54 protein-coding genes (2 of these 54 cut by a window edge) are annotated in these 57,464 nt (G+C 41.1%); 17 read left to right on the forward strand and 37 right to left on the reverse strand.

Annotated elements, in window-relative coordinates:
• Positions 1-251, forward strand: the final stretch of a protein-coding gene (locus AFM12_RS00495; RefSeq protein ID WP_055143089.1) for an MCP four helix bundle domain-containing protein. 346 nt of this gene lie to the left of the window's left edge; only the last 251 of its 597 coding nucleotides appear in the window; its start codon lies beyond the left edge, outside the window; it ends in the stop codon at positions 249-251.
• A gap of 45 nt (positions 252-296) precedes the next feature.
• Here AFM12_RS00495 and AFM12_RS00500 read toward each other — a convergent pair whose 3' ends face one another.
• From AFM12_RS00500 to AFM12_RS00540, 10 genes are all read right to left on the reverse strand, one after another.
• Complete coding sequence (locus tag AFM12_RS00500; protein ID WP_055143091.1) at positions 297-989, reverse strand: sulfite exporter TauE/SafE family protein; 693 nt, start codon at positions 987-989, stop codon at positions 297-299.
• Between the two features lie 4 nt (positions 990-993).
• The gene (locus AFM12_RS00505) at positions 994-1,425 is read right to left on the reverse strand and encodes a FixH family protein (protein WP_055143093.1); all 432 of its coding nucleotides are present in this window, start codon (positions 1,423-1,425) and stop codon (positions 994-996) included.
• Between the two features lie 104 nt (positions 1,426-1,529).
• On the reverse strand, positions 1,530-2,981 hold the full coding sequence (gene ccoG, locus AFM12_RS00510) for a cytochrome c oxidase accessory protein CcoG (RefSeq protein WP_055143095.1): 1,452 nt from the start codon (positions 2,979-2,981) through the stop codon (positions 1,530-1,532).
• A gap of 154 nt (positions 2,982-3,135) precedes the next feature.
• Positions 3,136-3,966 (reverse strand): cbb3-type cytochrome c oxidase N-terminal domain-containing protein, encoded by an 831-nt coding sequence (locus AFM12_RS00515; RefSeq protein WP_055143097.1) that lies wholly within the window; start codon positions 3,964-3,966, stop codon positions 3,136-3,138.
• 71 nt (positions 3,967-4,037) lie between these two features.
• A complete protein-coding gene (locus tag AFM12_RS19420; RefSeq protein ID WP_082391141.1) occupies positions 4,038-4,208 on the reverse strand; it encodes a cytochrome C oxidase Cbb3 in 171 nt (56 codons plus the stop codon).
• An 8-nt stretch (positions 4,209-4,216) separates the two neighbouring features.
• On the reverse strand, positions 4,217-6,379 hold the full coding sequence (gene ccoN, locus AFM12_RS00520; RefSeq protein ID WP_055143099.1) for a cytochrome-c oxidase, cbb3-type subunit I: 2,163 nt from the start codon (positions 6,377-6,379) through the stop codon (positions 4,217-4,219).
• A 91-nt stretch (positions 6,380-6,470) separates the two neighbouring features.
• Entirely contained in the window at positions 6,471-6,884 is a 414-nt protein-coding gene (locus tag AFM12_RS00525; RefSeq protein WP_055143101.1) for a hypothetical protein, read from the reverse strand.
• 420 nt (positions 6,885-7,304) lie between these two features.
• Entirely contained in the window at positions 7,305-7,463 is a 159-nt protein-coding gene (gene ccoS, locus AFM12_RS00530) for a cbb3-type cytochrome oxidase assembly protein CcoS (protein WP_055143103.1), read from the reverse strand.
• A 7-nt stretch (positions 7,464-7,470) separates the two neighbouring features.
• Positions 7,471-9,903: a heavy metal translocating P-type ATPase gene (locus AFM12_RS00535; protein WP_055143105.1), complete on the reverse strand. Its 2,433-nt coding sequence runs from the start codon at positions 9,901-9,903 to the stop codon at positions 7,471-7,473.
• Between the two features lie 87 nt (positions 9,904-9,990).
• A complete protein-coding gene (locus tag AFM12_RS00540; RefSeq protein ID WP_055143107.1) occupies positions 9,991-11,016 on the reverse strand; it encodes a L,D-transpeptidase family protein in 1,026 nt (341 codons plus the stop codon).
• A 109-nt stretch (positions 11,017-11,125) separates the two neighbouring features.
• Here AFM12_RS00540 and AFM12_RS00545 point away from each other — a divergent pair, with 109 nt between their 5' ends.
• Positions 11,126-11,860, forward strand: coding sequence for a sulfite exporter TauE/SafE family protein (locus tag AFM12_RS00545; RefSeq protein WP_055143109.1), 735 nt, complete (start codon positions 11,126-11,128; stop codon positions 11,858-11,860).
• On the opposite strand, the gene AFM12_RS00550 is transcribed toward AFM12_RS00545, so the two are convergent.
• The 6 genes from AFM12_RS00550 to dctA form a co-directional block, all read right to left on the reverse strand.
• The gene (locus AFM12_RS00550; RefSeq protein ID WP_055145008.1) at positions 11,842-12,039 is read right to left on the reverse strand and encodes a hypothetical protein; all 198 of its coding nucleotides are present in this window, start codon (positions 12,037-12,039) and stop codon (positions 11,842-11,844) included. The genes AFM12_RS00545 and AFM12_RS00550 overlap by 19 nt on opposite strands.
• Before the next feature lie 9 nt (positions 12,040-12,048).
• On the reverse strand, positions 12,049-14,328 hold the full coding sequence (locus AFM12_RS00555; RefSeq protein WP_055143111.1) for an NADP-dependent malic enzyme: 2,280 nt from the start codon (positions 14,326-14,328) through the stop codon (positions 12,049-12,051).
• A gap of 95 nt (positions 14,329-14,423) precedes the next feature.
• Positions 14,424-14,735, reverse strand: a complete 312-nt coding sequence (locus tag AFM12_RS00560; RefSeq protein ID WP_055143113.1) for a LytR/AlgR family response regulator transcription factor — start codon at positions 14,733-14,735, stop codon at positions 14,424-14,426.
• Between the two features lie 186 nt (positions 14,736-14,921).
• Positions 14,922-17,558: a ligand-binding sensor domain-containing protein gene (locus AFM12_RS00565; protein ID WP_055143115.1), complete on the reverse strand. Its 2,637-nt coding sequence runs from the start codon at positions 17,556-17,558 to the stop codon at positions 14,922-14,924.
• Between the two features lie 6 nt (positions 17,559-17,564).
• The gene (locus tag AFM12_RS00570; RefSeq protein WP_055143117.1) at positions 17,565-18,626 is read right to left on the reverse strand and encodes an SMP-30/gluconolactonase/LRE family protein; all 1,062 of its coding nucleotides are present in this window, start codon (positions 18,624-18,626) and stop codon (positions 17,565-17,567) included.
• A complete protein-coding gene (dctA, locus tag AFM12_RS00575) occupies positions 18,610-19,863 on the reverse strand; it encodes a C4-dicarboxylate transporter DctA (protein WP_055143119.1) in 1,254 nt (417 codons plus the stop codon). Before dctA ends, AFM12_RS00570 begins: the two co-directional genes overlap by 17 nt.
• A gap of 176 nt (positions 19,864-20,039) precedes the next feature.
• On the opposite strand from dctA, the gene coaBC reads away from it, so the two are divergent.
• The 3 genes from coaBC to AFM12_RS00590 all read left to right on the forward strand — a co-directional run bounded on the left by coaBC (position 20,040) and on the right by AFM12_RS00590 (position 23,131).
• Positions 20,040-21,239, forward strand: a complete 1,200-nt coding sequence (coaBC, locus tag AFM12_RS00580; RefSeq protein ID WP_055143121.1) for a bifunctional phosphopantothenoylcysteine decarboxylase/phosphopantothenate--cysteine ligase CoaBC — start codon at positions 20,040-20,042, stop codon at positions 21,237-21,239.
• Complete coding sequence (gene porD, locus AFM12_RS00585) at positions 21,236-22,192, forward strand: type IX secretion system protein PorD (RefSeq protein ID WP_055143123.1); 957 nt, start codon at positions 21,236-21,238, stop codon at positions 22,190-22,192. Before coaBC ends, porD begins: the two co-directional genes overlap by 4 nt.
• Positions 22,193-22,384: 192 nt before the next feature.
• Positions 22,385-23,131, forward strand: coding sequence for an SDR family NAD(P)-dependent oxidoreductase (locus tag AFM12_RS00590; RefSeq protein WP_055143125.1), 747 nt, complete (start codon positions 22,385-22,387; stop codon positions 23,129-23,131).
• Positions 23,132-23,392: 261 nt separating this feature from the next.
• On the opposite strand, the gene AFM12_RS00595 is transcribed toward AFM12_RS00590, so the two are convergent.
• The 4 genes from AFM12_RS00595 to AFM12_RS00610 all read right to left on the reverse strand — a co-directional run bounded on the left by AFM12_RS00595 (position 23,393) and on the right by AFM12_RS00610 (position 27,103).
• The gene (locus tag AFM12_RS00595) at positions 23,393-24,277 is read right to left on the reverse strand and encodes a DUF72 domain-containing protein (RefSeq protein ID WP_055143127.1); all 885 of its coding nucleotides are present in this window, start codon (positions 24,275-24,277) and stop codon (positions 23,393-23,395) included.
• Positions 24,278-24,341: 64 nt separating this feature from the next.
• A complete protein-coding gene (locus AFM12_RS00600) occupies positions 24,342-25,385 on the reverse strand; it encodes an NHL repeat-containing protein (RefSeq protein WP_055143129.1) in 1,044 nt (347 codons plus the stop codon).
• A 73-nt stretch (positions 25,386-25,458) separates the two neighbouring features.
• The gene (locus tag AFM12_RS00605) at positions 25,459-26,250 is read right to left on the reverse strand and encodes an NYN domain-containing protein (protein WP_055143131.1); all 792 of its coding nucleotides are present in this window, start codon (positions 26,248-26,250) and stop codon (positions 25,459-25,461) included.
• Between the two features lie 85 nt (positions 26,251-26,335).
• Positions 26,336-27,103 carry a class I SAM-dependent methyltransferase gene (locus AFM12_RS00610; RefSeq protein ID WP_055143133.1) on the reverse strand — a complete coding sequence of 256 codons (768 nt, stop codon included), beginning with the start codon at positions 27,101-27,103 and terminating at the stop codon, positions 26,336-26,338.
• A gap of 55 nt (positions 27,104-27,158) precedes the next feature.
• On the opposite strand from AFM12_RS00610, the gene AFM12_RS00615 reads away from it, so the two are divergent.
• The gene (locus tag AFM12_RS00615) at positions 27,159-27,461 is read left to right on the forward strand and encodes a hypothetical protein (protein WP_055143135.1); all 303 of its coding nucleotides are present in this window, start codon (positions 27,159-27,161) and stop codon (positions 27,459-27,461) included.
• 61 nt (positions 27,462-27,522) lie between these two features.
• Here AFM12_RS00615 and AFM12_RS19795 read toward each other — a convergent pair whose 3' ends face one another.
• Positions 27,523-27,666 carry a hypothetical protein gene (locus AFM12_RS19795; protein WP_165492332.1) on the reverse strand — a complete coding sequence of 48 codons (144 nt, stop codon included), beginning with the start codon at positions 27,664-27,666 and terminating at the stop codon, positions 27,523-27,525.
• A gap of 128 nt (positions 27,667-27,794) precedes the next feature.
• Here AFM12_RS19795 and hisS point away from each other — a divergent pair, with 128 nt between their 5' ends.
• The 5 genes from hisS (at position 27,795) to AFM12_RS00640 (ending at position 32,135) form a co-directional block, all read left to right on the forward strand.
• Positions 27,795-29,159 carry a histidine--tRNA ligase gene (gene hisS, locus AFM12_RS00620; protein WP_055143137.1) on the forward strand — a complete coding sequence of 455 codons (1,365 nt, stop codon included), beginning with the start codon at positions 27,795-27,797 and terminating at the stop codon, positions 29,157-29,159.
• Entirely contained in the window at positions 29,152-30,186 is a 1,035-nt protein-coding gene (gene mltG / locus AFM12_RS00625; protein WP_055143139.1) for an endolytic transglycosylase MltG, read from the forward strand. Before hisS ends, mltG begins: the two co-directional genes overlap by 8 nt.
• Positions 30,186-30,596 (forward strand): acyl-CoA thioesterase, encoded by a 411-nt coding sequence (locus tag AFM12_RS00630; RefSeq protein WP_055143141.1) that lies wholly within the window; start codon positions 30,186-30,188, stop codon positions 30,594-30,596. Before mltG ends, AFM12_RS00630 begins: the two co-directional genes overlap by 1 nt.
• Positions 30,593-31,516: a YihY/virulence factor BrkB family protein gene (locus AFM12_RS00635; protein ID WP_055143143.1), complete on the forward strand. Its 924-nt coding sequence runs from the start codon at positions 30,593-30,595 to the stop codon at positions 31,514-31,516. Before AFM12_RS00630 ends, AFM12_RS00635 begins: the two co-directional genes overlap by 4 nt.
• A 160-nt stretch (positions 31,517-31,676) precedes the next feature.
• The gene (locus AFM12_RS00640; protein WP_055143145.1) at positions 31,677-32,135 is read left to right on the forward strand and encodes a GNAT family N-acetyltransferase; all 459 of its coding nucleotides are present in this window, start codon (positions 31,677-31,679) and stop codon (positions 32,133-32,135) included.
• Here AFM12_RS00640 and AFM12_RS00645 read toward each other — a convergent pair whose 3' ends face one another.
• The 7 genes from AFM12_RS00645 to AFM12_RS00675 form a co-directional block, all read right to left on the reverse strand.
• Positions 32,136-33,743 carry a CotH kinase family protein gene (locus AFM12_RS00645; protein WP_055143147.1) on the reverse strand — a complete coding sequence of 536 codons (1,608 nt, stop codon included), beginning with the start codon at positions 33,741-33,743 and terminating at the stop codon, positions 32,136-32,138.
• Positions 33,744-33,822: 79 nt separating this feature from the next.
• The gene (locus tag AFM12_RS00650; RefSeq protein ID WP_055143149.1) at positions 33,823-34,362 is read right to left on the reverse strand and encodes a hypothetical protein; all 540 of its coding nucleotides are present in this window, start codon (positions 34,360-34,362) and stop codon (positions 33,823-33,825) included.
• 244 nt (positions 34,363-34,606) lie between these two features.
• Positions 34,607-36,172 carry a ribonuclease Y gene (gene rny / locus AFM12_RS00655; protein WP_055143151.1) on the reverse strand — a complete coding sequence of 522 codons (1,566 nt, stop codon included), beginning with the start codon at positions 36,170-36,172 and terminating at the stop codon, positions 34,607-34,609.
• Positions 36,173-36,237: 65 nt separating this feature from the next.
• Positions 36,238-36,525: a cell division protein ZapA gene (locus AFM12_RS00660; protein ID WP_055143153.1), complete on the reverse strand. Its 288-nt coding sequence runs from the start codon at positions 36,523-36,525 to the stop codon at positions 36,238-36,240.
• Positions 36,526-36,543: 18 nt separating this feature from the next.
• Complete coding sequence (locus AFM12_RS00665; protein WP_055143155.1) at positions 36,544-36,933, reverse strand: hypothetical protein; 390 nt, start codon at positions 36,931-36,933, stop codon at positions 36,544-36,546.
• Complete coding sequence (pheT, locus tag AFM12_RS00670; protein ID WP_055143157.1) at positions 36,933-39,356, reverse strand: phenylalanine--tRNA ligase subunit beta; 2,424 nt, start codon at positions 39,354-39,356, stop codon at positions 36,933-36,935. Before pheT ends, AFM12_RS00665 begins: the two co-directional genes overlap by 1 nt.
• Before the next feature lie 53 nt (positions 39,357-39,409).
• Positions 39,410-39,787, reverse strand: a complete 378-nt coding sequence (locus AFM12_RS00675) for a DUF4359 domain-containing protein (protein ID WP_055143159.1) — start codon at positions 39,785-39,787, stop codon at positions 39,410-39,412.
• A 283-nt stretch (positions 39,788-40,070) separates the two neighbouring features.
• Here AFM12_RS00675 and recA point away from each other — a divergent pair, with 283 nt between their 5' ends.
• Genes recA through AFM12_RS00690 form a run of 3 tightly spaced genes read left to right on the forward strand, consistent with a single transcriptional unit; the run spans position 40,071 to position 42,991 of the window.
• Positions 40,071-41,111 carry a recombinase RecA gene (gene recA / locus AFM12_RS00680; protein ID WP_055143161.1) on the forward strand — a complete coding sequence of 347 codons (1,041 nt, stop codon included), beginning with the start codon at positions 40,071-40,073 and terminating at the stop codon, positions 41,109-41,111.
• A 60-nt stretch (positions 41,112-41,171) separates the two neighbouring features.
• Positions 41,172-42,209: an aminopeptidase gene (locus AFM12_RS00685; protein WP_055143163.1), complete on the forward strand. Its 1,038-nt coding sequence runs from the start codon at positions 41,172-41,174 to the stop codon at positions 42,207-42,209.
• A complete protein-coding gene (locus AFM12_RS00690) occupies positions 42,206-42,991 on the forward strand; it encodes a DUF3108 domain-containing protein (protein WP_055143165.1) in 786 nt (261 codons plus the stop codon). The genes AFM12_RS00685 and AFM12_RS00690 overlap by 4 nt, the downstream gene beginning before the upstream one ends.
• Here the strand turns inward: AFM12_RS00690 and AFM12_RS00695 are convergent.
• Positions 42,988-43,431, reverse strand: coding sequence for a YciI family protein (locus tag AFM12_RS00695; protein ID WP_095533184.1), 444 nt, complete (start codon positions 43,429-43,431; stop codon positions 42,988-42,990). The genes AFM12_RS00690 and AFM12_RS00695 overlap by 4 nt on opposite strands.
• Before the next feature lie 143 nt (positions 43,432-43,574).
• Between AFM12_RS00695 and AFM12_RS00700 the strand changes: the two genes are divergently transcribed.
• On the forward strand, positions 43,575-46,388 hold the full coding sequence (locus AFM12_RS00700; RefSeq protein WP_055143167.1) for a PQQ-dependent sugar dehydrogenase: 2,814 nt from the start codon (positions 43,575-43,577) through the stop codon (positions 46,386-46,388).
• A 3-nt stretch (positions 46,389-46,391) separates the two neighbouring features.
• Complete coding sequence (locus tag AFM12_RS00705; RefSeq protein WP_055143169.1) at positions 46,392-46,847, forward strand: GlcG/HbpS family heme-binding protein; 456 nt, start codon at positions 46,392-46,394, stop codon at positions 46,845-46,847.
• Here the strand turns inward: AFM12_RS00705 and AFM12_RS00710 are convergent.
• Genes AFM12_RS00710 through AFM12_RS00720 form a run of 3 tightly spaced genes read right to left on the reverse strand, consistent with a single transcriptional unit; the run spans position 46,844 to position 48,840 of the window.
• Complete coding sequence (locus tag AFM12_RS00710) at positions 46,844-47,278, reverse strand: DoxX family protein (RefSeq protein ID WP_055143171.1); 435 nt, start codon at positions 47,276-47,278, stop codon at positions 46,844-46,846. The two genes, AFM12_RS00705 and AFM12_RS00710, sit on opposite strands and share 4 nt — an antisense overlap.
• Positions 47,279-47,294: 16 nt before the next feature.
• On the reverse strand, positions 47,295-47,534 hold the full coding sequence (locus AFM12_RS00715; RefSeq protein WP_055143173.1) for a hypothetical protein: 240 nt from the start codon (positions 47,532-47,534) through the stop codon (positions 47,295-47,297).
• Positions 47,535-47,571: 37 nt separating this feature from the next.
• The gene (locus AFM12_RS00720; protein WP_055143175.1) at positions 47,572-48,840 is read right to left on the reverse strand and encodes a TlpA family protein disulfide reductase; all 1,269 of its coding nucleotides are present in this window, start codon (positions 48,838-48,840) and stop codon (positions 47,572-47,574) included.
• Positions 48,841-48,989: 149 nt separating this feature from the next.
• On the opposite strand from AFM12_RS00720, the gene AFM12_RS00725 reads away from it, so the two are divergent.
• On the forward strand, positions 48,990-50,510 hold the full coding sequence (locus AFM12_RS00725) for a M61 family metallopeptidase (protein ID WP_229308441.1): 1,521 nt from the start codon (positions 48,990-48,992) through the stop codon (positions 50,508-50,510).
• A gap of 102 nt (positions 50,511-50,612) precedes the next feature.
• On the opposite strand, the gene AFM12_RS00730 is transcribed toward AFM12_RS00725, so the two are convergent.
• From AFM12_RS00730 to AFM12_RS00750, 5 genes are all read right to left on the reverse strand, one after another.
• On the reverse strand, positions 50,613-52,241 hold the full coding sequence (locus AFM12_RS00730; protein ID WP_310586825.1) for a GH39 family glycosyl hydrolase: 1,629 nt from the start codon (positions 52,239-52,241) through the stop codon (positions 50,613-50,615).
• Between the two features lie 98 nt (positions 52,242-52,339).
• Positions 52,340-53,254 (reverse strand): glutaminase, encoded by a 915-nt coding sequence (locus AFM12_RS00735; protein WP_055143180.1) that lies wholly within the window; start codon positions 53,252-53,254, stop codon positions 52,340-52,342.
• Between the two features lie 67 nt (positions 53,255-53,321).
• Positions 53,322-54,425, reverse strand: a complete 1,104-nt coding sequence (locus AFM12_RS00740; RefSeq protein WP_055143182.1) for an acyltransferase family protein — start codon at positions 54,423-54,425, stop codon at positions 53,322-53,324.
• Complete coding sequence (locus AFM12_RS00745; RefSeq protein WP_055143185.1) at positions 54,425-55,981, reverse strand: spermidine synthase family protein; 1,557 nt, start codon at positions 55,979-55,981, stop codon at positions 54,425-54,427. Before AFM12_RS00745 ends, AFM12_RS00740 begins: the two co-directional genes overlap by 1 nt.
• Positions 55,981-57,464, reverse strand: the 3' portion of a protein-coding gene (locus tag AFM12_RS00750) for a glycosyltransferase family 39 protein (protein ID WP_055143187.1). Its footprint extends 247 nt past the window's final position; only the last 1,484 of its 1,731 coding nucleotides appear in the window; the start codon falls outside the window, past its right edge; it ends in the stop codon at positions 55,981-55,983. Before AFM12_RS00750 ends, AFM12_RS00745 begins: the two co-directional genes overlap by 1 nt.

Below are 57,464 nucleotides of genomic sequence, written 5' to 3' on the forward strand. Positions count from 1 at the left end.
AGAATCATGAAAAGGAGGTTTCTGTTGCAGAGATGGCTAATAATCAAAAGCTTAGGAGAAGTATGGAAATTGTAAAAGCAAATTTAGCTGACCTTACTAAAATTCAACTTCGTGAAGGCAAACGTGAAATGGCTCTTAGCGAACGAACGTTTGAGACCATAAACCTTTTCACTAAAATTGAAATCATCTTTTTGGTTTTGATGGCTGTTTTGGTCCAGGTGATTATACTTTACAAGCCGAAAGAGGATTGAATTGAAGAGTTTAAGCCATCTAACTTTCGTCTGATCGTTTACCGATTACTCGGTTACACATTCCACCATCTCTCCAGCCTCGGCACCATGAAGAGTAGGGCCGTGGGTGTATACACCCCTATAGATTAGCCAAACGGCCAGTAGAGCATAGGTGACAGGAATGACTTTTCTGATCTGGCCTGAAAAATGTTTTTTCAACCAACCACTACCTAACGAGATGCTGAGCATCATGGGCAGTGTGCCCAAGCCAAAAAGAGCCATAAAAGCCGCTCCCTGCAAAACTTCAAGTTGAATAAACGCTCCGGCCAAAGCGGCATAAACGAGGCCGCAAGGCAAAAGACCATTAAGGAAACCAAAAACCAGCTGGCCGCTGTAAAAGTTTTGGTTGAAGTTTCGCTTGAAACCGGCCTTTAGTTTGTTGGTGAAACCCGCCAGATATTGATAAACTTTAAAACCACTGAGCCATTTATCAGGCAGAAAAAGGAACAATAGAATAAGCACTCCCATAGTTATAGAAAGTGCATTTTTTGAGATAAACAGGGCAGACTCCTGCCCGATCAGGCCCACCGCAAACCCTAATAAAGCGTAGGTTCCGATTCGGCCAAGATTATAAAGAATTCTGCCCGCGATAAACTTTGTGGTTTTCTGGTCATGCGGCAACAGAAGAGTCAAGGGACCACACATACCCGCACAGTGCAGGCTGCCCACCAAACCCATAAAAAATGCCGTCCAGATCATCAGATTAAAGCGTTAGCTTTTGCTCGAGATAGTATTGTTTATTGTCCTGCTCCCAGTTGAGTTTCAGTACCCATAGCCCTTTGTCGAGTTTTGCTGTTGAAATAGGCAAAACGGTATTTTGAGTCAATTGAAAAGGCAAATGAATGTCTTTGCCAGCATTGGAAGGTCTGTATAAAGTGGCTTGCCCTTTTGAACCCAGAACTTCCTCCGGAAATTTCACCAGAAGGCCTTGTTCAGTGTAGTCAACATTGACATCAGTAGATAGAGCATCCACATTATTCATGGCGTCAATCTTCTCCTGATAAGCCAGTTCTTCTTTATAATAATCCGGTGTCACCAGAAAGATGTCTTTTTGCTGAATGCAGAGGTAAACAAGGCCTACCATGAAGACAACAAAGCTGCTGTAAGCGATCGTAATTTTCTTTCCCCAATCCATATTTTCAAGATTTAAGATGGAAGACAAAAGATCGAAGACTTTTGACTTCTTTCAGTGTTATTTATTTTTTTTCTCAATTCTATTTTCAAAATCGGCGAACCTCATTATTTGGCTGGGCCAAAGAAGTTCGTTTTGACATTCTCTACTTCTTCTTCTCCATCCAACACCCTTAATTTCAGCTCAGTGGAACGTTGTTTTACATCACCTTCAGGCATTTCAATGAAGAAAACCACCTCTGTTTTTGCCTCTGGTTTGAGATTAATCAAACCGTCTTCATTAGCCCCTACCACATTCAAGGTCCAGTTTTCTGAGATATCAGCATCCAGAGCAAGTTTGAGGTTCATCTCTTCCTGAGACTTATTCACCATCTGAGCATTGTACAGGTTGGTAATGGTACCCCGGTCGGTCTTCTGGTACAATTGACCAGGAACACGCATTACAGTTGTTTCAATATCTGCTCTGGCCATCAAAAAGGCTGTCTCAATACCAATTAGCAGTAATAAAACCGCTGAATAAGCCCATGAACGAATTGGAAGTTTAAAAGGAACTCCTTTCTCTACGGATTCTAGTGAGGCGTATCTGATAAGTCCTTTAGGCTTGTTGACCTTTTCCATCACCTCATCGCAGGCATCAATACAGGCCGTACAATTGACACACTCCAGCTGAACACCATTTCTAATATCAATTCCGGTAGGGCAAACCTGAATGCATAGCTTGCAATCAATGCAATCACCTTGTGCTGAAAGTTCCTCTTCCGTGGCGTTCTTGCTGATTCTGCCACGTGGCTCACCACGTTTGTTATCATACATGACGTTAACGGTATCTTTATTTACCAAAACACCTTGCAGACGGCCATAAGGGCAGATAGCGATACACACTTGCTCTCTCAGTTTTGCAAAAACAAAATAGAAAGCACCTGTAAACACGACCAGACCGATAAAACCTGCCCAGTTTTCTGAAGGAGGGCTGGTAATTAGTTCTTTCACATTCTCAATACCTATCAAATAGGCCATAGTGATGTGAGCAATGAAAATAGAGAAGACAATGAAAATAGCATGCTTCAACGTCTTTCTCCAGGCTTTGTCAAAATCCCATTTTTTCTGGTCAAACTTTTGCTGCTTGCGGCCATCGCCTTCTAACCAGTTTTCAATCGGGCGGAAAATCATTTCCATAAAGACCGTTTGCGGGCAAAGCCATCCGCACCAAATACGGCCAAAAGTAGCTGTAAACAAGGCAATGAAAACCACGAAGGTGATCATGCCTAAACCAAATAGTACAAAGTCTTGTGGGAGAAATAATCTGCCGAAAATGACGAACTTTCTTTCAAAAATATTCATCATCAGCAAAGGCTGGCCACCTATTTTAGTGAATGGCCCGGAAATAAAAATAGCGAGAAAGGCCAGTGTAGCCAGCAGCCTTTTATTGTAAAAAGCACCTTTCGGCTTTTTAGGATATAACCATATTCTTTTACCTTTTTCATCAACAGTGGCAATACTGTCTCTAAAACCACCTTCCTCGTCTTCGTAAAGCTCGTCGTACGTAAATTCAGTTGCCATTTTTTGGTTTTTAGTTTGATTTGAAACGGCTTTTAAGGCCTCTTTTCTATGCTTCTAAATTAAGGATGGAGGTTAATTTTTTTGGTGATAAAAGTCCCTTCAGGAAAGAGAAAACGAGGGAGCAAAAGTGCCCCCTCGTAAGATTATTTGGTATTTATTCAACTGATGCAAGCTCTTCAGCCGGAGCCTCTTCAGCCGCATCAGTAGCCGGGGCTTCTTCAGGAGTGTAGATTTCACCCTGAGGGGCCTTACCATTTGGAGGGTTTGAACCTTCCAGCGTTTTGATAAAGCTACTTACCTGTTGAATATCTTTTGGCTTTAGCGTTCCTTCCCAAGCGATCATCCCTTTTTCAGGTACACCGTGTACAATGGTTTTGTAAATATCGCTTATACTTCCCCCATGTAGCCAGTATTCATCGGTCAGATTAGGGCCCACACCACCTTCGCCGGCAGCACCGTGGCATACGGCACAGTTTCCTGTATAAATAAGCTCCCCGGTCTCGAGGTCAGCAGTGGCGGTTAATAACTCCACATTATTTTCGTCAATACTACTCACTGCCACGTCTGAACCGGCAGCTTTTATTTCAGCGGCCTCTGCCATTGCTATTTCATATTCTTCTGCCTGTAGAGGGCTCCAGTGCCATACGTGATAATTTAATAAGTAAACCACACCGAACACTATACCACCATAGAACATACCCAACCACCAAGGCGGCAGGTGGTTATCAAGTTCCTTGATGCCATCGTAGTCATGATCAAGCAAAATGTCTTTTTCTTCAGACATTGGCTTAAGGCTGTTGAATCTGTCCCAGAAATTGTTCAATGTGAAAGGTTCGGTTTTAATACCGGCTTTTTCATTCAGAACGGCTTTCAGGGTCATGAATATATTGAGAACTACAATCAGTAAGATCAGCGTAAAGAATATCAGAATTCCTAACAGAATAAACTGGAAGAGTTCTTCACCATTTTGAAAATTTAAGTCCATTTTTTTAAGGTTTGAATTGGTCCTTTGATAGAATAGGCAGGGACTTTGACAGCCCCCGCCGTCATTCGTTTCTATAGTTTTTCACCTTCTTCCAGTGGAAGATTCTCCATGTGATTGATGTACCTTTTATCTGCTTTGAAGACAAAGAATCCAAGAAGTATAAAGAATACAACAAATATGGTCAGCGAGATAACGGGGTAAACACTTACACCCTCTATTCCGGATAAATAATTCTTAAACATAATTGATACTAGTTTTGACCTTTGATATCTGTTCCTAATCGTTGCAGGTAGGCAATCAGAGCAACAATCTCCTTGTTCTCACTTACTTCAATTCCTGCTTCTTCCAATCTTCCGGTTATTTCAGAAGCCTGCTGCATCATGTCTTCTGCAGCTTCTTCTTCGTAACCTTCTTCGTATGGTACACCCAGTGTACGCATGGCGTTTATTTTTGCCGCGATCTGCTCAGTGGTGTACTCATCGTCAATCAACCAAGGGTAGGATGGCATAATTGAGCCTGGAGACATACTTGCCGGCTCTAACATGTGATTAAAGTGCCAGCTATCAGGGTACTTACCACCCAATCGGTGAAGATCGGGACCGGTACGTTTTGAACCGAACAGGTGTGGGTGGTCGTAAACAAATTCTCCAGCTTTTGAGTATTCGCCGTAACGCTCAGTTTCAGATCTGAACGGACGAATCATCTGCGAGTGACAGTTATTACAACCTTCTCTGATATAGATATCACGACCTTCCAATTCAAGTGGTGTGTATGGTTTTACTGCCTCAATCGTTGGAATATTAGAGTCAACAACCCATGTAGGCACAAACTCAATGATACCACCAATAGCTACCGCAACAAATGCAAGTACTGTGAATAGAACAGGCTTTCTCTCCAAAACAGAGTGCCAGTGGCCACCGCTGACTCTTACATTTTTCTCAAGAGCAGGGGCTTCAGCGTATTCTTCAGCCATAAACTCACCGCTACCGGCAGTTTTCAGAAGGTTATACACCATAATTAAAGCACCAACCAGGTACATGGTTCCACCAATGGCACGCATGACGTACATCGGGATAATCTGAGTTACAGTTTCAAGGAAGTTCGGATAAGCTAAGAAACCGTCGGCTTCAAACTCTTTCCACATGAGTGACTGTGTGAAACCTGCCCAGTACATTGGAAGGGCATAGAATAGAATTCCCAAAGTCGCAATCCAGAAGTGGGTGTTCGCCAGTTTTGTGGAGTAAAGTTTGGTTTTCCACATTCTCGGGATCAGGAAGTACAACATACCGAAGGTCATGAAACCGTTCCAGCCAAGACCACCAATGTGTACGTGAGCTACTGTCCAGTCGGTATAGTGTGAAATAGCGTTTACGTTTTTCAATGAAAGCATCGGGCCTTCAAACGTACTCATACCATAAGCGGTAACGGCCACTACAAAGAATTTCAATACAGGATTTTCACGAACTCTGTCCCACGCACCTCTCAGAGTCAAAAGACCGTTTAGCATACCACCCCAGGAAGGAGCAATCAGCATGATAGAGAATACAGTACCCAAACTTTGAGCCCAGTCAGGCAAAGCAGTGTAAAGTAAGTGGTGAGGGCCGGCCCAGATATAAATGAAAATCAAAGACCAGAAGTGAATAATCGAAAGTTTGTAAGAGTATACCGGTCTGTTAGCTGCTTTTGGCAGGAAGTAATACATCAGACCCAGAATCGGTGTGGTGAGGAAGAACGCCACCGCGTTATGACCGTACCACCATTGTACAAGGGCATCCTGTACACCAGCATAAAGCGAGTAACTCTTAGTCATGCTGATTGGAATCTCCAATGAATTCACAATGTGAAGCATGGCAATGGTAACCGCCGTAGCAATGTAGAACCATAAGGCCACGTACATATGACGCTCGCGACGTTTAATGATAGTTCCTATGAGATTGATGGTGAAAACCACCCAGATCAAAGCAATGGCGATGTCAATAGGCCACTCCAGCTCAGCGTACTCTTTCGAGGTAGTCATACCCAAAGGCAGAGTAATTGCCGCTGCAAGAATGATTAACTGCCAGCCCCAGAAGTGAATCCAGCTCAACGTTTTGCTAAAAACCGCGGCTTTAGTAAGACGGGGTAATGAATAATAGACACCGGCGAACATCCCGTTACCGACAAAGGCAAAGATGATGGCGTTAGTGTGCAATGGTCTTAATCTACCAAATGTGGTATAAGGTAAATTGAAATTAGCTGCTGGTAAGAACAACTGGATGGCTGCGGTAAGACCAGCCAACATACCGACAATACCAAAAGCAACAGTGGCAATTAAGAAAGCTTTGACAATTTTATTGTCGTAGTAAAAGCCTTCAAGATTGCCACCGCTGTTCTCAGATTGTGCTGATAAAAGAGGTTTTCGTAAAAAGTGCATATTTAGAGGTATTTATTTCTAAAACGATGTAAAAGTAGAGCCAGCCAAAAGGCTTAAACATGAGGAATGCCTATGCAAAATATGATCGAAATCATGCGACTTTGTCGCTCAGATAATCGAAGTCTGCCACGAAGGTTCTGAACTTGTATTTGTACTCCTTATAGTTCTTTTCAAAGTCCTTCATTTCGCTTTTGAAATAGCGTACATCCCCGAAAGTTTCGGTATCTACCATGGCCTTTTCCTGAGCATCTTCAGCGATGTCATGGTGCAGGTCATTGTCTTCCTGAAGTAGCCTTTTAATGAGACGTTGGAAATGATGAAACTCCTGTACAAAACGGGCAACTTTCAGACTTTTCTGGCTATCACCGATTGTTTTGGTTTTCAGATCATTCAGTACGTCTAAGAAGTACTCCACCTCATTCTGAGCCTGTTCCAGCTCACTTTTTCTGTCTCTCAGCACTTTGGCAGTGTTGATCAGACGTTTGGTTTGGTTGATTTTTCTCATGATCGTATTGTTTTACCATGCTAAAGTAAAATGGCGACATGATGCAAAACATGAGGCCCGCAGGTCAATAAGCTGATAATGATCAGAGTTTGTTTTTGAGGTCGGATGTTTGGTGTCAGATGTCAGAAGTTTGGTGTCGGGTGCTTGATGACGGGTGACGTGTGACCGATGACTGGTGTTGTGTTTGAGGTCGGAGGTTTGGGTTCGGAGGTTTGAAGTTAGAGGTTTGGCGTTAGGTGTCGGATGACTGATGACCGAAGTTGGAATAGGAGAGGTTTGGAATATGAAATTCGTGAAAACCTGTGGTAACCGTATAATCCGCGTGCTATTGGTCGCTGAGCGGGAAATTAGATGAAAGGAGAATTGGGAAATTAGTTCTCCGATAATCGGTCTTTAATCTTATGTCTTACATCTTTTATCTTAACTCTTCGACTTCTCTACCGTATCATCATTCAAAATTCGAATGGCGGGGGTGGCGGTGTCGTCAAACTGGCCGTCGTCTGTAGCCCAGAAGAAGGCTGCAAGAAACCCTCCGGCGAAAATCAATGCTGCGATAACGAGTAAAATGATTATTGACATGACAAAATCAAGTTAAGAGGTTGGACTTTCGGGCTGAAAAATAGGTAATGATGACGGCAAATAAAACCACGGAAATGCTACTCAAAGGCATAAATATAGCTGCAACCACCGGCGATAAAGTTCCTGAAACAGCCCAACTGATACAAATGAAATTATAAACCAAAGAGAGTAGAAAACTGAGCTTAACGATATTGACTGATTTTCTGCTGAACTCAATGAAATTCGATAATTCAGAAAATTTATTGGCATCCAGAATAGCATCTGAGGCAGGAGTAAAAGCCTGCGTATTTTCGGAAAGGGCAATGCCAAGATCACTCTGACGGAGGGCTCCGGCATCATTTAGTCCGTCACCGACCATCAATACGGGCTCTTTGCTATCTTGCAAAGTCTTAATAAAGTGAAGCTTATCTTCCGGTTTTTGCTCAAAATGTAAATGATCTTCGGCCAGGTACTCACTCAGCTGAGCTTTGTCGGTTGATTTATCACCGGAAAGCAGATAGAGATTGAACGAGTTTTTGAGCTTTGCAATAACCCCTTCAAAACCTTCTCTGAAAACCGGTCTGGTTTTCAAACAACCTTTTACCGTATCTCCGATTTTAAGGTAAACACGGGCCTCTTTATCCAGTTGATGTTGAGGAACCCCAAGGAAATGAGCATTTCCAATTTGTACTTTTTGAGAGTCTATATAGCCTAGAATTCCAGCTCCTTCCATTTCACTGATTTCATCGAAAATCAATTCTTCTGATTTATCAAAATGCGATGCGACCAACTTACTCACAGGGTGAGTGGAGTTGAGAGCCAAACTTTTGAAAAGACTTTGCTCTTTCTCGCTAAGCGATTCGCCTTTGTAGGTCAGTTCTCGGTAGTCGTTATTCTTGGTCAGAGTACCTGTTTTGTCAAAAACGATGTGTTTAATTTCAGTCAGCTTTTGAATCACGTTCTGATTTTTGACATAGAACTTATTCTTCCCAAAAATCCCCATCACCGTTCCCATCGTAAAGGGCATTGAGAGGGTAAGAGCACATGGGCAGGCCACCATTAATACCGCCGTAAAAGCCGGCCAGGCCGTTTCCGGATTCACCACAGCCCAATAGATGGCTGTTAGGAACGAAATTGCCAGCGTGATATAGGTGAAATATTTGCTGAAATCGTCGGCCAGTTTGGTGTTAGCTACCTCTTTTTCTTCTTTGAAATTTGCCTGATTCCAAAGTTGCGTGAGATAGCTTTTTGAGACTTCTTTGGTGACTACCAGCTCAATATTCTGGCCCTTCTGACGCCCACCGGCATAAATGACCTCATTATTCCGGATAGAAACCGGCTCGCTTTCACCGGTCACAAAACTGTAATCAATAAACGCCTTGCCATCAGCCAGCTGAGCGTCAGCGGGAATGAGCTCATTATTATGAATGCGAATGATGTCCCCTTTTCGGAGATCATCCACGTTTTTATAGTCAAAATGATCTTTGTTTTTGACCTCCACGGCCAGAGGGAAATAACTCTTGTAATTTCGCTCAAAAGAGAGGTAGTCAAAGGTCTTTTTCTGTACCCATTTGCCCAACAAGAGCAAAAACACAAGCCCGGCCATACTATCCCAGTAGGCTCCGGCCCCGTTAATCAATGTTTCGTATAAGCTTCTGATAAACAAGGCTGTTACGCCGAGTGCTATCGGGATGTCTACGCTAAGAGTGGTAGTATTTCTTTTCCAGACTTCTTTGAGCGAAACCCAGGCACCTTTTATATAATCCGCCGCTCCGTAGAAATAGACCGGCAGGGCTAAAATGACATTGAGATAAAGGAAAAACTTTTGATACTGGGCGTCCACATCGTTTTGTAAGTCCAGCTTGAAATACTCCGGGAAACTCAGAAGCATGATGTTACCGGTGCAAAACCCCGTAACCGCTATCTGCCGAAGGAGTCGGTTGGATTTCTTTGTTCTCGTTTGATCTTTGGCGACCGTATTTTCCAGTGAGATCAATGGCTCATAACCAAGCGTGGCCAGTAATTCCACAATTTCCTTCAGGCTGACATTGGTGGGGTCATACGTCAGGCTTAGCTCTTTTTTGATAAAGTTAAGTCTGCTATGCAACACTCCGGCTCTGATTTTATGGAAGTTCTCCAGTAACCAAACGCAGGAGCTACAATGTACGGCAGGTAAAAAAAGGGTTACTTTATGAAGCTTTTCAGATTTGAAATCCAGAATAGCGGCTTCAATATCCGGGTTTTGCAGGTAATCGAACTTGCCTTCGTGGTTTTTGCTTTTCAGACTCACTCCTGCATGCTGCTCAAGATCATAATAACCGCAGAGGTCGTTTTCCTGAAGCAATTCAAAAACCGTTTTACAGCCGACGCAGCAAAAATGCTTGTCCTCAATGATCAGATCTTCATTTTTGCACTCCTCACCGCAGTGATGACATAAGACCGCTTCCTGTACTTCTGGCATAAAGTAATTTTAACATCACAAAGTTGCCCTCGGTAAAGCGGAAATTGACTGAAAATGCTCAACCTGAAATATGATGAAGGTCAGGTTTTAGCGGAGCTTGTAATAATCTTCCACCGTCTTCCACTCTCCATTTTCATCAATATAATTGGTAAAGTAGAGGATAAAAACGGGGATTGGTTCTTTCAATTCGATGGTTTTCGGGCTCTCGTTTTTTACGCAATAGTCCATTAGGTTTTGATTAATAGATTCTACAGGGTCAAGCTTTTGAGCCAGTTCAAGGGGCTTTTGAAGACGAATACATCCATGGCTAAAAAATCGTTTTTCGCGGTCGAAAAGCGACTGACTGGCCTCAGTATGAGGCGTGTCATGCATATATACTGAATAGGGGTTTTGAATGTTTATTTTCAGTAAACCTAGGGCATTATCACATCCCGTAGATTGCCTGAAAGTGAGATTGAAATTATCCTTATTCAGGCTTTGCCAATCCACAGAGTTAGGGTCAATTTCCTTTCTATCGGCATCAAGTACTTCAAAGCTATTTCTTTCAAGGTAACGGATATCCTCCTTTACCTTTGGAAGTATCTCATTGACCGCTATATTTCTGGTTGGGGTCCAGTAAGGATAGACTACAGCGGCATCTGCTACTGTTGCCATCAGTGGAGTCTTATGTGATCTGGTACCGGTAATTACCCGCATTCTTAGCTCCGGAAGATTATTTTCATAAAGTGTCAATTCTCCTGAGGCCACATTGATCAAAACAAACTTACTGGCGTCAAATCGCTGAACCCACCGAAAGAAATTCTGAAATTCATTCAAACGTTTATATTCCGGGTGAAAACGGTATTTCAAGCTTTGAGTAAATTCGGGAAAATCAGGCTCCAGGAAAGATAAAAACGACTCCGGCTTTGGAGCATCTTGAACACGCTTTACCCATGATTTCAACTGTGTGCTGTCAATCGTTTCGGTAAGATTAATGTATCTTAAATTTGCGGGTTGATATCCATATTTGCTCTCCAGTGCAAGCTTGAAAAGACTTTGTTCTTTGGTACTTACTTGCTGTGCGGCCACCACTTGGGCTGAAAGAAGAAGAGATATCAGAAGTAGTGACTTCATCTTTTGGGTTAATGGTTATCTCATTGGGTTTGATGAGAATAAGTGTTAGCGAAATTAACGGTTTCAGGTTTATTTTTTCATCTTAGCTTTCAAAATAGAAAACCCCTGAATGCTACTTCCTGAAATCCTTTTTTACTTTCTTACGCTTTTGGCAGAGGTGCTGGGCACGGTCGGAGGCTTTGGCTCCTCAGTTTTTTTTGTTCCTATGGCCGGCTTTTTCTATGATTTTCAGGCTGTCCTAGGGCTTACAGCTTTTTATCACCTGTTTAGCAATATCTCTAAAATAGTCCTCTTTTTTAAGGGGATTGACCGTAGGATATTTTTATTGATTGGTTTACCGAGTATTGCAATGGTGATTATCGGGGCCTATTTCTCACAATTTCTTAGTGGAGGCCTTGGCGGACTAATCCTTGGTCTCTTTCTCTTCAGCTTCTCACTTTTTCTTCTTATTAAACCTAATTTTGTATTGAAACAAACCGCGGGGAACTCCATATTCGGTGGAGGTCTTTCAGGATTTGCGGCCGGTTTTTTAGGGACAGGAGGGGCAGTTCGCGGACTTACTTTGGCTTCATTTGATGTGCCAAAAGCTACTTTTTTGGCTACTTCAGCATTGATTGATTTTGGAGTAGATGGTAGTCGTTTCTTCGTTTACCTGGCTCAGGGATACATCACAAAGGATATGCTTTATAAAGCACCAATTCTACTCGTGATTTCTTTTGTGGGAACCTATATTGGCAAAAGAATGCTGACCCAAATTTCTCAGGAGAATTTCCGAAAAATTGCCCTTTGGCTTATTCTTTTAATAGGTCTGGTGGCTATTGTTCGCTACTTTTTTGAGTCCTGAGTCTCAGCTAAAGTATACTTCCTTCTCGTGGGGTTAATCAGAAACTTTTTCTGAGCCGTAAAGCTTTCAGGATGAACCTGCTCAAAAACTTTCTGCCATTCGTCAAATCGTTCGGGTTCAGCCTTCTGAAAGGCTGAACCGTCTATTTTTTTTGAAATCAGATATTCTGTAAAAGTCATATTTGACATTTAATGAGCCCGCTGAGCGTCTACAACCGCAAGGCTTACCATATTAACAATTTCACGAACCGAAGCTCCCATTTGAAGAACCTGTACGGGCTTTCTAAGTCCTAAAACGATTGGCCCGATTTTCTCAATGTTCGCAATCTCTTTCACCATGTTATAGGCGATGTTGGCCGAAGATAAGTTGGGGAAAATGAAAGTATTGGCACCTTTCTCTGCCAGTTTACTAAATGGGTGATTGGCCTTTAAGAGTTCTGTGTCAAAAGCCAGGTGAGCCTGCATTTCACCATCTACAATCATTTCAGGGTGTTTTTTATTCAAAATACCTACCGCTTCTCTCATTTTCATTGGAGCAGGTCCGTTGGGTACCGAACCAAAGTTCGAGTATGTTACAAAAGAGATTCTTGGCTCAATATTGAATTTCTTAACTTCCTCAGCAGCTAACTCAGCAATTTCTACCAAATCATTGCTGTCCGGGTCAAAATTGATGGTTGTATCTGCAAGAAATAAAGGACCGAAGCGACTCATCAAAATATACATACCGCTTACCTTCTTAACACCGGGTTGTTTACCGATGATTTGAAGTGCCGGTCTGATGGTATCCGGGTAATTATGACTCAAACCACCAATCATAGCGTCGGCCTGACCCGTTTCAACCATCATCGCACCGAAATATGAGCGGCGTTTCATGATGTTATGTGCCTCAGAGTAGGTAAAGCCTTTGCGTTTACGCTTCTCGTAGAAAAGGTTGCCAAACTCCCGCATGGTGTCCTTAGAGGTTTTCATTGGGTCAATGATCTCCAATTCGCTGATATTAAGGCCGTTGTTCTCAATAAGCTTTTGTATTCTTTTTTCATTGCCCAGTAAAATAGGAATTGCCATTCGCTCATCACGAACTTCCTGAGCAGCTTTAAGCACGCTAAGATTTTCAGCATCCGCAAATACCACACGTTTGGCATTTTTTCGTGCCTTGTTGTGAATGATTTTGAGTAGACTATTGTCTTGCCCAAGCCTTTTACCGAGCTGTATGTCATATTCATCCCAGTTTTTGATCGGACTTTTGGCTACACCGGTATCCATGGCTGCTTTTGCCACAGCAGGAGCCACAGCAGTTAGCAATCGGGGGTCTACTGGTTTTGGGATAATGTAATTTCTGCCAAAACTCAGGTTATCCTCCCCATAGGCCATATTGACCAGATCCGGAACCTGCTTTTTAGCCAAATCTGCAAGAGCAAGTACGGCGGCCATTTTCATTTCTTCGTTAATCACCTTGGACCTTACATCTAAAGCACCTCTGAAAATGTATGGGAAACCAAGGACGTTGTTAACCTGATTAGGGTAATCTGATCGACCAGTAGCCATGATGATGTCTTTTCTGGCTGCAGTAGCCTCCTCATAACTGATTTCGGGTGTGGGGTTCGCCATCGCAAAAACGATACAGTCTTTGGCCATCGTTTTTACCATTTCTCCGGTCAAAATATTTCCTTTAGACAATCCAATGAAAACATCTGCACCTTTCAATCCTTCTTCCAGCGTAGTTTCAGCAGGTAAATTACCATTGACAAACTCGGGCTTTTTGCCGCTCAAATTTCCTCTTGAAGGATGAATAAGACCAGTGGAGTCGAACATGAAAATATTCTCCTTTTTAGCACCCAGAGCCATATACAAACGAGTGCATGAAATGGCAGACGCTCCGGCACCATTGACAATTATTCGGACCTTCGCAATGTCTTTCTTGACCAATTCCAAGGCATTTTTTAAAGCAGCTGCTGAGATAATGGCCGTACCATGCTGATCATCATGCATCACCGGAATGTTCAATTCTTCTTTGAGGCGTTCCTCAATTTCAAAACAAGCCGGAGCAGAAATATCTTCAAGATTAACTCCACCAAAAGTTGGCTCGAGAATTTTGACCGTACGGACAAACTCATCAACATCTTTAGTGTTTAACTCAATGTCAAAAACATCGATGTCTGCATATATTTTGAAAAGCAGACCTTTACCTTCCATCACCGGTTTACCTGCTTCAGGTCCAATATCACCAAGGCCTAAAACGGCAGTTCCGTTGCTTATAACAGCCACAAGGTTGCCTTTTGCTGTATAATTATAAACTTTCTCAGGGTCTTCGGCGATGGCGAGACAAGGCTCGGCCACACCGGGAGAATAAGCCAGAGAAAGATCTCTTTGGTTTGAGTATGCTTTAGTGGGGATAACTTCAATTTTTCCCGGACGGCCCTCTTCGTGGTATCGGAGGGCATCTTCTTTCAGGTTTGGCTTTTGAGGCATAGTTTCAACGTTGATGCCGCAATTTAGGGATGTGTTTTTCTTTTAACGAGTTTGACTCTAAAAAAAACAAACGAGGGTAGACGGAAGCCGTGAAGCTACCCATGCAGCACCTGTTCAAAGGCATCTTTCCGGCGTCGCGAAACCGCTGCAGTAAGGTTTTTAGTCAGGTGAATTTCCGACTCCACGTCATAATACCTCAAAATATGGGATGGATTCACAATAAAAGATTTGTGTGTTCTGATGAAACCGAGCTCAGTAAACTTTGGCTCCATCTGCTTCAACGTTTTAGCCACGGTCATTTGCTTTCCGTTTCTAAAGTAAATGTGGGTATAGTTAGCGTCACTTTTAAGAAGGATGATGTCTGAGGCGTAGAAGTTTTTCTTTCTGATAATATTGACAGTTTTCATTTTTGTAAAGTTGATAAGTAAATAATTTGCGTTTAATCAACAGTTACAAATGTAGATGTAGGTGATATTTGCCAATTATTCCGGATTGGCCTTTGTGATGAAAATGCCTGTAATAATTGTCGCTTTGGCCATCTTAAATAATGTTTTGGGATAAAAATGGGTAGATCAGGGACGAAAATAATTGGCCTATTTCAAAATTTTAACCTTCCCTTTCAAATCAATTAAGAGATCGGCGTATTTATGACCAACAGGGATTTCGTCACCTTGTACCAACAGGTTGTTTTGGTATACTTTTTCAATGTGGTCGGTATTTACAAAGTGCGAACGATGAATTCTTTTGAGTTTTGAGCTATGGCTCAATTCTTTCTCCAGCTCTTTCATGGTAATTCGGCTTAAGAACTTTCCATTTTGAGTAATGTATTCTGCATAATTACCTGAGGCGGAAATCCGATAAATCTGACTTTCGGGTAACTTAACAAAACTACCATCAGTGGCTTTAATAATCATTTGAGTTTGCCCTAGTTGGAGATCTTTGAGGTTTCTTAGTTTTTCCCAGGTTTTGATCAGGCTTTCGCTTTCGAGCTTAAGAGTTCCTTTTTTGAACAGATAGAAAACCATCAAAGAAAAGAGACCAATTATCAAAAGGCTGAACCAGTCTGATCGGTACCACTCCGGGCGAATACTAATTGGAATTTCTAATATCTCAGAACTCAGGTTTTCTCTGGTGATGGCCCTCACCTGAAGAATCAAATTCGCTTTTTCTGAAGCATTGACCGGCAGGCGTTTCTTGAAAGGAAACCACTCAGTTCTTTTATCCCCTTCGATGATTCGGTAAACTGTAGAGAGATCGTCACCAAACTCTAAGGAAAGGGTTTCAAACTGAAAATACAGATTACGGCCGACTTTGAAGTCTCTTTGTGAATTATCAAAACCCTCGATTTTACTGAGAAAAACCTTTGGTTTTTTCTGGTGATAAGCCTGTAAATCGAAGGTATTTGTGATGTATTCACCATCCAGAGAGCAAAACTTGAGAAGGCCGCCCTCTTCATACAGGAATTGAATGTAGGTGTTCATCAAACCTTCATTCTCCCCATAATTGAGTATTTCAAACCCGTTATCGTTATTTTTTATTTGACTGACGCCGAGCTTCGTCAGAACCCAAAGTGTGGAGTCCCGATCAATGATGGCATTGTGCAAATAATTATTGGAGAGTCCGTCTTTTTCACTGATTTGCCGAAATGTTTTGGTTTCCAGATTGACATCAAAAACGCCTTTTCCATAACTGATCAGATAAATATTGCCGTTAGCCTGCGGTAAAATTTTCATGATATTTAAATCCTCGATTTCATGTGGGATGCTCAGCTTTTCAGCCTTTTTATTAGTTACCCTGAATAACCCTGACCGCGTGCCGACTAAAAAGCCGCCATTTACTGGAAGTATGCAATTGGTGTATTCTTCCACGCCGGTGTTGATAGAAATTGAAAGGCCAAATTGTGTGATATCCTTTGACTTTAAATCTCTGATGAAATTTTCTGCCTGAATTCGGCTGATTCCCCTACTTTGCCCTACCAGCATTTCGCCGTTTTCTTTGTCATATATGACTGCCTTAGCAGCGAATGGTCTTTGGAAAGATTGACCATTCTCGTAATAAGTGACATAGTTTTCATTGAAAACAATATATTGTTTCTCAGTTAGTTCAATGGCTTCTAAGGGGCGGGAATTTGGCGGAACATAATTCTTAATGGTTTGGGTTTTGCCTCCTTTTTTTATGAATTTATGAGAGCCATTAAAGTAGCCTTCAAAAACATTGCCGCTGGCAAAAAATCTTTTCAAATACAATCCCTGTCGGGCGTTATCAAACACAAAAGGGTAGTCAGAAAGCTTCACCAGCCCAGATTTAAGCGTGCTGGCCCAGAAGTTACCATTATTGTCTTTGATGACCGTGCTAATAGCCTTTCCTTTAAGGTCTGAGAATCGGTTTGAAGGAGAAATGTCGTACTCTTTGAGTTCAAAAAGACCATCTCGGGAGCCTACATAATGGACATTCTCAATATTCTCGGAAAAAAAGATAAACTCGATTATAGGCTCAACCCCAGCCCTTTTAAGCACCTTTCGGGTACCTACATCAAACCACAGTCTTTCTGATTGACTTTGTATAAAAATAATTGATTCTGAAAGTTTTGCAGTTCTTATAACGGAGGCTGATTCTGTGAAAATTTGCTCGGTCCATTTAATTTTCAATGAATTGATATCATAACAGAAAATGGAGTTGGCATTTATACTAAGTACTTCATCGTCATTATGTTGGTAAAATTGTAGCGTTCTGTTTCTCCCGCTAAAACTGCTTTCATCTTCATCAATGAAAACCTTTTTATCAGGTTTTAAAACCCGAATGCCATTATTGAAACTCCCAATCCAAATCTGTCCCAATTTATCCTCCAGAAAACCATAGCGATATGACTCCGTACTCATTTCTTTAAGGTATGGAGTGTTTTCAGGATTATGAAACTTACCATTTTGGTAGAATACCGAGGTGCCCGTGTCTGTCAAAAACCAAATTCGGCCCTGGCTGTCTTCGTAAATCTGATAAACTGAATAGGCCGGGAGGCCGTCGTCCTGATCAAAATTGATGAATTCGGTACCGTTATACCGACTGACACCGGCATTGGTTCCCACCCAAATAAAGCCTTGACTATCCTGAAAAACTGTGTAGCAGATATCTGAAATAAGCCCATCTTTGACATCAAAGAACCGTGCCTGATAGTTTTGAGCCTCCAGACTGGCTGAAAAAGTGAGGAGAAGAAGTGTTAAAAGCCTGAGCATGAAACTTTACAAATTCCTATGCAATCTCAATATTTTTGATTCAAAAACAGAACCGATAAATAAATCATTGGTACCATCTTTCTTCTCAAAATAGGCTCCTACACTTGAACCAGATAGTGGGTCTCCATTATTGAGATATAGCTCTTCCTGAAGAAATTTATAGTCAGTTTCAGGGAGATAAACGATTTTAAGAATCTGCGAGGGGCTTCGGTTTTCGGGCTGTTGGGCATGCCCCAAAAACTTAAGCATTTTGGGGTGTGCTCCCACAATCAAATTTCCATATTGGTCAATTTCAATATTATCGACACCTGTGCCGGTATTATGCTCATCTATGAACTCTAAAGTATGGTTTTTAGGGTCTTTCCGATAAACAAAAATCTTTTTCTCAGTAGTAGCCGAAACATATACATATTGCTCATCGGGCGAGATGTTGATTCCGTTTGCATAGGCCATATTTTGAGTTACTTTTTCGGCTTTATCCTGATCGTAAAGTACCACAAAACCATTTTTGTCAAGCATGAAATCTTTGATTGTTCTCTCTGTACCTTTTGGTAAACTATGATCATTAGAGAAATAAAAGGTAGCTGTATCAATGGCCAGAATATCGTTTGGCGAAATCATCAGAGGGTCTCTGAACTCACGAAAACCTGTCAGGCTATCATTTACATAATCGAGTCTTGTTATCACATGCTCTTTATTTCTGTGATTGACCACAAAAAGGTAGATTTTGCCATGTTTTTTGAGCAATGATATTCCATGAGGTCTGAATTCGGTATCCGGAAATTCTTTTGAGATATCAATCAGATTGAGGTCTTTCTGATGTGTGTTGGCTTTATAAATAGCTCCTGTTTTTTCAGAATCGCGTCGATCTGTCGCAGCTAAATATATGTCTCCGTTCGAATGATCGATGGTTAAATCTTCAATACCTTCGGGTGAGTTGATTTCTTCTGCTGTCCCGTCAAAATGAGGTGCAATTTTTCTAAAAACACCAGATTCTTTAAGAATAAATCCTAGACACAGAAGCAAAAGAATCAGTAAAGTGAAGAGCCCGTTAACTATCTTTTTCATTGATGCCGAAATTGTCTTTCAAAATGTCTTCTGTTTCATCTACATGCCCAAAAGCATAGGTCATTTTTGATCTGTCAAATTCCTGTTCATTATTAGCTAACCAAATGGTAGCCACGCCGTTTCCAATAAAGTTGGTTATAGCTCTGGCCTCCGACATAAAGCGGTCAACCCCCAGCAAAAGAGCAAGGCCTTCAATAGGGATAACCTTTAGTGCTGATAGTGTAGAAGCGAGTACTACAAAACCACTTCCGGTTACCCCTGCAGCTCCTTTTGAGGTAACCATCAATATTCCTATAACTGTCAAAACCTGTTCTAATGATAACTGAATGCCATAAACCTGTGAAAGAAAAAGAGTGGCCATAGACAAATAAATGGTGGTGCCATCCAGATTAAAACTGTAGCCAGCTGGCACGACAAGTCCTACTACGGGTTTTGAGCAACCCATTCGTTCTAGCTTTTCCATCAAAGAAGGTAAAGCAGCCTCTGAAGAAGAAGTTCCCAGTACAATCAGGAGCTCCTCTCTTATGTATTTCAGGTATTTCCAAAGGCTGACATTATAATATTTGAGGATGTAATGCAATACCACAAAAATGAACAAGGCCATAGTGGCATAAACAGAAATCATAAGTTTTCCCAGAGGAATCAGCGAGGCAATTCCGTGTTTTCCAATAGTGTAGGCCATTCCGCCAAAGGCTCCAATTGGAGCCAGTAGCATGACCCAATGTAATGCCTTGAATACCACTTTTGAAATCTTGGTCAAGATGTCTGTAATCGGTTTACTTTTAGAGTATTTGCTCAGAAAAACACCAAAAAGAATAGAGAACAATAGAACCTGAATGGTTTTGTTTTCAGAGAAAAAAGCCATCCAGCTAAACTGATTGGCACCCTCTGCATATTTAGAGACATCACCGGAACCCTGGGCAATTACCCCTTTGCCCGGTTGAAAAAGATTCGCCACAAAAATTCCGATTATGAGGGCAAATGTGGTTACCACCTCAAAATAGATAAGAGCCTTTCCACCCACTTTTCCTACTTTCTTTAAATCGCCCATTCCGCTAATACCAAGAGAAATGGTTAGGAAAATAATAGGAAGGATGAAAAGTTTGACCAGCCAAATAAACTTGTCGCCCAAAACTTTCATTTCTATGCCTTTTTCAGGGAAAAAGTGACCGAGAAGTGCTCCTGAAGCGATTGCAGTTAGAACCCAGAAAGTTAGATTAGAGAAGAGTTTTTTCATCAAAAGAGGTTTATGAAATGGCTAAGGGTTGAATCAAACGCATTAAAACTACCGATTTTTTTATAAAGAGGAAATGAAGAAGAAGCCCCTTCTTCTTTTTAGTTACACATTCAGCATGATTATTGGAATAGCCTGTGAAAGTCCTAATTTTGTTTTGATCTATAAAAGTCAATCCATTGCTGAGCAATAAAAAAATTCTTCTGGGGGTAAGTGGAAGTATATCTGCTTATAAAGCTGCCTTTCTCGTCAGATTACTGGTAAAAGAAGGTGCAGAGGTAAAAGTAATAATGACAGAAGCTGCCAAAGACTTCATTTCGCCACTAACGCTGGCTACCTTGTCCAAGAACCCCGTTTTGAGTGATTTTACAAAAGGCAGTAACGGAGAATGGAATAACCATGTTGATCTCGGCCTTTGGGCTGATCTGATACTTATTGCACCGGCATCTGCGAATACACTTGCCAAGTGTGCTCATGGTATTTGCGATAACTTGTTAGTTGCAACGTATTTGTCTGCCAAATGTCCGGTTGTTTTTGCTCCTGCCATGGATTTAGATATGTATCAGCACGGTAGCACCCGGGAGAATCTGTCAAAGTTGAAATCCTATGGAAATCAAATTATTGAAGCTGAAAGTGGAGAGCTGGCAAGTGGATTAGTAGGGCAGGGGAGGCTTGCTGAACCTGAGCATATAATTGATCTTTTTCCCACCTTTTTTATAGGTTCTTCCCGTTTCAAAGACAAACGGGTTTTGATAACCTCGGGCCCTACTCAGGAGGCCATAGATCCTGTTCGTTTTATTAGCAATCACTCTTCGGGTAAGATGGGTTATGCCATCGCAAAGGCTTTCAGAAATGCAGGGGCAAATGTGCAGGTTGTCAGCGGGCCGGTAAATATTGAGAAGCCCCAGGGTGTTGAGGTTTTCAAGGTCAAATCCGCTCAGGAGATGTTTGCTCAAACTAAAGAGCTGTTTGGAGCTGCCGAAATCATTGTTTACGTGGCGGCGGTGGCTGATTATACCCCTGAAAAGGTTTCTGATAAGAAGTTGAAAAAATCTGACGATGATCTGGCCATTTCTCTCAAAAGAACACCTGATATTGCCGGCACTCTCGGTAAGTTGAAAAATAGAGACCAAATCGCTGTTGGTTTTGCTTTAGAGACAGATAACGCCCGGGAGAATGCTTTGAGAAAGCTGGAGAAGAAGAATTTGGATATGATTGTATTGAATTCCTTACAAGATAGTGGAGCCGGCTTTCGTTATGATACCAATAAAATTACCGTTGTGCATCGGAATGGTGAGGTCATTGAACACAGCCTAAAAACCAAAGATGAAGTGGCCGTTGATATTCTGGCCGAAATTGAAAAGATTTTAAAGAAATGATATTGAATGAATCGTTGCCTTCTGAGAAGAGAGGTCTCAAACTGACTTTGAAATTTATTGGTATACTGATATTCATGGGGCTATCTGTGAATGTATTTTCACAAGAACTGGATGCCCGTGTAGAAATAAACTACCAGCAGATGCAATCTACCATTCAGTACCAGCCAGGCATTTTCAAAGAGATGGAGTCGGCTATTCAGCAATTCATGAACAATACTCGCTGGAGTAATGATATTTTCAATCAAAAGGAGAAAATAGAGTGTCAGCTGACGATCAATCTGATGCAATCCGGTACACAAAATGTTTTCACCGGAAACGCTCGTTTTCAGGTGGCCCGACCGGTTTATGGAACAGATTATAATTCGGTGACTTTTCAATATGTTGACCAGAGTTTTAATTTCTCATTTCAGCCTGCAGAACGTCAAATGGTTTATAATGAGCAATCTTTCAATAGCAACATTACAGGTCTTGCAGCCTATTACAGTCTGATTGCCCTTGCGGTTGATTATGATTCCTTTAGTAAGCTTGGAGGTTCCCCTTATATCCAGCGATTGTTTAACCTTCTGCAACTGGCTCAAAATATGGGGCCGGGGTGGTCTCAAAACGACAAATCCCAACGAAACCGCTACTGGATGGTTGAGAATATGCAGAATCAGCAGTTTTCAAGATTAAGAGAAGAGTTTTATCGTTATCATCGCCTGGTGCTGGATGACTTCGGTCGCGACCCTGAAAAGGGTAGAAACGAAACTTTGAAGTTTCTGGAGGTGGTTCAAAATATTTCAACGCTGAGACCTAATTCGGTGTTTATCAATGCTTTTTTTGATGCCAAAGCACCGGAGTTTATCAATATTTTCTCCTACGGGAGTCCCGCAGAACGTCAGAAAGCCTTTTTACTACTTTCGAGCCTTGACCCGGATAAAACGGAGCAATACCGCAAAATTATTCAGGGCTAGCATATCTTTTCGGTGTGATCAACTGGCATTAGCTTCAGATACTTTTTAGCTTTGAAAGAAAAAGTCACGTATGAAACCGATATGATTGAAGTAATCATTAATCATACGGGGAATGATTAATTCGATCATCAAACCTGCCTGTGGTTGGCAGGGGAAGAATGTGACTTTTGATAATAAATAGAAAATAAACACATGAAAACAGCACTTGTCACGGGAGCATCTTCAGGAATTGGTCGGGCTACAGCACTTGCCTTTGACAAAATGGGGATTCAGCTTATTCTTTGTGGTAGAAGAATTGAGAAGCTTCAGGAATTGCAAAGCAAACTCAATGTAAAAAGTACAATTCTGACTTTTGATGTCAGTAATAAAGAGGAGGTGATAAATGCTATAGATTCTATCCCTGAGGATTTTGAAAAAATTGATATTCTGGTGAATAACGCTGGTAACGCTCATGGGTTCGGCTCTCTGGCCGATGGCGAAACAGAGGACTGGGATGCTATGCTGGGTTCTAATGTCAATGGACTATTATACGTCAGTAAGGCCGTAATACCTTCTATGATTCAAAACGGTGGAGGTCATGTGATCAACATCAGTTCAGTGGCAGGGAAACAAACCTATGCTAACGGAACGGTCTATTGTGCTACCAAAAAAGCGGTAGAGGCTATCAGCGAGGGGATTCGATTAGACCACACTAAAGATGGCATCAAAGTGACCAATATTGCCCCTGGGGCAGTAGAGACTGAGTTTTCTGAAGTCAGATTCAAAGGCGATAAGGAGCGTGCCAAAAAAGTTTATGAAGGTTTTGAACCGCTAACAGCCACTGATATTGCCGATGCTATCGCTTACGCCGTATCTGTGCCAGATCACGTTACCATAGCTGACATGACTATCTACGCCAAAGCTCAGGCTGCTCCAACCACCGTCTATCGGAGTACGTAATCCTTTATTTAGGAAGGTGATATTCTTTTCGGACCAGAGTTTTAACCTCATGCAATTCGAAAACGGGAACTCAAATGTATTTGGTAATAGTCTCAATTCTTCTTCAAATCTAATAGGCTGCACGAAATGATACCACCAGAAGACAGTTGTGGTATCATGGCTTTACACCAATTTAAATCTATAGAATTATGGCTCAAGCAATGTCTCGGATACTTTAAAACGTCCAAAGTTGATAATTAAATGCAGATTGATTTTCATAGACTAAAACAAACCATCCAAAACTTCTCCAGGTTGAGGAACCTTTAGATTAGTTCCAAGCTGATCATTCATTTTTTCGATGAAGTATTTTGAGAGTAAGGGTGACTCCAATTCAAGATTTTGATGAACAAAGAGATAGAGTTTCTCCAATCCTTGTGATTTCCATAAGGCAATTCTTTCGAGCCAGTCATCAAGTCTGGGATAATCAGAGGCATGGTTGGCACCAACGTATCTGATAAAAGCTACAGGAGTGGTTAAACGCATATGAAGTAGGTCCCTTCTTCCAGCTGTATCGGTAATAATATTTGTTATGCTATTTTCTTCAAATAGCTTGTAAAGTGACTCAGCCACCACGGGATCATCAAACCAATCCTGACTTCTCAGTTCTATAGCTAAAGGCATGCCTTTAGGCCAGTTTTGAATAAAGTTGACCAGTCTGTCCATGTTTTTAGCCGAAAAGTTGTCATGAAGCTGAAGAAATATCATCTCCAGTTTATCCTGAAAATGACTAATGGCATCCAGGAATTCAGTAACAGCGTCCTGAACGTCATTCAGTCTTTTTATGTGACTGATATAACTCGGAATTTTTGGGAAAAATTTAAAGCCTTCAGGTGTTTTATCATGCCAGACTACTACCTGCTGACCAGATGGGCTCCTGTAAAAAGTAGCATTGAGCTCAATGGAATTAAACTGCCGGGAATAATAGATCAATTCATCTTTAGTACCTCTTGGATAGAAATTCTTAAGATCGGTTCTGTTCCATTTCGCACAACCTACGTAGGCTTCAAAAGTTCCGTTTCCCTTTGATAACACTTTGGCAGTTCCCAGATTGTCAGGAGGCAAAGTAAAATCAATTAATTCCGGATTTGGTACACTTCCAAATTTCATCGTCTTAAGTTTTAATCAGTATTTACTAAATTAATTCTGAGTTTCTTATTTCTCAAAAATGAGATTAAACTCTCTCCAATTTGATTGGATACGTCTTTTTGGAGGCCCACTGTGCAACATAAATGTTTTCATCAGAATCAACATAAACATCATGAGGATGCATAAATACGTTTGCCGGGTCATCTTTGGCTTGCTCTTCCAATTTTCCATTTGAATAAACCGGCCCGCTTCCACCAGGACTGCTGATGACCTTATCATCCTTGTCCACCACCTGAATAAAACCTGAAAACTCGTTTGCTTCAGAACCTGAGCGATATACCGCTCCGTAAAGATTCTCTCCTTGTTGAACGGGTCGGCAGATAAAACTTCCGGGCATTTCAATGGCCCCAAGGTATTTTCCCTGTCGATTGAATTTCTTCCAGCAATTGTCCTGTCTTGATGTAATCAGGATTTCATCGTCCTTTCCATTTCTTTGATCAAAAAGAACCCCATGATTACACCTGAACTGCTCGTTTTCTTTTCCTTTTCCTCCGAAGTGCCTTAGGAATTTTCCGTTTTCATCATAAACCATCACAAAGTTGAGGCCGTAGCCATCTACTACATAAATATCTCCGTTTAAAGGATCAATGGCCGTTTCAGTAGGTACAAACTGCCCGGGGTGAAGATATTCTCCAGTCTCCTTTGGGTATTCAATTTTGAAAATGACATTCCCCTTCAGGTCGGTTTTAATGACCTGATGTCTGGTATTGTCTGCAATCAAAAGAAACTGATCTTTGCTTTCACCACCAATAGTTAATCCGTGTGCTCCTGGGTAAGAGGTGCCCCAGCTTTCCAGTAATTTTCCTTTTTTACTGTAGATGAGTACGTTGTTTTTGGTTTCATCGGTCAGGAGAATAATTCGGCCCTGACTATCTTCGACTAGCTCGTGGCAGTTATTAACCGGATTTTTGCCAGCTTCCAGCATTCCCCAGTTCATATTTACTCTGTATTGGTGGGAGTTATGGCCAATGATTATTTCATCATTTTTGCCAAAAGTCAGGCCTGGAAGGCTAACAGCCAGTAGGCTGGCTCCGCCAAGTTTAATAGCATTTCGTCTATTGAGATACATTCATTTTCTTTTTTGTGGATTGAACTTACTCATGTGATAATTAGAAAACAAATCTCTGAATTATTGACGCCTGTCAGGAATTCGATTTTGTTTTTTGTCGGTTTTTTGATTTTGGCTGCTCTTTTACCTTAACGTAGATCAGTTTATTTTTGCTTCTGGGGTTATCGCGAAGCTCAAGCTCAAACATTCCAATTGACTTAATAAGAGGAGTGAGTTTTGGGAAACCGTAGTTTCTGGAGTCAAAATTTGGTTGCTTTTTCTGAAGCAGATTGCCGACGTCACCCAGAAAGGCCCAGCCGTCTTCGTCAGAGACATCCTCGATGGTACTTTTGATCAGTTTTATCTCTTTTTGAGTGATTTTATCAATACTTGATTTGGAGTCGTCTTTGTCAGCCTCGGCTTCCTGTTTTGAGGAGTTATTCTTCAAAATTTCCACATAGATAAAACGGTCACAAGCTACTATAAAAGGGTTGGGTGTTTTCTTTTCACCAATACCTATTACCAGCATGCCGGCCTCCCTAAGTCTTGTGGCCAATCGCGTAAAATCACTATCGCTTGAAACCAAACAAAAACCTTCAACTTTGCCAGAATAGAGGATGTCCATGGCATCAATTATCATAGCCGAGTCTGTGGCGTTTTTGCCCGTGGTGTATCCGTATTGCTGAATTGGTGTAATGGCGTTCTCCAGAAGTAGGTTTTTCCAACGAGCGAGGTGCGGCTTAGTCCAGTCACCATAAATTCTTTTGATGGTGGGGTTGCCGTATTTTGTAATCTCTTCCATCATCTCTTTAATGTGAGATGATGGAATATTGTCGCCATCTATCAGAACGGCCAGGTTAGTGCTTGATGAAGTGTTTTCTGCCATATTTTAAATATACGCTTTTTGACCTTTCTGGTTTTGATTTTATGGAAATGAAAGGTGCTCAGAGCAATCTGTCCTTAATTTTAACCTATTCTTTTTCGCAGAAATAGACAATTTCTTCCATTGGAAGAGCATAACGCTTTGCTAGCTCCAGGTCAATTTCATGGACAAAATCGTCCTCTTTTACTTTGAAGCCTGCTTTGGCGAGTTCTTGTCCGTAGTCTTGCCCAAAGAGACGGAGATGATCCGATTGTTTGAAAACCCTTTCTCGTTCCTTGGGATCAGAGATCGTGGGGTCAGAAATGGTATGAGGAAGGTTCATATCTTGCGGGGACTGCATGATGGCATATCCGCCGGGTTTTAATACTCTGTAAAGTTCTTTGGTAGCCACATCAAAGTGCTCGACATGCTCCAGAACGTGATTGCAGAAAATAACATCAAAAGAATTATCAGGAAACTGAATCTTTTCGATGTCCATTTTGACTTTGGCCAACGGTGATTCTATGTCGGCAGTGATGTATTCAAGGTTTGGTAATTGCTCAAAACGATCAATGAAGCAATACTCCGGTGCTACGTGCAAAACCTTTGCTTTTTTCTCAAAAAAACTGGTTTTCTTTCTCAAATAGAGATACATCAATCGGTGTCTTTCCAGTGATAAACAAGACGGACAAAGTGCATTCTCTCTTGGCTCTAACCTGCCGTACGGTAGAAATTTTTTAAATTTACCATTACAAACGGTGCATTCCACCGCATCTCCCCTCATAAAGCCGGCATAAATTTTCAACGGAATGTGGCTGAATAACTGAAGGTATTTTCTTGGGACAAATCTGATCAGTAGGCTGATGATTTTTTTCATTCTTATTAGGTCGGCAGTAAACTTTTAAAAATCAAAATTAGTAAACACGATTAAAATGCAAGAGCAAAAACAGCGGAGAAGCTGGTATCAAAAACTAAAATTAACGCAAAAATTTAAACTCAATACAGCTTTAGGCTTTGTTCTGGTAGCACTGGGTGCTCTTATTTTGGCCATTACCGGCGAAGAAATGACTCACCATATTCATGCCAAGTTACATGCTTTTGTTGGTATTGTACTCTTGCTGGGTGGTTTATGGTTTTGTGGATCAGGGCTTCGTTACCGTTCACAGCTTGATGCTATCCGAATAGCCCGTAGAAACCGGGGAGGGTTTCAGAAAAAGAAGAAGAAAAACGATTAGAAACAGAAAAAGCCTCAAACATACGTTTGGGGCTTTTATATAATTTCTTTAGTCGATTTTCTTATTTAGAAAACTCAGCTTTTAGCTCCTCAGCGTCTACCTTTTTAATTTCAGGCTTTTGAGTAAGTCGCTTAATTGCAGCTTGTTTGTTGTTTGCTACGGCTCTGTTTTTACGACCTTTTCTTTTTAATCTTGTAACTGCCATTGTCCTAGTATTTAATCTTAATTCTGTCTTTCTCGAAAACGAGGTGCAAAGGTAGGGATTCTCTTTAGAATAATCAATGTTAAACCAAGAATAACCTTACTTTTGTGGCTCAATTTGAACTGAAACCTATGTCAAAACCAAGTTTAGCCAGAGGTACCCGCGATTTTGGCCCTGAAATAATGGCCAAACGCACCTATATTCTTGATACTATTAAGTTTGTTTTTAAGAAGTTTGGTTTTCTTCCATTAGAAACGCCTGCTATTGAAAACCTCTCTGTTTTAATGGGGAAATATGGTGATGAAGGCGATCAGCTTCTGTTCAAAATATTAAACTCGGGTGACTTTCTCAAAAAGGTTAAACCTGGTGATCTGGAAGAAGGAACAAAGACTGTTCTCCCCAAAGTGGCAGAAAAAGGATTAAGGTATGATCTTACCGTCCCTTTTGCCCGTTTTGTGGCCATGAATCGCCATGATTTAGCTATGCCGTTCAAGCGTTTTCAAGTACAACCGGTTTGGCGTGCAGATCGTCCTCAGCGTGGTCGTTATCGTGAATTTTATCAGTGTGATGCTGATGTGGTAGGAACTGATTCTTTGCTATGTGAAGCCGAGATCATTCTGATGCTTCATGAAGTTTTCGGTGCCCTGCAATTGAAAGACTTTACTGTAAAAATGAACAACCGAAAGGTTTTGACAGGTATTGCCGAAGCTATTGGAGCTCCCGGTCGCGAGTCTGAGCTTTGTGTTGCCATTGATAAACTGGATAAAATAGGAAAGGAAAAAGTTGAAGCTGAGCTCTCTGAGAGAGGTTTTGAAAATTCTTCAATTGCGAACTTGCAAACACTGTTCTCATTGACGGATGATATTCATGAAACAGTAGCCACTTTAAAAGACTGGTTGAAGGATTCGGGAATTGGTCAAAAAGGCATTGAAGAAATAGAAGAAGTTTTGGAATTGGTCAACGGGTTTGGACTTGAAAATCCAAAATTGATGTTTGACGCGACTCTCGCTCGTGGTTTAAGTTATTATACAGGAGCGATATTTGAGGTGAAAGCCAATGGTGTTCAGATTGGGAGTATCTCGGGTGGTGGGCGTTATGATAACCTTACCGGTACATTCGGATTGCCTGATTTAAGTGGAGTAGGTATTTCCTTTGGAGTTGATCGAATCTATGATGTGCTGGATGAGCTGAATCTTTTCCCGGAGGATGCTTCGCAAAGTACGAGAGTATTACTGATTAATTTCGATTCAGAATCTCAAAAGGCTTGTCTGCCGATCCTTTCAAAACTCAGATCTGCGGGAATAGCCTCTGAGTTATACCCAACTGATGCTAAATTGAAAAAGCAATTCGACTACGCCAACAAAAAAGGGATACCTTTTGTTTTAGTGGTGGGGTCTGAAGAAATAAAAATGCAGAAATACAGTTTAAAAAACATGGCAACGGGTGACCAGAATCATTACACCCTCGATGAAATAATTCAACAAATCAATGCGTAAAAATAAAATATTGGCCTATGCTCTGGTGATCGTATCTACGCTGATCGCCACTTTTGCTTTCTACTTCTGGCAAGTGGTAAAAAGTCCCAATATTAATGTTGACGGTGAAGAAACAGCTGTTTTATATATTCCAAAAGGAGCGACTTACGAAACCGTTCTTGATAGCCTCAATAAACATGAGCTTATTCATGACCAGATTAGCTTTGGCTTTTTGAGTAAATTCATGGAGTACCGTGATGCGGTAAAGCCCGGTCGATATGAAATAGAACCTAATGCCTCAAATAAATCGATCATTTCCAAATTGAGATCAGGTGATCAGGATGAGGTCAAGCTTACTTTCAATAATATCCGTCTGAAAAGCGAGCTTGCAGAAAAGCTTGCAGCAAATCTGGCTATTGATAAAGAGGTTCTTTTGTCAAAATTGAATGAGCCTGAAGTTTGCGAAAAGTATGGTTTCAGTACCGAGGAAATCATGAGTATGTTTCTGCCAGATACCTATTTTATGTGGTGGACACTCTCAGAAGATGAATTCCTTGATCGGATGAAATTTGAGTACGATAAATTCTGGACGGCAGAGAGACTAAACAAGGCTGAAACTACCGGGATGACTCCTGTTCAGGTGAGTACAATGGCGAGCATAGTGCAGAGCGAAACGAATAAAGGCGATGAACAACCTAGAGTAGCTGGTGTTTATGTGAATCGAATTAAAAACGGAATTCCGCTGCAGGCTGATCCTACCGTAAAGTTTGCGGTTGGCGATTTCGCATTGAAAAGAATTCTTAATAAACACCTCAGTATTGATTCACCATATAATACGTATAAGGTCAAAGGCTTACCTCCGGGCCCAATAGCTCTTCCTGAAAAAAGAGCCATAGACGCTGTATTGAACTTTGAGGATCATAACTACCTGTATTTTTGTGCCAAAGAAGACTTTTCAGGTTACCACAATTTCGCAGCTACTCTGGCCGAGCATAATGCCAATGCCCGCCGCTTTCATACGGCTTTAAATCAAAGAGGAATTCGTTAATGTACACTTTTGACACCCCGTACCGTGTAAGATATGCCGATACCGATAAAATGGGTTTTATGTATTACGGTCATTACTCAAAGTTGTATGAAATAGCCCGCGTGGAGTCGCTACGAGCTCTGGGTATTCGTTATCGCGACATGGAAGATGAGGGTGTTATTATGCCGGTGGTTCAAAATAACTCCAGGTATATGGCTCCTGCGAAATATGACGATATGTTGAATATCAGACTGTTTCTAAGACAAATGCCGCAGAAAAGAGTCATTTTTGAGTACGAAATCTTTAACGAGGATCAGAAATTGATTCATAAGGGTGAAACCACCTTGGTTTTTATGGATGTTGCAAGGCAAAAAGTCATAGAAACACCGCAGGTGGTGAAAGATGCCCTGAAACCATACTTTGAAGAATGAAATTCAGAGAAATAGGCTGGGTAAAGCAGTTAGAGCGGTTCTTACGAAGCGTCTATCTTTGGGATACCACTGTTTCTCTTTATCACGTCCTCAGTATTCTTTGGAAAAAAATCATCACTTTTGATATTGATCAGCGGGCTGCGGCCGTTTCATTTTCGCTACTTCTGGCAATATTCCCATCGGTGATTTTTCTTTTTACATTGATCCCCTACATCCCTATCAGAAACCTTGATGTTCAGATTATGGACTTTCTTGAGAGTATTCTGCCGGGGGGTATATATAATACTGCTGCAAATACCATTCAGGATATCGTGAGCAGGCGAAGGGTAGATGTACTTTCTTTCGGTTTTCTGTTTGCCATGTATGCCGCTACCAATGGCATGATGGCCTTGATGCGGGCATTTAATATCGCACTTGAAGATGACCGGCAGAGAAGGAGTTATTTAAAGGCCAGGGCAATTGCATTGCTTCTTACATTTAGTTTAGTGGTAGTTATGCTGTCGGCAATTGTGGTCTTGATCATCGGGAAGTTTTTGATTACTTACCTTTTTGATCTCGGTTGGATGAGCGAAGATTTCAACTTCTACATGATTCAGATCCTTCGGTACCTTTCAATTTTTCTCATCTTTTTTCTAGGTATTAGCAGCCTGTATTACTTTGCTCCGGCGATTGACAAAAAGATTCGTTTCTTCAATATAGGAGCATTTTTCTCAAGTATTTTGTGTATTCTCGCCACAAATGGCTTTTCCTACTATCTAAGTAATTTCAATAGTTATAATAAGCTATACGGATCCATCGGCACCTTAATTGGTCTAATGGTTTGGATATATCTCATTGCTTTAATTATTATTCTTGGTTTTGAGATAAATACCAGCCTTAGGCTGGCTTTAGAGATGGAGCATGAAGATGAAAAGTCTTAATGGAAATCATATCTCTGAAGTGTTTGTGATTATGCACTTAGACATAAAACGATTATTGTTGAGATTGATCTGATTTGTCATTGTTTGGCAAATAATGGATTGCTTTTCAGGTGATATTAGCTTACGGGAAGGGGTTCAATTCGTGGATTGAATTTTAGTTATGAAGAGAAAATTGCTTTGGTCTGCCAAAAGTTGGGATGAACTTTCAAAAGATGATCTCTACGAATTGCTGGCTTTAAGAACTGAGGTTTTTGTTGTTGAGCAAAATTGTGTCTTTCAAGATATGGACTTCAAAGATCAGATTTCTCTTCATCTATTGGGAAGAGATGAAGACGGCGTTCTCAGAGCCTATAGTCGGCTTTTTGATACAGATCAATATTACAAAGGCTATCAATCTATTGGTCGAATTTTGACCCACGGTAAAACCCGAAAGAGTCAGTATGGGATTGAACTACTTGAAGTTTCAATAGAGACTCTGAAAAAGAATTTTGGACCTGTCTCTGTCAAAATAGGAGCACAGAAATACCTGACATCTTTTTACAGCAAATTTGGATTCAAAGAAATAGGTGAGGACTATATTGAGGATGGCATACCCCACTGCATTATGATCAAGGACTAATTAATGCCGGATAAGTCTCTGAACTATTTCCTGCGATCCAATCTTTATTTTCAATAGTTCAATTTCGGTGTGCTGGTTTCGGTTCTCAAAATTCACATTGATTACGTTTTGACCCTTATGTATCGGGTACTGTTGATGTTCAATGGGCTTTCCGTTTAAATCAAAAAGCTTCAGATCGGCTTTATCATCTGTTAGACTTTCAATATTTAAGGTCAAAGAATTAATAAAGGGATTCGGATAAGCTTTAACGGAGAAACTAAGTTCAGGAGTGCTGGAGAGTACTTGTAGTTCCGTTGGTAGGTTTTCATCAAGCCATTTAAGACGGTTCGAGAGCCAGGTTTTGAGTTCATCCACTTCGCCTTGCCAGCTTTGTGCTATGGGCCTTGGCGAGGGCCAAACATATGTGCCAATGATAGGCCATTGGTTAAAATTCCGTTGTTGAGGTACACGTATTTCAGAAGCAAGACTATCAATAAGGTTCATTAGGTTTTCCTCCTTAAAAATGCCATTGCTCCTTAATTCATCATACCTGTCTCGCATCTGAGCTATAAAAAGAGGGTCAGCTAAGAACCTTTTCCACCAAAATGGGACCAGCCAATTGTCATTTGGGCACACTTTATTAAAATCATAAGAAAAACCCGAAAATAACCACCCTTCGCAGTAGTCTGCATTGCCATAGGAAATATCATAATCCCAGGGCGGACCCATCTTCAGACGCCCGTCTTTACTGTCTTTATCTTTGTATAAAAAAGTACTGATTCTATATGCATCCACATTTTTTGAAAGCTCATTGAGTAAAGTGACATCGATAAAAGTTTCTACATCAATGTACTTCCGATACCCATTAACCGGATTTGTGAAATCGTCAGACATAAGAGCGTTTTCAAAATCTCGTACAAACTCTCTGATATAACCTTTTTGTGTTGTATTAATGTCTTTTGGGTATTCATAAAGGAATTCGGTCTGCTGTGTGAAAGGCCCGTTATTTGGGAATTCAGAGAACCAGGAGCCCTCATTACTTCCAGTAGTTTTATCAATTTTGATGATGTATCCGCCAGTCAGGTCATCTCCACTTTCTTCATCCTCTGTGAGTTTCGAAATATCAACCCTGCCTTTATCCCTTTTGATTTTTTCCATGAAAATATATACACCCTGATAGCTTTCATTGAGGTATAGTTCCACATATTTTGCACGGCTGGCGTACATGCCCATTTGTTCAGCTATATTCATGGTCAGCACATTGTGCATCAGACTTTTTTCATTGTATGAAGCAAAGAGTATCCAATCACTCTCTTCAGGCCATCCGAAAAGAGGTACTTTAAGGTCTTCTCCATTGGCGTCCCAGGTTTCAAGTCCAAACGGCTTTTTGGGAAACATCTGCGAAGAAGACCCTCTGAACTCAATACCGATAAAACCTTCGTATGCAGGTAGGTCTGTTAATTGATTTTCAGCATCCGGGCCGTTATCAATAATTTTCATGGTAGCCATTATTTTGGGCTCGTCCACAATTTCTCTGCCTTCAGTATTGATGATTATAAAAGGTAGGGTGGAGGAATCCTGTGCGTGGGTATAAACGGAGAGAAGAAGGAGGAAGTAAAGTTTTTTCATAGCATTTCAAAAGTAGGGATTAAATGCCAAAACGGTCGCCTTCGTTTGAAAGCGACCGTCCCGGAAGTTTGGGTCAAGACTATCTCAAATCTCTTTTTATAAAATCTTCTTCTTTGATTCCGAAAGTTTCAACTATACTCTCATATGACTTAGATTTCAAACGTGCCGTCTCCAAAAACTCACTTGGTACTACTACGACTCTGAAAACCTGCTCATTTAAGTAAACCGGGTCCAGGGTTGAGAAATCAGGAACTGTTCCGTCGAGAAATAAAGAGAAATCATCCTGAGTGAAATCGTAGTTATACGTTAAGATGCCATTATCAAGATAGGCATTTTGAGGAACAGGTCTCCAAACTTCTGTTCCGTCATCCAATTGATCCCACAGAATGTAAACCAATGGAACGTCTGCCGGGAAAACATCAAAGCCAAATCCTTCAACAATGGTGAAATCATTCGCTGGTGTAAAATCAACTATTAATTCAATGGCCGAAGCATAAACAAGACCGCCATCTGCTCCGGGTGCACCTTGTGGACCTGGAGGGCCGTCAAAACCCTGAGGGCCACGGCAAGAGCTAAAACCGATAATAATGGCGGAGAATATAAAAAGTAACTTTTTCATAGCGTATTGATATTTTAGGTTTTAAAATCTGATTATGACTTTTAGATGTACGTGAATCCCGAAAGGTTGACTCAGTAAGTTAAAATACTTTCTCTTTATGATTCTGTTAACAATTAAAGAATATATAAGACAAGAGACATAAGACTCAAGACTAAACGATTTAGATTTTAATTTTATGGCCTGATAGAATAAAAAAAACGCCTCAAGTTCCCTTGAAGCGTTTCTGAATTCTATTTTCAATAGTCTATTTTGCGTAGGCCACTGATCTCATCTCTCTTATGACCGTCACCTTAATTTGACCAGGATACTGCATTTCTTTCTCAATTTTCTGAGAGATGTTATGCGATAGCATCCCAGCGGCCTCATCAGTGGTGTTTTCGGCATCCACAATAACCCTTAACTCTCTACCGGCCTGAATGGCGTAGCATTTTTCAACACCATCAAAATTTAAGGCCAGATCTTCAAGATCTTGAAGACGCTGCACGTATGAGTTCATCATTTCGCGGCGAGCACCTGGTCTGGAACCGCTGATCGCATCGCAAACCTGAATAACCGGAGAAATCATGGCTGTCATCTCGATTTCATCATGGTGAGCACCGATGGCGTTACATACATCAGGGTTCTCTTTGTATTTCTTAGCCAGTTCCATTCCAAGAATAGCGTGTGGCAGGTCAGATTCTTCCTGATACACTTTTCCGATATCATGTAGCAGACCGGCACGCTTGGCCAGCTTGACATTGAAGCCCATTTCTGCGGCCATGGTAGCACAAAGTTTTGCTACTTCTCTGGAGTGCTGAAGAAGGTTCTGACCATAAGATGATCTGAAACGCATACGGCCCACCATCTTAATCAGCTCAGGGTGGAGGCCGTGGATACCAAGATCAAGAACAGTTCGTTCTCCGATTTCGATAATCTCGTTATCGATTTCTTTTCGGGTTTTGTTAACTACTTCCTCAATTCTCGCCGGGTGAATACGTCCATCTTGAACCAATCTATGAAGAGCCAGGCGGGTTACCTCTCTTCTAACCGGGTCAAAGCTTGAAATTACGATCGCTTCGGGAGTATCATCCACAATGATTTCAGCACCTGTGGCTGCTTCAAGAGCACGAATGTTACGGCCTTCTCTACCAATGATTTTACCCTTAATTTCGTCACTCTCAATATTGAAAACAGAAACACAGTTTTCAATGGCCTGCTCGGCAGCGGTTCTTTGAATCGTCTGAATGACGATTTTCTTAGCCTCTTTCGTCGCCGTCATTTTAGCTTCTTCGATACTGTTCTTGACATAAGAAGAAGCGTTAGATTCAGCTTCGGCTTTCAGGGCGTCCATCAGTTGCTCTTTAGCCTGTTCAGCCGACAATCCTGAGATTTTCTCCAGTTGAGATACCTGGTCAGCCAGCATTTTTTCGGCTTCCTCTTTTCGTTTGCTAGCAGCATCTAATTGAGAAGTGAGCTTTTGTTTGAGAGTGTTAAGTTCATTCTCCTCTCGTTTGTTCTTTTCCAGCAGTTGAGCAGCCTGATTTTGCATCTGCTTTACTTTCTGCTCGTTTTGGATAATGATATTTTTCTTTTTAGAAGTATCGTCTTCAAACTCAGATTTGAGTTTCAGGAAATGCTCTTTTGCCTCTAGTTTGCGGTCTCTTTTTATACTTTCGGCACGGTCATTAGCTTCTTTGAGTATTCTTTCTGCTTCTTTTTGTGCTTCCTGTTCGTGGTTTTGCACTTTCTTTTTCAGGAGCGACTGCCCCAGAAAATAGCCAATAGCCAATCCCGCGAGGATTCCTACAGCTAGCATTACATATTCTGACATCGTTTTGTTTATTAAGTGATTTTGTCGGAATACTAATACGGGAGAAAAACGCTCAGTGGAGAGAATTAAGAGTCCAAACGGCCATTAATCTGCTGAAGCCGATCACTAATTTCATGCTGTAGCCTTTGGTAATTATCAAAAGCCTGCAAGGCATCTACCATGGCCTCTATGGCCACTGTGGTGATCAAAACCTCCGAACTTGCTGAAGCTCCGTATTTGTTTTGAAGCTCAGCTAGTTTTTCGTTTATTTTAATGGCTGCTTCTCTAAAGAAAGGCTCGTCATTTTTGGCCACTATTAACGGGATGTTTTCACCGTTAACCTTGATATTGGCTTTGACTTTTTCTGCCTCCATGGTTAGAAAAGCGTTTATTTATTTTTGTAACAGGCGAATGCATTCATCTATTTCGCCTATCATCATCTGGATCAATTCTCTTACGTCAATCTCACTTATCTCCTCACTATCAATATCCGATACAATCTTAGCAATTTTATTCTTAATAGTAAAATTTTGCTCTTCCAGAGCATCGAGGATCCGGGCTTTCTTTTCAGCCGAATCTTTATCTTTTTTGAGGACAGAAAGCTGACGTTTCAACTTCTCTTTTTCCTCTTTTAAATTATCAATTTCAAATTTCAGGCCGCGATTTTCCTGTTCAAGCGTTTTTACAGAAGATATACGCTGCTCCACCTTGCCGGCCACTTTCTCAAGACTGGCAAACATGCGGGCATTTTCTTGCTCAAAAGCAGCGTGTTTCTTTGCCATTATCTTCTGATTTCCGCTCCCAAGTCTGACTCAAAAACCTGTATAAGCCGGCTCATTGTTTTGTCAATGGCCTTGTCATTGAGTGTCTTGTTTGGATCTTGTAGAGTAAAGCTTACCGAGTATGATTTTTTACCTGCACCAAGATTTTCTCCTTCGTAAATGTCGAAAACATTAACCCCTGTGAGCAATTTCCTTTCTGTTTGCTCGGCGACATTTTTAATCTGGTCAAAACCCACTTCTTTATTCAGCACCAGAGAGAGGTCTCTACGCACGGCCGGAAACTTAGGAATTTCAACAAAGCTAACTTCAGGAGTGTATTTCTTTAACGCATATTCCCAATCTACCTCTGCGTAGAAAACGTCCTGTTTAACTCCTGAATATTTAAGATGCGAACTTTTGACTTTTCCTGCCACGGCGATGATCTTATTATTCAGTTTATAGTTTATGCCATATTCAAAACGAGCTTCTACTGCTTCATCAGTGGTGAGACCATTTAATTTCATGCCTGCCAAAACTTTTGTCAAGGCATTTTTAAGGTCAAAGAACGTGGCCTTTGTGCTTTTCACCTGCCAGCTTTCGGCTTCGGCATTTCCTGTGATCCAGAGGCCTAGTACCTGTTTGTCGAAGTATTTTGTACCGTTTTCGTTGACCTTTTTACCGTAAACTCTTCCGAACTCATAGATTTTCAGGTCTTTGCTTCTTCTGTTAATGTTGTACGCCAGAGTTTGCAAGCCAGAGAACAGGAGGCTGTTTCTCATTACAGAGAGGTCTTCGGTTAACGGATTGAGAAGCTTAACCTGTGTTTCCTCTGCATCGCCTAAAACGGCATTTTGAGAAGGCTTTACAATCGAAAGGTTTTGAACCTCAAAGAAACCGTTTCCGGCCAAAAGCTCCGAAACTTTGAGACGTTGTAAATCTGGTTCAACTTTCGGGAAGTCTGATAGATAATCGGAAGAAAGGTTTTCACTCAATTCAATATTGTCAAAACCATAAATTCTTAAAATCTCTTCAACTACGTCTGCCTCCCGGGTCACATCAACACGATACGGAGGAACTGAGAGCGTGAGACCTTCTTCTGTTTGAGCCTCAACTGAAATATCAAGTTTTTGAAGAATGTCAATAATCAAACCTTTTGGGAGTTGCTTGCCAAGTAATCGGTCAATGTTTTTGAATTTGACCTTGACCTCCTGGTTTTTGATTTCTACCGGATAATTCTCAAACAACTCTTTGCAGAATTCACCACCTGCGAGTTCTTTCACTAGTAATGCTGCTGACTTAATGGCATAAGGAGGCATATTCGGATCAGTCCCTCTTTCATACCTGAAACTGGCGTCAGTCTTCAGGCTGTGACGGGTGGCTGTACCTCTGACCCAGTCAGGGTTGAAATAGGCAACTTCAAGGAAAACATTTGTCGTTTCTTCAGTTACCCCTGAATCCTCACCTCCAAAAACACCGGCAATTCCGATTGGTCCTTCTGCATCGCAAATGGCCAGGTCGTTCCCGTTTAATTCACGTTCAAGACCATCCAGTGTTTTGATTTTGGTTCCTTTTTGAGGGGCCTTCACAATGATTTCCTGACCTCTTATTTTATCAGCATCAAAAATGTGCATCGGTTGTCCCAGATAATGACAGATATAGTTACTGATATCAACCAGATTGTTAATACTGTTGACTCCGATTGTGCCCAGGAAGTCTTTCAGCCATTGCGGCGACTCTTTGACTACAACTCCTCTGATTTCCAAACCACAAAAACGTGGACAAGCCTCCGTATTTTCTACCTTAAGTTTTATCGTATTTTCTGCAGTTCCGGTGCTGAAACTATCAACGGCCGGTAAGGTGATCCCTTTGTTCGTAATAGCTCTGATATCTCTGGCCACACCAAAATGAGAGGCGGCGTCAGCTCTATTCGGAGTAAGACCTATTTCAATGCAGTAATCTGTTTTGAGATTGAAGTAGTCAGCTGCGGGTGTTCCATTTGGTTTATTGGTATCTAAAACCATGATACCAGCATGCGATTGGCCCAAGCCGATTTCATCTTCAGCACAAATCATCCCTTCAGAAACTTCACCTCTGATTTTCGATTTCTTGATCTGAAAAGAATCGCCCTCTGTTGGGTAAAGTGTTGTGCCTACAGTAGCTACAATCACTTTCTGACCTGCGGCCACATTTGGTGCTCCGCAAACGATACTCAGCAATTCGCCGCCCCCTACATCAACAGTGGTACACTTTAGTTTATCTGCATTTGGATGTGGTTCACAAGTTTTGACCTCTCCGATCACAAGCCCCGCTAGGCCACCTGGCACGGGCAAAACCTCATTCAGGCCTTCTACCTCAAGCCCGGTAGAAGTAAGAAGTGCGGAAAGCTCTTCAGGGTTTTGCGGAAAATCAATAAGGCTCTTTAGGGCGTTATAAGATATGAGCATACTACTTTACAGCGTCTGTTTTTATATAAACCGCAAAGATAGAAAAACTCAGTTTAGCCGTTGGTTTTATCTTTTAATTCTTCAGCCTTTTCTTCTACAAAAGTCTTCATATCATCAAAGAGGAAAATCTTGCCGAAGGCTCCAATTCCCACAGTTTTATAATCGCCATTGATTTTTAACTGTGTTAATGAGCAGACTTTCAAGTCCTCAATACGCACATTGTTATTAAGATATTTTTCCATTGTATTCAAACCAATGGCTTCACCCAATAATGCACCGATTTTCTTAAGATCATCGCCATCGATATCTTCATCAATCTCTTTGAGGTTTTCAACTTTCTCCTGAATGGCTTTCTGATGTTTCTCCAGAGGAGGATTAGTGAAGACGCCGATTAACGCGGCAATGGCCAGAATTAAAATAGTGTTACGCATTTAAATAGCTTTGTATTCATTCTCAAACGCAAAGATCTTAAATTTATTGAAACAGTTAGTTCTAGCTCCTAAGGCGTGCTAAAGTTTTGAGCATACACTTTATGTTAGTTGTAGTCCTTTAAAGTTGATTCTGATTAATTTTCGTCGAATCTTCTAAAGCGGCGTTTCGAAGATAAAAAAGCATTGCTAAAATTCTTAGCGGTTTATTGCTAGTAAAATTTGCTATGATACAATATCTTTGTTCGCAGAAAAAACAATTCCCTAAAACGCTAACATTTTTACCATGGCAGAAGAGAATAAAGAAAAACTAAAAATACTCCAGACAACCATCGACAAATTAGACAAGGCATTCGGAAAAGGAACCGTTATGCGTTTAAGTGATGCCAATGTTCAGGATGTACCTACTATATCAACCGGCTCGCTTGGCCTTGATCTGGCTCTTGGAGTAGGAGGTTTCCCTCGCGGAAGAATCGTTGAAATTTACGGGCCTGAATCTTCGGGTAAAACCACTTTGGCGATGCACGCTATCGCTGAAGCTCAGAAAAAAGGTGGTATTGCGGCTATTGTTGATGCTGAGCATGCCTTTGATCGTCTTTATGCCGAAAAACTTGGAATTGATACGGCAAACCTATTAATCTCTCAACCTGATTATGGTGAACAGGCTCTTGAAATTGCCGAGCATTTGATCTCTTCAGGAGCAATTGATATTTGTGTGATTGACTCCGTTGCCGCACTTGTGCCGAAGGCAGAACTGGAAGGAGATATGGGTGATAGTAAAATGGGTCTTCAGGCTCGTTTGATGTCACAGGCTTTGAGAAAATTAACTGGTACCATTAATAAAACAGGCTGTACTTGTATTTTCATCAACCAGCTTCGTGATAAAATCGGCGTTATGTTTGGCTCTCCGGAGACCACTACTGGCGGTAATGCCCTTAAGTTTTATGCTTCAGTTCGTCTGGATATTCGTCGAATTGGTCAGATTAAGGATAGTAATGCAGAGGTGGTGGGTAACCGTACACGTGTAAAAGTTGTGAAAAACAAGGTGGCTCCTCCGTTTAAAGTCGTAGAGTTTGATATCATGTATGGCGAGGGTGTCTCCAAAGCTGGTGAGGTTCTTGATCTTGCTGTTGACCTTGATGTGGTTAAAAAATCTGGTTCCTGGTTCTCCTATGGCGAAGATCGATTAGGTCAGGGTAGAGATTCAGTCAAGAATCTGATAAGAGATACACCGGAATTGATGGATGCTCTTGAGGCTAAAATCAAAGAAACGGTTTCCGGAAATTCAGATGCTCTTATGGAGAAAGAATTGCAGAAGGAAGATTAATATTTTGAATTTGATTACGTTTGAAGAGTGGGTTATGCCCACTCTTTTTTTTGTTATCACATGAAGAAAGTTTTCCTTTCCACTTTAGGTTTATTCGTTGCGATTTTAACCATTTTCTACGCGGTGAACTTTAATGCCGTAAACTACGGAATCAGTCAGTTGCGGGGGCAGTTGAACATTATTTTTAATACTGAACGCATCTCTGAGGTCATGGAAAATCCAAGCTTTCCTGACTCTCTGAAATCTAAGATTGAACTTATACAGGAGATAAAAAAGTTTACGGTTGATTCACTGGGTTTGAAACCTAGTGGAAGCTATGAAAGCTTTTATGATCAGAAGGGAGAACCTATTCTTTGGGTGATCACGGCCTGCCCTCCATATAGTCTTGAGCCAAAAAAGTGGGAATTCCCCATTATTGGAGAGTTTGCCTATAAGGGACATTTTGAGAAGGCCAAGGTAGAGAAGGAAGTTAAAGAGTTAAAGAAAGAAGGTTATGATATCAGGGTAGGAGAGGTTTCAGCCTGGAGTACACTCGGTTATCTTGATGATCCTATTTTAAGTTCTATGCTTACTAAATCGCCCGGAAATCTTGCTGCCTTGATTATTCATGAATTGACACACGGAACACTCTTTGTAAAAAACGATCTCGAGTTCAACGAAAACCTTGCTGATTTCGTAGGTGATGAGGGAGCCAAATTATTTCTCAAATCAAAGTATGGTGATAGCTCCTGGGTCTATCAGGATTATGAGGAATCGAAGCAACTAAATGAGGCTTTTTCTCAGCATATGCTGTCAGGAGCCATAAGATTAGATAGCTTATTTCAAACCTTTACACCAGAAATGGAGTCTAATAATAAGAACCGATTGAAGTTCGACCTTATTGATAGTATAATGGTGGCGGCAGAAAAAATCTATCCGGCGGGGAGGGGCTTTACTTATCAGGGACGGGGTACGGTGAATAACGCATCGTTTACTTCGTTCAAAACCTATCAGGCGAAGCAGTCGGAGTTTAAAGTAGAACTGGAATCAAAATTTAATCATAATTTTAAGGCTTATTTGGAGGAGCTGAAAAAGAAATACAGCAGTATCGGGAAATGAAGAAATCAGTATTTGTCATTTTAGGTTTATTTTTAACTGCCAGTGTTGGTTTTGTGGCTGATCGTTACCGATCAGTTGAAAATCATAGCTTTCAGGCCGGTGAAGAATACACTTACAAAGTGAAATACGGTTTTATCACAGTGGGGCAGGCTAATGTTCAGGTTCATGATAAGATTTTCAAAGTCAATAACAGACCTTGCTATCGGGTAAATGTTCTAGGTAAAACAGCCGGAATGGCAAGCCTTTGGAAGGTTTCAAACACCTATCGCTCCTACATTGACACCACAGCCATTATTCCTCATAAATTTATTTACAGTGCCCGGGAGAATAATTTTGCCCGCGACCAGACCTTTACCTTTGATCACAATCGGAATGTTGTCAAAAAGGAAGAAAAAGAGAAAGTAGAGGTCTACAATGTTCCAAAGTATGTTCAGGACGTGGTTTCCGGTTATTACTATCTCAGAACTGTGGATTTTTCCGACATCGGCAAAGGGAAAACGGTAAAGGCCCCGATGTTTTTTGACGATGAGCTTTATAATATGTCAGTTAAATACGTAGGAGATGACTACGTAAAAACCCGCTTTGGTAAAATAAAAGTACTAAAACTTAATCCGGTTTTACCACCTAACAAACTTTTCCAAGGTGATGATGCCATTCGTATTTTCGTTTCAGATGATGCCAATAGAGTTCCCATTCGCCTTGAAATTGATTTCTCTTTCGGGACAATTTCAATGGAAATGGTGGATTATCACAATGTTAGAAATCAATTTGTCTGGTCTTAAATATCCTTTTTAGTGACCATTTTAGAAAGTGGAAGCATAAGTTTCAAAGCTGCCGAACCATACCATTTCTTTAATTCCATCACTAAGCTTCCGGCCTGAATAGCAGGATCAGTTTCTGTCAAAGCCTGAGCCTCTTCAATGCTATCTACATCAAAAATGTATATGCCTCTGAGATCATCTTCCGGGGAAGCAAAAAACGGGCCCGCCATTACAAGCTTACCCTCTTCAGCCAAACGGCCAATATTGTCTAAATGAGCTCGTTGTAATCTGGCTGATTCTTCCTTTGATCTGTCTCGGTTAGGCCCTCTTTTCAAAAAAGCCATCACGTAGGTTCTCATACCGTACTCATCGGCTCCTACACTGTCTGCCAAAGATTGATCAAACTGGGCTTTAGCGGGAGCTACCAGAAGGATCAGAAAAAACAAAGAAAGGAGTTTCATAGAATTCGAGTTTATTTCTATTGCAAAATGTAGAAAATGTTCGGCCTTCGCTGCATTCATCTCCTTTTTTGGCCTTGAAATCTAAGGATAGTTGGTCTGATTAATTGACTTATGTATCTTACCTAAAGTACAATTAAACCCTAATGAATTCCTTAAAATTATTGCTGACTCTCTGTCTTTTGGTCTTTTGTGTAGGTGTAGTTTTAGCTCAAAAACCTGATGAATCTCGTTTCAGTGTAAAAAAGTTGGCTACTGATTTTGATGAACCGATGGAGCTGACTTTTATCCCGGGAGGAAAAGTCTTATTTATTGAGCGAAAAGGAGCTTTGAAGCTTTACGACCCGGCTCTTGAAGATGTTTTTACGGTTGGAATAATTGATTGCAACACAAAGTATGTCAATACCGAGGGTAAGGAAAGAGAAGCCGAAGAGGGCTTGATGGGGATTGTTGCTGATCCGAATTTTGAGGAGAACCATTGGCTTTATCTTTTTTATTCTCACCCATCGGAGCCCAAACATATGCTGACCCGTTGGGATTTTGTGGATGATCAATTGGTTGAAGGTTCTGAGAAAGTTATTCTGGAATTTCCGGTTCAGCGGCAGGAATGCTGCCACACAGGTGGGGGAATGGTCTTTGATCCGTCCGGAAATCTATATTTAACCGTTGGTAATAATACCAGTAATGGTGGTTCAGGTGGTTATGCCCCTCTCGACGAAAGGTCAGGCCGGGAGCCTTGGGACGATCAGAGGGGAGCGGGGAATACCAATGATCTCAGAGGGTCCGTTTTGAGAATTAAACCCATGCCTGACGGTAGCTATGAAATACCAGAAGGTAACCTATTTACTCCGGGAACACCGAAGACGAAACCAGAAATTTATACGAAAGGCTCCCGAAATCCATGGCGACCTGCCATTGACTCGCATACAGGTTATTTGTATTGGGGAGAAGTTGGGCCAGATGCCCCTAAAAGTACGGAAATGGGGCCTGCGGGATACGATGAGTTTAATCAGGCAAAAAAGGCCGGGTTCTTTGGCTGGCCTTACTTCGCGGGCAATAATGAGCCTTACCGCGATTTGAACTTTGAGACAAAGGAAAAGGGGGAATTGTTCAGCCTAGAGGGGCCTTTAAATAACTCTCCCAATAATACAGGATTGAAAAAGCTACCCCCACCAACACCTGCTTTTATTTGGTATCCTTACGATATTTCCGAGAAATTCCCATTGCTTGGAGTTTCCGGTCGAAGTGCTACGGGAGTAGCTGTTTATCATCAGGATGATTTTGACAAAGAGGCAAGACTCTGGCCAGATTACTATGAAGGGAAGCTTCTTATTGCCGACTTTATGCGAGGCTGGATCATGTCGGTCACTATGGACGAAAATTCAGACTATGTCTCAATGGAGCGTTTTCTACCCAAAGAAAACTTTAGCAGCCTAATTGATATGGCTTTTGGACCTGATGGAGATTTATATTTTTTGAAATACGGAACCAACTGGTTTGGTGCTGCGGAGAATTCCGGTTTGTTTAAAATTGAGTATAACGCCGGTAACCGTCCACCAGTGGTCAAGCTTCAGGCCGATAGGCAAAATGGTGCCTTGCCGCTTGAAGTTAACTTTTCTTCGGTCGGTTCTTTTGATCCTGATGGTGATGATATCATTAATCATTGGAAAATCTCTCTTGAAGGGAAAGAAGTCAAGTCCCGTACTGGTGAAATGGATGAAATGAATTACCAGTTTACCAAACCTGGTGTTTACAAAGTCCAACTTGAGGTGGAAGACAGTCACGGTGTTTTGACTACAGAACAGCTTGATATTAAAGCAGGTAATACGGCTCCAGAAGTTAAAACTGAAATTCTCGAGGGTAACAAAAGCTTCTATTTCCCAGATGAGAAGGTCAAATATGAAGTGTTGGTAAAAGATGCTGAAGACGGTAGTCTTGATTTTTCCGAAATATTACCTTCCCAGGTTGCGGTCAATATTGATTATATGCCGGAGACATTTGACCCCATTGAAATTTCTTCAAATTATGCCACGGCTGATATCCGGGCACGTTTCAATACAGGGTATAAACTCATCTCAAAAAGCGATTGCGGATCATGTCACTTACCAAAAGAGAAATCAATTGGCCCATCTTATGAACAGGTGGCTGAAAGATATCAATCGCAGGCCGGAGCAACTCAAAAACTGGCCGCGAAGGTTATTTCCGGTGGTCAGGGTGTTTGGGGAGATCATGCAATGGCAGCTCATCCACAACTTTCGGAGAGTGATGCTGAAGCAATGGTTCGGTATATTCTAAGTTTTTCAGAACCTGAACTTGAGGAGGTTTCTGCTCCTGTGTCAGGTGAGTTTGAAACTAAAATTCCGAATCTTGAAAGTGGTTTCGGTGGGTATGTTATCAGGGCCGCATATACCGATGAAGGAGCTAAAAAAGTACCTTCGATTAGCACAGAATCTATTTCATTCTTGAAATACCCCTTTCTCGATCCTCAAAAACATGATTTTTCAAAAAATACCGAAAACGTTGATACACCAACTCACGTCTTACAGTTCTTTGGAGATCAGTCTTTTATTGGTTTTGAAGGTATTGATTTGAGTGGAATTGGAAGTGTCGATCTGTTGGTTCAGGCTTCAAACCGAACCTCAAGTGCGGGTGGAATACTTGAAATACGAGTGGATAACCCGGAAGGAAGAAAAATTGGTGAAGCTGAAATAAGACAAATAGACGTGGGAGAGGACGTGGAAGGTATTGGCAAGGAGCCTCACCGCAAAATCTATCAGGAGCAGCTGCAACGGATGGAGGTTGGAGCTGCTGAATATTTTCAGGGCCGTTCTCAGGTGATTAATGTTCCTATACAGCAGGTCAAGGGAGTTCACGACTTGTATTTTGTGCCAAAGAGCCCAAAGGCTAAGTTTAATCAGAATGTGTTTTCTTTCTCAGGTATCGAATTAAGACCCGAATAAAAAATGAATCAGTCAAAATTGAAAGAAGTTGTTGAGAGAGCTTTTGAGATCATCTCAAGTGAAATTCCAAAGTTCAGAAATAGTGAAGTGGACTGGTCAATTTCCGACGGGAATGTGGCCGCCTGCATCATTGATGAAACGGGGATGATCTATGGCAAAATTTGGGGTGATGATAAGGTGAGAGGTCGGAGTTTCTATGATATTGCTTACCGAAAAGCCTCTCAGGTTTGGATCACAGGAATGAAAACAGGTGAATATGAAAAGGCCGTTTTTGCCGGCGAAATTAACTATAAAGATTTTGGTATTGAACTACCCGATTTAATGGGATGGGAGGGTGGCCAACCTATTGATCTGGATAATGAAACAAGGATCTCCTGCGGGTTCAGCGGCTTTGAGGGAGTGAATGATTTGTCAATAGTCAAAAATGCCATTAAGAAGGCCCTGGCTGAACTGATCTAATTTCGAACAGATTTTCTGGTTTTGCCAAATATATAATAGTCGAGAGAATAACGACCCGGTCCCCAGATGAACAAAGACAAATAAGGAATAAGAAAAAGTAAACCTTTCTCCATTTCACCAATGCCATCTCCCAATTTTACCATAAAGACTACAACGCACATGGTGAAAATAAGGAAGAAAAGTGCCGGGCGGGTAAATAAACCTAGCAGGACAAGAATTGAGCAGATAAGTTCTGAGAAAATGGTTAAAAGCAAAGACGTTTTTTCTCCAACACCGATAGGGTCAGCGAAACCCCAGTTGCCACCTATTGCTCTTTCAAGCTTAGCCCAGCCATGAGTTATCATCAAGATGGAGATACCAACTCTCAAAATAAAAATGGCAAAATCAACGTAAGGAGGAAGTGCAGTAACTTTAAAGAATTTCTTAAGCATTGCTTAGGCGTGGGTTTCAATCTTCAACTTCTTCGTAATCAACATATTCTCCTCCACGGTAATCATGACCTTTAGCATTTTTAGGTACATAATCTACATTGATATCACCGTCTTTTCGGTTTTGTTTCTGGCTCTGTTGATTGTATTTTTTCTGTTCATTTACCATTGATCTGCCCACCACCAGCCAGAAAAGGAATTTCCTTACCGGAGGTACAAAAGCAATGACTAGAAAAACGATAAATATTATTTTTAACATGTTGAAGTCTTATTCGGAAGTAAAATTAACGGATGTTTTACAATAACTCTAATAGCTTTGGCAAAGTTTCAGGGCTGCTGGGGCGGGGAGCATTCATATTTACTATTTCTCCATTTTTGTTAATAATCATGTAACGAGGAATACTTTTTACCTGATACCTGCCTGATACTTCAAAAGAGTGTCCGTTTTCACCAAAATCTTTTAGACCAAGTTTCTCCACAGCAGCTTTCCATTTTTCTAAATCCTGATCAATGGAGATGTAGAGGAAAACTATCTCTTTCTTTTGTTTGGCTGTTAAGCCTTCATGCATGGCTTTGCTGTACGGAAACTCCTGACGGCATGGTCCACACCAACTGGCCCAAAAATCAACATAAACTACCTTACCTTTATACTTCTCAAAAGTGAAGCTTTCATCAGCAAGGTCCATGATATTCGGCAAACCAGATTTGTTCTTGTTTTCGCTGATTTCCTTTTTCTGATCTGCCCGGCTGGCTTCAGCCTCTGCTACTTTGTCAAAGTAGTTGTCCGTTAAATAGCGTTGCAGGTTTTCACAGTAAATATGACTTGCCCATATTCTGAAAGCACTTGTACTCAGCATTTGATGGTTTTTCTCCAAAAGACGGGTCATGGTATAGTCAAAAACCTCTCCGCTAAGGTATTTTTCAGCAAAGTCAGCCTTGTCTGTAATACTTTTAACACCATCGGTATACTTCTTAAAACGATTTTCTTTGGAGTTAAAATAAATGACGAAATAGGGGAGGAACTCACGATAACTTTTTGAAATCAGTCGTTTGTCATTGTCAATTTTTGAAGGATCAATAGGCTCCGTCATGATTGCAGGAAGCGATGTGACGGTTAACTGGGCGGTATTATCATTGCTTCTGTTGATAGAATAGGCCAAAAGCAAATGCCAGTAATTATAATTGATATTGGCCGTGACAAGGTCAATAAACTCTTCTGAGAAACTGTTAAAGTCCTTATAAGATTTAAAGAACTCCATTTGCTTATTTCTCTGCTCAAAGAGTTTCATTTCCCATTCATCCACGTTGGTTGTTTTGAGGGCCTCGTATTGGGTTCCAGTGTCAAAATTTTCCCCGAATTCTGTTTCAAAATCCTCGGCGAATTTAGACTGAGAAGGAACTGCCAAAAGGTTTTCCAGTTCCTTCTCATGGGAGAAACTTGACAGTAAGTAAGGGTCTTTCTCATCGGCTCTAAATGGCTCTGAAGCCAGGCTTTTGTTAAGAGTATTGAAAAGGAAAAAGGTAAGCAGACCTTTCAGAAATATGGAGAAGTTTTGCTTTGTCATATTGATAAAACAGTCAACAGGGGTTTCGGTTTACTAACGCAATTTTCCAGCCATTGTTTGCAACGAAAGGTAGAAAAAAGGGTCTCATCCATCGAAAATGGGCTTATCTTTGCCGCCAATTACACGAAAACAAAAGACTAAAAACGAAAATGAAAAATTTATTTCTGCTTTTTCTGGCGGTCACTGTATCTCAGGCAATGGGTCAATCATTGACTTATACCATTGATGTTACTCAAAACACTGATACATTTCAGGTTTTCATTGATGTGCGACAAGAATTGCCGAAAACGACAAAAGTATTCCAGTTTGCCGCCACAGCTCCGGGAACTTATCAAACGCAAAATATTGGTCGTTTTGTTTCCGGCTTTAAGGCTTTGAATAAGAAAGGCAAAGAGATTAAAACTACCTTCATGGCTCCTAACCAGTATGAAATCAGCAAGCCGCATAAAGTGAAATCTATTCATTATCAGGTTGCCGAAACTTTTGACACGCAGGTAAGCAGTTATCCCGTGTATATGATGTGTGGTAGTAGTATTGAAAATGATCATACCCTTATTAATGCCCACACTGTTATGGGCTATTTTCAGGGTAATCAAAGTGAGCCTTTGAAAATAAAAGTCATAGGAAACCCAGAATGGATGACGGGTACGGCTTTAGAGCAGGAAGGTGAGTATTTTCTGGCCGAATCTTTTGATCACGCAGTTGATTCACCCATTCTTTCAGGTAACCTGACCAGGGCTGAGACCAAGGTAGCTGATACACCTGTAAGGATTTTTACCTACTCAGAACAGGGGAAATTTGATTCTGAGTCGCTGCTGACCAATATGAAAGATATGCTACAGGCTTCTCAAAAGTTTTTGGTAAAACTACCTGTAGATCGTTACACTTTTCTTTACTACTTTTTACCGAACCCAAGCGGAACTACAGGAGCCTGGGAGCATTCTTACAGCTCCGAATATGTTTTAGGCGAGCAGGAACCTACCGAGCAATATATGAAGCAGGTGACCGATATTGCGTCCCATGAGTTCTTTCATATTGTAACTCCTTTAAATATCCACTCTGAGATTATTGAGTCCTTCAATTTTGTGGAGCCAACGCCGTCAGAGCACCTTTGGCTGTATGAAGGTGTTACCGAGTGGGCTTCTAATATTTTGCTTTATCGCGGAGGTGTCACTTCGTTTGATGAATACGTAAAAAACTCCATTGCTCAGAAAATTCTGGTCAATGAAAACTATTTTGACAAAAGCAGGAGCCTGAGTGAACTTGCAGCCCGATCCTTCACCCAGGAAGGTGCCAAGCAATACGGCAACATTTACTACAAAGGCTCATTGGTGGCAGGTTATTTAGATATCAGATTGCTGGAGCTTTCAAATGGTACACGTGGCCTGAGAGAAGTAATGCTGGAACTGGTTGATAAATATGGAAAGGGAAATCCATTCTCAGAAAAGACTTTTTTCGATGATTTGGTGAAGATGACCTATCCAGAAATCGGAGACTTTATTCATGATTATATTCAGAATTCAGAGCCACTTCCACATCAGGAATACCTCAATAAAATTGGTCTTAATTATACCCGGGAAGGAATGAAGATTCAAATCAGAAAAATGGTAAATCCGACTGACCAACAGAAGATGTTGCTGGAAGTCTGGAGTAAGAATTTAGCTTTATAAATGACTCAAGCTAAAGGCCTCCCAACCGGAGGCCTTTATATTTACCAGCTTATTTTTAGCAAGGAGACCCCTTGTCTTTCAATATCCAATTGCAGATCAAATTCACTTTGATCTGCAATTGATCCAAAAGGGCGAGCCGGCCATTTTCAGTTGGCCTGCCTTCTCCAGTTCTTTAATTTGGCTGGCTGTTGGATTTTGAGGAGAACCCATATTCAGCCAAACATTATAAGAATTACTGTGTTCCTGATCTACGGAAAAGTGTTGAACCAAAAGTTTGTTTTTAGGTAAGACTGCCAGACTAAGCTTTACCGAGCTGGTTTCTCCCATTTTCTCATTGATGTCATGATAATTCCAAAGCATTACCGTGGCCGAATTTTTATCCATAGCGGCCAAAGCATTAATGTCATTTTTATCGCCTTTGACTCCATTTTTGATAATCGTTTCATGGTTATGGTTCAGTTGTCCACTGACTTTCACTCTTTGCCCGCTCATCATTCCGAACATTCGGAATACGTTTAAGACCGGCTTGTCAACACCATTCGTCGCCATATCTCTGAAGCCAGCATACCAGGCTTGGTTTTCAAATTCAAATCCCCAGGTGACAGCCCCTACGAGATTCACGCCATATCGGTCAGCCAATTCAAATTTACGGGCAAAGGCCGCAGCGGTGTAGCTTGAATACATAGTGCCATTTCGGTAGGCATTATGGGGGTAATCAGCTTCTGAACAAGCCGCACAGCCCTCAGGGTCAGACTCTCCGATGATGATGGGTAAATTTTTGAATTCGGGATAAGAAGCCACAATTTCAAAACCTTTTTCAATGTCATTCAACTGGGCACCCATGTTCATTTGCACCACACCATCAACCAGTTTTGGACTTCCTTTTGCATGAAAAGTGATGAAATCAAGAGGCGTGCCTTTCTTCCCGGTGGCATAATTTGTCCCATTTTTGGCATGGTCTAAAAAGGTTGTGAGAAACTCTGCCGCTTTATCCCAGCCAGGCCCGGTACCCTCTGGCCCTCCAATTCTCGCAGTTGGGAGAGCTCTTTTCACTGCATCAGCGGCATAATCATATAATTTGATGTATTCTTCTGTGGTGCCTTGCCAGTATCCAATGTTTGGCTCGTTCCAAACCTCCCAATACCAGCTTTCCACCTCTTCTTTACCATAACGATCAATAGAGTGTTTTACCCATTGAAAAACCAGCTCAGCCCATTTCTCATAATCCTTTGGCGGATATGCCCAGCCACGATAAATTTCCTCGTATTTGGCACCAGGTTTCCAGAAATGGCGGTAGGGTTCAGGTTTGATGGAAAGTGCTTTGGGCATAAAGCCAATCTGAGCGAAAGGCTTCATGCCTCTATTAATATAGGTGTCAAATATCTGATCAATAACCGTCCAGTTATAAATCGGGTTGCCTTTTTCATCTTCAGTGTAAACGTTGGTAGATCCCCATTTTAAAGCTGCTCTTGGGCCTTCATCGGTAACGAGCAAGCTATGTGCTCTGACGTAAACAGGTACGGGACTTAGAGCAGCTATTTCAGTTAGCAGCTTCTGGCCGTCTTTCATGTAGGTATAGTTGGGCTCATCATAGCCCCACCAAGCCCATATCGGCTTCATTTCTCCAATCTTTGAGGAAAAGTCTACGTTGATTTCAACAGGTTCCTGTGCGACTGAAACACTCAGGATACTTTGGAAAAGAACAAAAAGTATGATTTGCTTAAATTTCATGAAGGGGTAGGGTTGATTGAAATTAAAAATAGGGAAATCAATCGGGAAAAGACTTTTCACCCATAGGCTTTCCAATCCAAATAGATGATCGCCAGATCTCAGAAGATCGAAAGCTCAGTAAGGGTAGTGAATTCCTCGAGAAACTTCATGCCTTTATAGGAGTTTCCTTTGGTATTGAGGCCTGGGCTCCAAACAGCGATGCTGTATTTGTCGGGGTGAACCGCCGCTATTCCTCCTCCTACACCACTTTTGCCCGGAAGCCCAACTCTGAATGCGAATTCCCCAGATTCGTCGTAGAAACCACAGGTTTGCATAATGGCGTTTATTCTTTTTGAATAGCTGTTAGGGATGATTTTCTCGTTGGAATGCGGGGCAATTCCATCATAGGCCAGGGGTAAAAATAAACTGGAAAGTGTCTGGCAATCTGTTTCAAGTGAGCATAGGGTAAAATAGAAATCCAGAACTTCTTCCGGCTGATTTTCAATATTACCAAGCGATTTCAGGAAGTTGCATAAAGCTACATTTCGGTATCCAACAGATTTCTCAGAGGCCTCCACCACCGGCGAATAGGATATATTATCAGAAGGTGACATGCTTTTGACAAATTCTAAAAGCTCAGCTTTTGGGTTTTTAAGCCCAGATACCAGAATGTCGGCAATTACTAGTGCCCCGGCATTAATGAATGGGTTTCTGGGAATACCATTATCGCTTTCGAGCTGTACTAATGAATTGAATTTGGTGCCTGAAGGTTCTACACCAACCCTTTCCCAGATTTTTTCGCCCTTTAATTTGTAAGCAAGACTTAAGGAAAATACCTTGGCAATACTCTGAATTGAGAACCTTGTTTGGTAATCTCCAATACCAAATGAAGGCTCTTTCAAAGGGCAAATGTGAACACCGAATTTGGACGGGTCAATTTGAGACAGTTCAGGAATATAAGCAGCAGGTTTACCTTTTTCTTTAAGCTTTTTAGTGCTTCGGTAAATTTGCTCAATCGCCTCCTGATAGGTCATTTTTTAGTTTGATTTATTTTTAAATGAACTCAAAGCTAAACTAAAAATATGGATGGAAAATGTCTTTTCAATACCCAAACCTGTTTTTGAGTTTATTGATCGGCTTTTCAAAAAGAAACCACGAGAGTGAGGCTAGTACCACCACAATCAGGTAAAGAAAGATGATTTTGAAAGGAACAGAATTCAACATGGCATTGCCTGACTCTTCAAAACGATGAAGTATTTTAACAACCGGGCTCCATTTTATCGGGTGGTACTCGTTATAAATAAAATTGTGCAAGATGTAAATACCGTAACTGATTTTGCCAATGTAAACCAGTGGACTCCATTCAAAAAACGATTTAAGAACACGTTTAGGTGGGGCAATTAAAAAGCCAATCAAAGTCAATGAAAGAATGGTTTCAGAAAGACGAAGGAAGATGACTGAAACCTCATTATGACCACCTCCGAGTTTTTTGATGAGCAATACACAGAAAGCGTATTGCATAACTCCCAGGAACAAATTCAGAGGCTTTTCAAAGTGTTTGAGCCAGTTGGTCATTTGATAGTACTTCCAGAAAGCCAGTAAACCGCCGGCAGCAAAAGCATCTAAACAGGCTGGCATTAAAACATAAGGTCTAATCCAGCTTTGACCCGAAAAAAAGAAGTAAGCTCTCAACGCTACAGCCAAAGCAATGAGGAAATACATCGTTTTTTGTAGATTTTTCAGAGGTAGAAATAAGATGACAAACGGGAAAAAGAGGTAAAACTGCTCCTCAACAGCTAAAGACCAAAGGTGGTCCACTGAGCCCAGCCAGCTTGCATGAAAGGCAATGTAGTTATTGCTCATATAACTCGCCAACCAGCCAATCTTACTTCTTACGGGTTCAATATTCAAAATGAACAGTACAGCCAACGTTAGATAGTATACTGGGAAAATGCGGATAGTTCGGCGAATGTAAAACTGACGAAGAGAGAACCCATGACCTTTACCGGCGATGGCGTCCTTCTCTTTTGCTTTCAAAAGAATACGGGTGATCAGAAAACCACTCAGGACAAAAAACATGCAAACCCCTAGATAAGATGCCGGAAAACCGAGCTGATCACCTGACCAATGGTCTGCCAATACTAGTGTTACCGCCAGAAAGCGGAGCCCGTCAAGTGATTTTATATATCCGGTTTTATCTGACATTACCAGTTTTTTGGAGCAGATTCGTACGGAACCCCCTCAATTCGAATTGTTTTTTGAGCATTATAGATCTTCACCTTTCCATCTGTGAGTTCCAGGTAGTGGAGTTGGTAAATATCAGAAGGGAAGTTGTAAAGAAATAATTGAGCCGTGCCTTTAGATTGCGACTTAAAGAAAACATAGTCAGGATTAACAGGGACCAATTGATTTGGCGTTGGTCCTTTGGCTAGAACAAAATTTTCAGATTCAGATCTCAGGTCATTTTCAAAAAAGTCAATGCTCTCTTTTTGAAGTGCGATGCTATCAATCTTTGAAGCGTCTGTGATAAAGCTTTCTTTCAAGATTGCTTCTGTCAAAGCATTATTCTCAGGTAAGTAGGGCACGCCCAGTAATTGAAGGTTTGTCTGATCGGCCATCCTTTCTCTAAAGGTTGCTTTAAGGTCATCCAGAAACGAAAACTGAAGATTCAGAAAAACCAGAAGACCAGATACCAAAATAATCGCAAAGGACTTATTTATGGCTTCTATCTTCTCCTTTTTGATCCAAAAGAAAAGAGTGTTGGCCAGAAGCAAGAGCGAGTAGACTTTATACTTGCTAGTCAATAAAACTTGTCTCTCATAATCACTTCGACTTACCGAGATTAATACCATAGTACCCAAATAAAAACTGGTCAGGGCTATATAGCTGAGAAATTCTGTTTGATTATTTTTTCTGAACAATAGCTTAAAGAACAGCCAAACGGCGAGAATAATATTGATCAATCCAATGATTTGCGTTAAACCCATCGGACTGTTGATATTGGCTATTGGTGTAGCCAAAGAACCCGCCAGAGCGAAAAGATTAAGGAAGAAATCTTCAAGATGCGGCCTTTTACTCATCCCGAAGCTCTGGAAGCCAATAAAATAGGTGGCTACGAGAACAACATGAATGGCAAGCCAAATGAGCATCGGTTTACGTTTGCCAATAAAGAAAAGAAGCAAAAGACCAATAGGGGCTGTCAGCAGGCCATTGGCTGACGAATACATGGCCAGAAAAGAGCTCAGAACCGATAGTACGAACCAGAGCTTTTGCCCCTCTTCTGTAAACTGACTTTTGATCAACAAAAGAAGGGAGCCGACAGAAAGGAAAAGAACCCAATGGTTTTGCATCCCGGCCATAGCCCAAAGACTGTTTTCAAAAGTGCTGTTATTGAAAATGAAGAGGGCAATTATGAAAAGCAATAGAGCCGGGAACTTAAACCGTTCTTTGAGGTAAATATAAATACCCAGAAGACCAACCAGAGCCAGCTGACCGGTGTACATCAACGCCTTGTAATTGAGGCGACCGGCAACCCAATCTGTATTCAGTGCGGCTATTCTGGTAACACCGATTCGGTGTTCGTTATGAAAGCTGAAAATTTCAAAAAAGCTTTTCAGCTGAAAACCGTCAACAAAGTTTCTCACGGCGTGATCATCCCAGTGAGGTACATCTACTCCGTATTTGTAAATTGACCAAAATGAGCTTAATACCAGTAAGCCAGTAAGAAGATAAAAGGCAATATTTTTAGATTTTTCAGTCATTAATAGCGGTAGTGGTCACCTTTGAAATCAAACAACAGAATTTGACTACCATCACTTTTTCTAAGGTACACTTTATCTTTTTCCTGAGTGTCTATTTTTTGAGGTGTAGTATTGTCCTTAGGCAAATAAAAATTCACCAGTTGGGCGTCAATTACACTTGGTATTTGTTCGCCATCTTCCAAATAAAATGAATCTGACGGATGAACGACTGTATCACCGTCAGCCGCCATTTCTACTATTTTATCTGCAATTATAGGGTAGGGGTTCTCTTCTCTTGGAATTGGGTAATCAGAAAAATATCTCGGTTGGGTGTCCGTATAGACTTTTGAGATCAATACCCCGACATAAATAACTTGCAAGAGTATGCCTGCCCAAACCCAAGGCTTCCAGCTCAATTTTTGATCTAACAAAGTCTTATAAATATGAACCGTCAAAATCAGACAGAAAGCATATGCAAAACCTGCGTATCGGGTTATTACCCGGAAGGTATTGTCATCCTGAATTGCGTAAAGAGCTAAGAAAACAATCGGAATCAGGGATAGAAGAAGAATGAAAACGACGAATTCTTTTTTGTCCGAAGACTTCAATAAATACCATAGCCCTATGATTGAGAGCCCGGTATTAAGAATAAAAACAGGAAGGAAAAGTTGTTGCCCTCTGCTTAAAGCTATGAGGCCCAAAAAGGAAATAAGGCCAATGGTATGTTTTAAATTTACTTTTATTGAAGTTCTCCAAACGAGAAAATTGCCGACTAAAACAGCAAAGGCTATGACTCCAAGCTTCTTGCCGTTAACGTGGTTGTAGAAGCCGTCAATTTGAATAAATAGGGCCGAAATGACATGTCTAATTTGTAGAACAACACTTGAGAAGCTCGTTTTGGATAAGAATTCATACGGTGAGGCCTCAGCTTTCTCATTATAAACTCTTACCGAATTACTGACATACTCAAAAATATAAGCACCGCCTTCGGTATTTAACCACCAAATCACAGTCAGAAAGGGAATGACCATGGCGAGTGCGTATCCGATGAATTGGGGCCATTTTCTGTAATAAATGATGAGAAAAATAAAATGAATAAAGAAAAGAGAGATGGTGGATAGGTGATTTAACTCGCAAATAGCTGCGGCAAAACCGTAACCCAAAATAAGCAACCACCATTGGGAAGACTTAAACTCTGCCTTCAAAAGCTTTAGAAACCAATGGGTAGCCAGAAGGGCAAAGAAAAATAAGACACCATAATTTCTCGCTACCTGGGCATACGAAATATAAAATGGCGAAATAGTCGCTAAACCAGCCGTTATTAATGCCAGATTTGAACTGCCGAAATGTTCTTTGACAAAGAAAAATATCAATGGCACAATAGCCAGTGTGAATATCAATGGCAGCATTCTCAAAGACATATCTGATACTCCGAAGAGTTTTGTCCACCAGTGAAGTAGGTATGTGAAAAAAGCTCCGTTTCCGGTGTCTACTCTGGCGATGG

Origin of the sequence: Jiulongibacter sediminis (assembly GCF_001306455.1) — a bacterium.
In the GTDB taxonomy this organism is placed as follows: Bacteria; Bacteroidota; Bacteroidia; order Cytophagales; family Spirosomataceae; genus Jiulongibacter; species Jiulongibacter sediminis.

What these genes read in the sequence shown, in the direction of transcription:
- AFM12_RS00500 (WP_055143091.1), bottom strand. Translation starts at nt 989, where the DNA reads ATGATCTGGACGGCATTTTTTATGGGTTTGGTGGGCAGCCTGCACTGT.
- AFM12_RS00505 (WP_055143093.1), bottom strand. Translation starts at nt 1,425, where the DNA reads ATGGATTGGGGAAAGAAAATTACGATCGCTTACAGCAGCTTTGTTGTC.
- ccoG (WP_055143095.1), bottom strand. Translation starts at nt 2,981, where the DNA reads ATGGCAACTGAATTTACGTACGACGAGCTTTACGAAGACGAGGAAGGT.
- AFM12_RS00515 (WP_055143097.1), bottom strand. Translation starts at nt 3,966, where the DNA reads ATGGACTTAAATTTTCAAAATGGTGAAGAACTCTTCCAGTTTATTCTG.
- AFM12_RS19420 (WP_082391141.1), bottom strand. Translation starts at nt 4,208, where the DNA reads ATGTTTAAGAATTATTTATCCGGAATAGAGGGTGTAAGTGTTTACCCC.
- ccoN (WP_055143099.1), bottom strand. Translation starts at nt 6,379, where the DNA reads ATGCACTTTTTACGAAAACCTCTTTTATCAGCACAATCTGAGAACAGC.
- AFM12_RS00525 (WP_055143101.1), bottom strand. Translation starts at nt 6,884, where the DNA reads ATGAGAAAAATCAACCAAACCAAACGTCTGATCAACACTGCCAAAGTG.
- ccoS (WP_055143103.1), bottom strand. Translation starts at nt 7,463, where the DNA reads ATGTCAATAATCATTTTACTCGTTATCGCAGCATTGATTTTCGCCGGA.
- AFM12_RS00535 (WP_055143105.1), bottom strand. Translation starts at nt 9,903, where the DNA reads ATGCCAGAAGTACAGGAAGCGGTCTTATGTCATCACTGCGGTGAGGAG.
- AFM12_RS00540 (WP_055143107.1), bottom strand. Translation starts at nt 11,016, where the DNA reads ATGAAGTCACTACTTCTGATATCTCTTCTTCTTTCAGCCCAAGTGGTG.
- AFM12_RS00545 (WP_055143109.1), top strand. Translation starts at nt 11,126, where the DNA reads ATGCTACTTCCTGAAATCCTTTTTTACTTTCTTACGCTTTTGGCAGAG.
- AFM12_RS00550 (WP_055145008.1), bottom strand. Translation starts at nt 12,039, where the DNA reads ATGACTTTTACAGAATATCTGATTTCAAAAAAAATAGACGGTTCAGCC.
- AFM12_RS00555 (WP_055143111.1), bottom strand. Translation starts at nt 14,328, where the DNA reads ATGCCTCAAAAGCCAAACCTGAAAGAAGATGCCCTCCGATACCACGAA.
- AFM12_RS00560 (WP_055143113.1), bottom strand. Translation starts at nt 14,735, where the DNA reads ATGAAAACTGTCAATATTATCAGAAAGAAAAACTTCTACGCCTCAGAC.
- AFM12_RS00565 (WP_055143115.1), bottom strand. Translation starts at nt 17,558, where the DNA reads ATGCTCAGGCTTTTAACACTTCTTCTCCTCACTTTTTCAGCCAGTCTG.
- AFM12_RS00570 (WP_055143117.1), bottom strand. Translation starts at nt 18,626, where the DNA reads ATGAAAAAGATAGTTAACGGGCTCTTCACTTTACTGATTCTTTTGCTT.
- dctA (WP_055143119.1), bottom strand. Translation starts at nt 19,863, where the DNA reads ATGAAAAAACTCTTCTCTAATCTAACTTTCTGGGTTCTAACTGCAATC.
- porD (WP_055143123.1), top strand. Translation starts at nt 21,236, where the DNA reads ATGATATTGAATGAATCGTTGCCTTCTGAGAAGAGAGGTCTCAAACTG.
- AFM12_RS00590 (WP_055143125.1), top strand. Translation starts at nt 22,385, where the DNA reads ATGAAAACAGCACTTGTCACGGGAGCATCTTCAGGAATTGGTCGGGCT.
- AFM12_RS00595 (WP_055143127.1), bottom strand. Translation starts at nt 24,277, where the DNA reads ATGAAATTTGGAAGTGTACCAAATCCGGAATTAATTGATTTTACTTTG.
- AFM12_RS00600 (WP_055143129.1), bottom strand. Translation starts at nt 25,385, where the DNA reads ATGTATCTCAATAGACGAAATGCTATTAAACTTGGCGGAGCCAGCCTA.
- AFM12_RS00605 (WP_055143131.1), bottom strand. Translation starts at nt 26,250, where the DNA reads ATGGCAGAAAACACTTCATCAAGCACTAACCTGGCCGTTCTGATAGAT.
- AFM12_RS00610 (WP_055143133.1), bottom strand. Translation starts at nt 27,103, where the DNA reads ATGAAAAAAATCATCAGCCTACTGATCAGATTTGTCCCAAGAAAATAC.
- AFM12_RS00615 (WP_055143135.1), top strand. Translation starts at nt 27,159, where the DNA reads ATGCAAGAGCAAAAACAGCGGAGAAGCTGGTATCAAAAACTAAAATTA.
- AFM12_RS19795 (WP_165492332.1), bottom strand. Translation starts at nt 27,666, where the DNA reads ATGGCAGTTACAAGATTAAAAAGAAAAGGTCGTAAAAACAGAGCCGTA.
- hisS (WP_055143137.1), top strand. Translation starts at nt 27,795, where the DNA reads ATGTCAAAACCAAGTTTAGCCAGAGGTACCCGCGATTTTGGCCCTGAA.
- mltG (WP_055143139.1), top strand. Translation starts at nt 29,152, where the DNA reads ATGCGTAAAAATAAAATATTGGCCTATGCTCTGGTGATCGTATCTACG.
- AFM12_RS00630 (WP_055143141.1), top strand. Translation starts at nt 30,186, where the DNA reads ATGTACACTTTTGACACCCCGTACCGTGTAAGATATGCCGATACCGAT.
- AFM12_RS00635 (WP_055143143.1), top strand. Translation starts at nt 30,593, where the DNA reads ATGAAATTCAGAGAAATAGGCTGGGTAAAGCAGTTAGAGCGGTTCTTA.
- AFM12_RS00640 (WP_055143145.1), top strand. Translation starts at nt 31,677, where the DNA reads ATGAAGAGAAAATTGCTTTGGTCTGCCAAAAGTTGGGATGAACTTTCA.
- AFM12_RS00645 (WP_055143147.1), bottom strand. Translation starts at nt 33,743, where the DNA reads ATGAAAAAACTTTACTTCCTCCTTCTTCTCTCCGTTTATACCCACGCA.
- AFM12_RS00650 (WP_055143149.1), bottom strand. Translation starts at nt 34,362, where the DNA reads ATGAAAAAGTTACTTTTTATATTCTCCGCCATTATTATCGGTTTTAGC.
- rny (WP_055143151.1), bottom strand. Translation starts at nt 36,172, where the DNA reads ATGTCAGAATATGTAATGCTAGCTGTAGGAATCCTCGCGGGATTGGCT.
- AFM12_RS00660 (WP_055143153.1), bottom strand. Translation starts at nt 36,525, where the DNA reads ATGGAGGCAGAAAAAGTCAAAGCCAATATCAAGGTTAACGGTGAAAAC.
- AFM12_RS00665 (WP_055143155.1), bottom strand. Translation starts at nt 36,933, where the DNA reads ATGGCAAAGAAACACGCTGCTTTTGAGCAAGAAAATGCCCGCATGTTT.
- pheT (WP_055143157.1), bottom strand. Translation starts at nt 39,356, where the DNA reads ATGCTCATATCTTATAACGCCCTAAAGAGCCTTATTGATTTTCCGCAA.
- AFM12_RS00675 (WP_055143159.1), bottom strand. Translation starts at nt 39,787, where the DNA reads ATGCGTAACACTATTTTAATTCTGGCCATTGCCGCGTTAATCGGCGTC.
- recA (WP_055143161.1), top strand. Translation starts at nt 40,071, where the DNA reads ATGGCAGAAGAGAATAAAGAAAAACTAAAAATACTCCAGACAACCATC.
- AFM12_RS00685 (WP_055143163.1), top strand. Translation starts at nt 41,172, where the DNA reads ATGAAGAAAGTTTTCCTTTCCACTTTAGGTTTATTCGTTGCGATTTTA.
- AFM12_RS00690 (WP_055143165.1), top strand. Translation starts at nt 42,206, where the DNA reads ATGAAGAAATCAGTATTTGTCATTTTAGGTTTATTTTTAACTGCCAGT.
- AFM12_RS00695 (WP_095533184.1), bottom strand. Translation starts at nt 43,431, where the DNA reads ATGAAACTCCTTTCTTTGTTTTTTCTGATCCTTCTGGTAGCTCCCGCT.
- AFM12_RS00700 (WP_055143167.1), top strand. Translation starts at nt 43,575, where the DNA reads ATGAATTCCTTAAAATTATTGCTGACTCTCTGTCTTTTGGTCTTTTGT.
- AFM12_RS00705 (WP_055143169.1), top strand. Translation starts at nt 46,392, where the DNA reads ATGAATCAGTCAAAATTGAAAGAAGTTGTTGAGAGAGCTTTTGAGATC.
- AFM12_RS00710 (WP_055143171.1), bottom strand. Translation starts at nt 47,278, where the DNA reads ATGCTTAAGAAATTCTTTAAAGTTACTGCACTTCCTCCTTACGTTGAT.
- AFM12_RS00715 (WP_055143173.1), bottom strand. Translation starts at nt 47,534, where the DNA reads ATGTTAAAAATAATATTTATCGTTTTTCTAGTCATTGCTTTTGTACCT.
- AFM12_RS00720 (WP_055143175.1), bottom strand. Translation starts at nt 48,840, where the DNA reads ATGACAAAGCAAAACTTCTCCATATTTCTGAAAGGTCTGCTTACCTTT.
- AFM12_RS00725 (WP_229308441.1), top strand. Translation starts at nt 48,990, where the DNA reads ATGAAAAATTTATTTCTGCTTTTTCTGGCGGTCACTGTATCTCAGGCA.
- AFM12_RS00730 (WP_310586825.1), bottom strand. Translation starts at nt 52,241, where the DNA reads ATGAAATTTAAGCAAATCATACTTTTTGTTCTTTTCCAAAGTATCCTG.
- AFM12_RS00735 (WP_055143180.1), bottom strand. Translation starts at nt 53,254, where the DNA reads ATGACCTATCAGGAGGCGATTGAGCAAATTTACCGAAGCACTAAAAAG.
- AFM12_RS00740 (WP_055143182.1), bottom strand. Translation starts at nt 54,425, where the DNA reads ATGTCAGATAAAACCGGATATATAAAATCACTTGACGGGCTCCGCTTT.
- AFM12_RS00745 (WP_055143185.1), bottom strand. Translation starts at nt 55,981, where the DNA reads ATGACTGAAAAATCTAAAAATATTGCCTTTTATCTTCTTACTGGCTTA.